The sequence below is a fragment of the Streptomyces sp. NPDC047117 genome, assembly GCF_040643545.1.
GTDB lineage: Bacteria > Actinomycetota > Actinomycetes > Streptomycetales > Streptomycetaceae > Streptomyces.
Genome location: NZ_JBEYUN010000001.1, coordinates 337552 through 392748 on the forward strand (window position 1 = coordinate 337552; position 55197 = coordinate 392748).

56 protein-coding genes and 2 pseudogenes (1 of these 58 only partly in view) are annotated in these 55197 nt (G+C 71.3%); 25 read left to right on the forward strand and 33 right to left on the reverse strand.

The genetic code is table 11. The annotated features are described in order from the left end of the window. From ABZ840_RS01555 to ABZ840_RS01575, 5 genes are all read right to left on the reverse strand, one after another. Nucleotides 1-710, reverse strand: the 5' end (the start) of a protein-coding gene (locus ABZ840_RS01555; RefSeq protein WP_361551475.1) for a hypothetical protein. Its footprint begins 1465 nt before the window's first position; the window shows 710 of its 2175 coding nt (coding positions 1-710); it begins with the start codon at nucleotides 708-710; its stop codon lies off the left edge, out of view. Then, nucleotides 700-1116 (reverse strand): hypothetical protein, encoded by a 417-nt coding sequence (locus ABZ840_RS01560; protein ID WP_361551478.1) that lies wholly within the window; start codon nucleotides 1114-1116, stop codon nucleotides 700-702. The genes ABZ840_RS01555 and ABZ840_RS01560 overlap by 11 nt, the downstream gene beginning before the upstream one ends. Then, nucleotides 1113-2582: a PrsW family glutamic-type intramembrane protease gene (locus ABZ840_RS01565; RefSeq protein ID WP_361551481.1), complete on the reverse strand. Its 1470-nt coding sequence runs from the start codon at nucleotides 2580-2582 to the stop codon at nucleotides 1113-1115. Before ABZ840_RS01565 ends, ABZ840_RS01560 begins: the two co-directional genes overlap by 4 nt. A 629-nt stretch (nucleotides 2583-3211) precedes the next feature. Further along, the gene (locus ABZ840_RS01570; protein ID WP_361551484.1) at nucleotides 3212-4354 is read right to left on the reverse strand and encodes an acyl-CoA dehydrogenase family protein; all 1143 of its coding nucleotides are present in this window, start codon (nucleotides 4352-4354) and stop codon (nucleotides 3212-3214) included. Continuing rightward, nucleotides 4351-7851, reverse strand: a complete 3501-nt coding sequence (locus ABZ840_RS01575; protein WP_361551487.1) for an indolepyruvate ferredoxin oxidoreductase family protein — start codon at nucleotides 7849-7851, stop codon at nucleotides 4351-4353. The genes ABZ840_RS01570 and ABZ840_RS01575 overlap by 4 nt, the downstream gene beginning before the upstream one ends. A gap of 165 nt (nucleotides 7852-8016) precedes the next feature. Between ABZ840_RS01575 and ABZ840_RS01580 the strand changes: the two genes are divergently transcribed. Together ABZ840_RS01580 and ABZ840_RS01585 are read left to right on the forward strand one after the other, a co-directional pair. Continuing rightward, on the forward strand, nucleotides 8017-8454 hold the full coding sequence (locus ABZ840_RS01580; RefSeq protein ID WP_361551490.1) for an Lrp/AsnC family transcriptional regulator: 438 nt from the start codon (nucleotides 8017-8019) through the stop codon (nucleotides 8452-8454). 97 nt (nucleotides 8455-8551) lie between these two features. Beyond that, nucleotides 8552-10033 carry an ornithine decarboxylase gene (locus ABZ840_RS01585; RefSeq protein WP_361551493.1) on the forward strand — a complete coding sequence of 494 codons (1482 nt, stop codon included), beginning with the start codon at nucleotides 8552-8554 and terminating at the stop codon, nucleotides 10031-10033. Nucleotides 10034-10055: 22 nt separating this feature from the next. On the opposite strand, the gene ABZ840_RS01590 is transcribed toward ABZ840_RS01585, so the two are convergent. Together ABZ840_RS01590 and ABZ840_RS01595 are read right to left on the reverse strand one after the other, a co-directional pair. Continuing rightward, entirely contained in the window at nucleotides 10056-10832 is a 777-nt protein-coding gene (locus ABZ840_RS01590; RefSeq protein WP_361551496.1) for a VOC family protein, read from the reverse strand. Between the two features lie 194 nt (nucleotides 10833-11026). Further along, complete coding sequence (locus ABZ840_RS01595; protein WP_361552337.1) at nucleotides 11027-11347, reverse strand: oligopeptide/dipeptide ABC transporter ATP-binding protein; 321 nt, start codon at nucleotides 11345-11347, stop codon at nucleotides 11027-11029. Between ABZ840_RS01595 and ABZ840_RS01600 the strand changes: the two are divergent. Together ABZ840_RS01600 and ABZ840_RS01605 are read left to right on the forward strand one after the other, a co-directional pair. Beyond that, nucleotides 11282-11437: pseudogene (locus ABZ840_RS01600) on the forward strand (MlrC C-terminal domain-containing protein); the annotation flags it as partial. The gene ABZ840_RS01595 and the pseudogene ABZ840_RS01600 overlap by 66 nt on opposite strands. 70 nt (nucleotides 11438-11507) lie before the next feature. Next, nucleotides 11508-11861 (forward strand): MlrC C-terminal domain-containing protein, encoded by a 354-nt coding sequence (locus ABZ840_RS01605; protein ID WP_361551499.1) that lies wholly within the window; start codon nucleotides 11508-11510, stop codon nucleotides 11859-11861. A gap of 27 nt (nucleotides 11862-11888) precedes the next feature. Here ABZ840_RS01605 and ABZ840_RS01610 read toward each other — a convergent pair whose 3' ends face one another. The 7 genes from ABZ840_RS01610 to ABZ840_RS01640 form a co-directional block, all read right to left on the reverse strand. Next, complete coding sequence (locus tag ABZ840_RS01610) at nucleotides 11889-12386, reverse strand: DUF6328 family protein (RefSeq protein ID WP_361551502.1); 498 nt, start codon at nucleotides 12384-12386, stop codon at nucleotides 11889-11891. 18 nt (nucleotides 12387-12404) lie between these two features. Continuing rightward, nucleotides 12405-12617, reverse strand: a complete 213-nt coding sequence (locus ABZ840_RS01615) for a hypothetical protein (RefSeq protein WP_361551505.1) — start codon at nucleotides 12615-12617, stop codon at nucleotides 12405-12407. Nucleotides 12618-12801: 184 nt separating this feature from the next. Next, entirely contained in the window at nucleotides 12802-13425 is a 624-nt protein-coding gene (locus ABZ840_RS01620; RefSeq protein WP_361551508.1) for a YigZ family protein, read from the reverse strand. 9 nt (nucleotides 13426-13434) lie between these two features. Beyond that, entirely contained in the window at nucleotides 13435-14223 is a 789-nt protein-coding gene (locus ABZ840_RS01625; RefSeq protein ID WP_361551511.1) for a ferritin-like domain-containing protein, read from the reverse strand. Nucleotides 14224-14378: 155 nt separating this feature from the next. Next, nucleotides 14379-15674, reverse strand: coding sequence for a cytochrome P450 (locus ABZ840_RS01630; RefSeq protein ID WP_361551514.1), 1296 nt, complete (start codon nucleotides 15672-15674; stop codon nucleotides 14379-14381). A gap of 39 nt (nucleotides 15675-15713) precedes the next feature. Then, nucleotides 15714-16463, reverse strand: coding sequence for a helix-turn-helix domain-containing protein (locus tag ABZ840_RS01635; protein WP_361551517.1), 750 nt, complete (start codon nucleotides 16461-16463; stop codon nucleotides 15714-15716). A gap of 179 nt (nucleotides 16464-16642) precedes the next feature. Further along, complete coding sequence (locus ABZ840_RS01640; RefSeq protein ID WP_361551520.1) at nucleotides 16643-17422, reverse strand: SDR family NAD(P)-dependent oxidoreductase; 780 nt, start codon at nucleotides 17420-17422, stop codon at nucleotides 16643-16645. Between the two features lie 147 nt (nucleotides 17423-17569). On the opposite strand from ABZ840_RS01640, the gene ABZ840_RS01645 reads away from it, so the two are divergent. Next, complete coding sequence (locus ABZ840_RS01645) at nucleotides 17570-17977, forward strand: CoA-binding protein (RefSeq protein WP_361551523.1); 408 nt, start codon at nucleotides 17570-17572, stop codon at nucleotides 17975-17977. On the opposite strand, the gene narI is transcribed toward ABZ840_RS01645, so the two are convergent. From narI to ABZ840_RS01675, 6 genes are all read right to left on the reverse strand, one after another. Continuing rightward, nucleotides 17934-18686 carry a respiratory nitrate reductase subunit gamma gene (narI, locus tag ABZ840_RS01650; protein ID WP_361551526.1) on the reverse strand — a complete coding sequence of 251 codons (753 nt, stop codon included), beginning with the start codon at nucleotides 18684-18686 and terminating at the stop codon, nucleotides 17934-17936. The genes ABZ840_RS01645 and narI overlap by 44 nt on opposite strands. After that, the gene (gene narJ, locus ABZ840_RS01655; RefSeq protein ID WP_361551529.1) at nucleotides 18683-19303 is read right to left on the reverse strand and encodes a nitrate reductase molybdenum cofactor assembly chaperone; all 621 of its coding nucleotides are present in this window, start codon (nucleotides 19301-19303) and stop codon (nucleotides 18683-18685) included. Before narJ ends, narI begins: the two co-directional genes overlap by 4 nt. Next, the gene (gene narH, locus ABZ840_RS01660) at nucleotides 19300-20940 is read right to left on the reverse strand and encodes a nitrate reductase subunit beta (RefSeq protein WP_361551532.1); all 1641 of its coding nucleotides are present in this window, start codon (nucleotides 20938-20940) and stop codon (nucleotides 19300-19302) included. The genes narJ and narH overlap by 4 nt, the downstream gene beginning before the upstream one ends. 44 nt (nucleotides 20941-20984) lie before the next feature. After that, nucleotides 20985-24698, reverse strand: coding sequence for a nitrate reductase subunit alpha (locus ABZ840_RS01665; protein ID WP_361551535.1), 3714 nt, complete (start codon nucleotides 24696-24698; stop codon nucleotides 20985-20987). Nucleotides 24699-25156: 458 nt separating this feature from the next. Continuing rightward, entirely contained in the window at nucleotides 25157-25642 is a 486-nt protein-coding gene (locus ABZ840_RS01670) for a molybdopterin-dependent oxidoreductase (protein WP_361551538.1), read from the reverse strand. A 201-nt stretch (nucleotides 25643-25843) separates the two neighbouring features. After that, nucleotides 25844-26236: a helix-turn-helix transcriptional regulator gene (locus ABZ840_RS01675; RefSeq protein ID WP_361551541.1), complete on the reverse strand. Its 393-nt coding sequence runs from the start codon at nucleotides 26234-26236 to the stop codon at nucleotides 25844-25846. A gap of 97 nt (nucleotides 26237-26333) precedes the next feature. Here ABZ840_RS01675 and ABZ840_RS01680 point away from each other — a divergent pair, with 97 nt between their 5' ends. Both ABZ840_RS01680 and ABZ840_RS01685 read left to right on the forward strand, forming a co-directional pair. After that, nucleotides 26334-26915, forward strand: a complete 582-nt coding sequence (locus ABZ840_RS01680; protein WP_361551544.1) for a GNAT family N-acetyltransferase — start codon at nucleotides 26334-26336, stop codon at nucleotides 26913-26915. A 79-nt stretch (nucleotides 26916-26994) separates the two neighbouring features. Further along, the gene (locus ABZ840_RS01685; protein WP_361551547.1) at nucleotides 26995-28236 is read left to right on the forward strand and encodes a 4-hydroxybenzoate 3-monooxygenase; all 1242 of its coding nucleotides are present in this window, start codon (nucleotides 26995-26997) and stop codon (nucleotides 28234-28236) included. A 74-nt stretch (nucleotides 28237-28310) separates the two neighbouring features. On the opposite strand, the gene ABZ840_RS01690 is transcribed toward ABZ840_RS01685, so the two are convergent. Further along, nucleotides 28311-28892, reverse strand: coding sequence for a YbaK/EbsC family protein (locus ABZ840_RS01690; RefSeq protein ID WP_361551550.1), 582 nt, complete (start codon nucleotides 28890-28892; stop codon nucleotides 28311-28313). A 56-nt stretch (nucleotides 28893-28948) separates the two neighbouring features. Next, the gene (locus ABZ840_RS01695; RefSeq protein ID WP_361551553.1) at nucleotides 28949-29521 is read right to left on the reverse strand and encodes an XRE family transcriptional regulator; all 573 of its coding nucleotides are present in this window, start codon (nucleotides 29519-29521) and stop codon (nucleotides 28949-28951) included. A 174-nt stretch (nucleotides 29522-29695) separates the two neighbouring features. On the opposite strand from ABZ840_RS01695, the gene ABZ840_RS01700 reads away from it, so the two are divergent. Beyond that, nucleotides 29696-30565, forward strand: a complete 870-nt coding sequence (locus ABZ840_RS01700; RefSeq protein ID WP_361551556.1) for an EamA family transporter — start codon at nucleotides 29696-29698, stop codon at nucleotides 30563-30565. Here ABZ840_RS01700 and ABZ840_RS01705 read toward each other — a convergent pair. Further along, complete coding sequence (locus tag ABZ840_RS01705; RefSeq protein WP_361551559.1) at nucleotides 30521-31312, reverse strand: acyltransferase; 792 nt, start codon at nucleotides 31310-31312, stop codon at nucleotides 30521-30523. The two genes, ABZ840_RS01700 and ABZ840_RS01705, sit on opposite strands and share 45 nt — an antisense overlap. Before the next feature lie 313 nt (nucleotides 31313-31625). Between ABZ840_RS01705 and ABZ840_RS01710 the strand changes: the two genes are divergently transcribed. Beyond that, the gene (locus ABZ840_RS01710) at nucleotides 31626-32045 is read left to right on the forward strand and encodes a PPOX class F420-dependent oxidoreductase (RefSeq protein ID WP_361551562.1); all 420 of its coding nucleotides are present in this window, start codon (nucleotides 31626-31628) and stop codon (nucleotides 32043-32045) included. 109 nt (nucleotides 32046-32154) lie between these two features. On the opposite strand, the gene ABZ840_RS01715 is transcribed toward ABZ840_RS01710, so the two are convergent. From ABZ840_RS01715 to ABZ840_RS01725, 3 genes are all read right to left on the reverse strand, one after another. Continuing rightward, nucleotides 32155-32691, reverse strand: a complete 537-nt coding sequence (locus ABZ840_RS01715) for a gamma carbonic anhydrase family protein (protein WP_361551565.1) — start codon at nucleotides 32689-32691, stop codon at nucleotides 32155-32157. Between the two features lie 179 nt (nucleotides 32692-32870). Next, entirely contained in the window at nucleotides 32871-33539 is a 669-nt protein-coding gene (locus tag ABZ840_RS01720) for a DedA family protein (RefSeq protein ID WP_361551568.1), read from the reverse strand. 236 nt (nucleotides 33540-33775) lie between these two features. Continuing rightward, nucleotides 33776-34231, reverse strand: coding sequence for a DUF4442 domain-containing protein (locus ABZ840_RS01725; RefSeq protein ID WP_361551571.1), 456 nt, complete (start codon nucleotides 34229-34231; stop codon nucleotides 33776-33778). A gap of 160 nt (nucleotides 34232-34391) precedes the next feature. Here ABZ840_RS01725 and ABZ840_RS01730 point away from each other — a divergent pair, with 160 nt between their 5' ends. Both ABZ840_RS01730 and ABZ840_RS01735 read left to right on the forward strand, forming a co-directional pair. After that, nucleotides 34392-35411: a hypothetical protein gene (locus tag ABZ840_RS01730; RefSeq protein ID WP_361551574.1), complete on the forward strand. Its 1020-nt coding sequence runs from the start codon at nucleotides 34392-34394 to the stop codon at nucleotides 35409-35411. An 86-nt stretch (nucleotides 35412-35497) separates the two neighbouring features. Then, entirely contained in the window at nucleotides 35498-36850 is a 1353-nt protein-coding gene (locus tag ABZ840_RS01735) for an MFS transporter (RefSeq protein WP_361551577.1), read from the forward strand. On the opposite strand, the gene ABZ840_RS01740 is transcribed toward ABZ840_RS01735, so the two are convergent. The 3 genes from ABZ840_RS01740 to tuf all read right to left on the reverse strand — a co-directional run bounded on the left by ABZ840_RS01740 (nucleotide 36837) and on the right by tuf (nucleotide 40446). Further along, the gene (locus ABZ840_RS01740) at nucleotides 36837-37709 is read right to left on the reverse strand and encodes a fused MFS/spermidine synthase (protein WP_361552340.1); all 873 of its coding nucleotides are present in this window, start codon (nucleotides 37707-37709) and stop codon (nucleotides 36837-36839) included. The two genes, ABZ840_RS01735 and ABZ840_RS01740, sit on opposite strands and share 14 nt — an antisense overlap. A 119-nt stretch (nucleotides 37710-37828) precedes the next feature. Beyond that, the gene (locus tag ABZ840_RS01745; protein WP_361551580.1) at nucleotides 37829-38734 is read right to left on the reverse strand and encodes a patatin-like phospholipase family protein; all 906 of its coding nucleotides are present in this window, start codon (nucleotides 38732-38734) and stop codon (nucleotides 37829-37831) included. Nucleotides 38735-39111: 377 nt separating this feature from the next. Then, complete coding sequence (gene tuf / locus ABZ840_RS01750; RefSeq protein WP_361551583.1) at nucleotides 39112-40446, reverse strand: elongation factor Tu; 1335 nt, start codon at nucleotides 40444-40446, stop codon at nucleotides 39112-39114. 367 nt (nucleotides 40447-40813) lie between these two features. Between tuf and ABZ840_RS01755 the strand changes: the two genes are divergently transcribed. Both ABZ840_RS01755 and ABZ840_RS01760 read left to right on the forward strand, forming a co-directional pair. Next, nucleotides 40814-41164: an SDR family oxidoreductase gene (locus ABZ840_RS01755; RefSeq protein ID WP_361552343.1), complete on the forward strand. Its 351-nt coding sequence runs from the start codon at nucleotides 40814-40816 to the stop codon at nucleotides 41162-41164. A 100-nt stretch (nucleotides 41165-41264) separates the two neighbouring features. Beyond that, a complete protein-coding gene (locus tag ABZ840_RS01760) occupies nucleotides 41265-41975 on the forward strand; it encodes a TVP38/TMEM64 family protein (RefSeq protein WP_361551586.1) in 711 nt (236 codons plus the stop codon). Nucleotides 41976-42264: 289 nt separating this feature from the next. Here the strand turns inward: ABZ840_RS01760 and ABZ840_RS01765 are convergent, their stop codons facing one another. Next, on the reverse strand, nucleotides 42265-42741 hold the full coding sequence (locus ABZ840_RS01765) for an ATP-binding protein (protein WP_361551589.1): 477 nt from the start codon (nucleotides 42739-42741) through the stop codon (nucleotides 42265-42267). Nucleotides 42742-42914: 173 nt separating this feature from the next. Between ABZ840_RS01765 and ABZ840_RS01770 the strand changes: the two genes are divergently transcribed. From ABZ840_RS01770 to ABZ840_RS01785, 4 genes are all read left to right on the forward strand, one after another. Next, the gene (locus ABZ840_RS01770) at nucleotides 42915-44192 is read left to right on the forward strand and encodes a helix-turn-helix transcriptional regulator (RefSeq protein WP_361551592.1); all 1278 of its coding nucleotides are present in this window, start codon (nucleotides 42915-42917) and stop codon (nucleotides 44190-44192) included. A 122-nt stretch (nucleotides 44193-44314) separates the two neighbouring features. After that, a complete protein-coding gene (locus ABZ840_RS01775) occupies nucleotides 44315-44830 on the forward strand; it encodes a flavoprotein (RefSeq protein WP_361552345.1) in 516 nt (171 codons plus the stop codon). A gap of 636 nt (nucleotides 44831-45466) precedes the next feature. Continuing rightward, a complete protein-coding gene (locus ABZ840_RS01780) occupies nucleotides 45467-46342 on the forward strand; it encodes an undecaprenyl-diphosphate phosphatase (RefSeq protein ID WP_361551595.1) in 876 nt (291 codons plus the stop codon). A gap of 203 nt (nucleotides 46343-46545) precedes the next feature. Further along, entirely contained in the window at nucleotides 46546-46704 is a 159-nt protein-coding gene (locus ABZ840_RS01785; protein WP_361551598.1) for a hypothetical protein, read from the forward strand. A gap of 24 nt (nucleotides 46705-46728) precedes the next feature. Here ABZ840_RS01785 and ABZ840_RS01790 read toward each other — a convergent pair whose 3' ends face one another. Continuing rightward, nucleotides 46729-47130, reverse strand: a complete 402-nt coding sequence (locus ABZ840_RS01790; protein WP_361551601.1) for a DUF4234 domain-containing protein — start codon at nucleotides 47128-47130, stop codon at nucleotides 46729-46731. Between the two features lie 277 nt (nucleotides 47131-47407). Between ABZ840_RS01790 and ABZ840_RS01795 the strand changes: the two genes are divergently transcribed. From ABZ840_RS01795 to ABZ840_RS01810, 4 genes are all read left to right on the forward strand, one after another. After that, nucleotides 47408-47818, forward strand: a complete 411-nt coding sequence (locus ABZ840_RS01795) for an NUDIX hydrolase (RefSeq protein ID WP_361551604.1) — start codon at nucleotides 47408-47410, stop codon at nucleotides 47816-47818. Nucleotides 47819-48218: 400 nt separating this feature from the next. Beyond that, a complete protein-coding gene (locus ABZ840_RS01800) occupies nucleotides 48219-48800 on the forward strand; it encodes a sugar O-acetyltransferase (protein WP_361551607.1) in 582 nt (193 codons plus the stop codon). A 164-nt stretch (nucleotides 48801-48964) separates the two neighbouring features. Beyond that, complete coding sequence (locus tag ABZ840_RS01805; RefSeq protein WP_361551610.1) at nucleotides 48965-49099, forward strand: hypothetical protein; 135 nt, start codon at nucleotides 48965-48967, stop codon at nucleotides 49097-49099. Between the two features lie 68 nt (nucleotides 49100-49167). Further along, on the forward strand, nucleotides 49168-49386 hold the full coding sequence (locus tag ABZ840_RS01810; RefSeq protein WP_361551613.1) for a DUF2277 domain-containing protein: 219 nt from the start codon (nucleotides 49168-49170) through the stop codon (nucleotides 49384-49386). A 41-nt stretch (nucleotides 49387-49427) separates the two neighbouring features. Here ABZ840_RS01810 and ABZ840_RS01815 read toward each other — a convergent pair whose 3' ends face one another. Both ABZ840_RS01815 and ABZ840_RS01820 read right to left on the reverse strand, forming a co-directional pair. Further along, complete coding sequence (locus tag ABZ840_RS01815) at nucleotides 49428-50327, reverse strand: endonuclease/exonuclease/phosphatase family protein (RefSeq protein WP_361552348.1); 900 nt, start codon at nucleotides 50325-50327, stop codon at nucleotides 49428-49430. Nucleotides 50328-50566: 239 nt separating this feature from the next. After that, on the reverse strand, nucleotides 50567-51199 hold the full coding sequence (locus tag ABZ840_RS01820) for a flavin reductase family protein (protein ID WP_361551616.1): 633 nt from the start codon (nucleotides 51197-51199) through the stop codon (nucleotides 50567-50569). Between the two features lie 125 nt (nucleotides 51200-51324). Here ABZ840_RS01820 and ABZ840_RS01825 point away from each other — a divergent pair, with 125 nt between their 5' ends. From ABZ840_RS01825 to ABZ840_RS01840, 4 genes and pseudogenes are all read left to right on the forward strand, one after another. After that, a complete protein-coding gene (locus ABZ840_RS01825; RefSeq protein WP_361551619.1) occupies nucleotides 51325-51801 on the forward strand; it encodes a hypothetical protein in 477 nt (158 codons plus the stop codon). Nucleotides 51802-52175: 374 nt separating this feature from the next. Beyond that, nucleotides 52176-52971, forward strand: a pseudogene (locus ABZ840_RS01830) (transposase family protein). Between the two features lie 143 nt (nucleotides 52972-53114). Beyond that, nucleotides 53115-53285 (forward strand): 50S ribosomal protein L32, encoded by a 171-nt coding sequence (gene rpmF / locus ABZ840_RS01835; RefSeq protein ID WP_361551622.1) that lies wholly within the window; start codon nucleotides 53115-53117, stop codon nucleotides 53283-53285. Nucleotides 53286-53290: 5 nt separating this feature from the next. Next, nucleotides 53291-54460 carry a GTP-binding protein gene (locus tag ABZ840_RS01840; RefSeq protein WP_361551625.1) on the forward strand — a complete coding sequence of 390 codons (1170 nt, stop codon included), beginning with the start codon at nucleotides 53291-53293 and terminating at the stop codon, nucleotides 54458-54460. The last annotated feature ends 737 nt before the right edge of the window (nucleotides 54461-55197 follow it).

Consider the following 55197-nt stretch of genomic DNA (forward strand, 5'->3'; position numbering starts at 1 on the left):
CAGACGTTGCAGTAACTCCGCTGGCCTGCGATCCCGGCCCCGGAATGCCCCTTGATCACCTTGATGATTTCGGCTGTCTCCTGCAGCTGGGCCGGCGTGCGGGCCGTTCGGCGAAGGGCATCGTCCAGGGTGCGCGACATGAACTCGTCCATCGCGTCCTCGGAGTGCCGGTTGTCGCCCCTGCTGCCCGTGGCGAGCGCCAGCACCTGGTCATTTCCGTAGGAATCCGTGGGGCGCACGCCGAGTTCCTCGAAGAGGTCGTCGTAGAAATAGTTCTCGGCGTCGAGCATGCGGCCGTGCAGCGGATACTTCCAGGCGGGCGCGGTGCTGGGCGACCTCACCTGGTCCGTGAACTCGCCGAGGAAATGCGGATAGCTGTCCTTCAACCAGCCGGGCAGGTCGGGGCTGTTCACCATCCAGCCGAAGTCGAAGAACGCCACAGAGGTGTTCGGCGGCGCGATCAGGAGCTGCTGGAACCGCTCGACGGCCAGGTGCAGCTCCTGCCCCATCGGGTCCTGGATCACCTTCCTGGCGATGCCGTCCAGATCCTTGTCCGTCGGTGCCACGCCCGGTGGTACCAACAGTTTGTGGTGCTCGGAGCCGGGGGACGGCGCCGCGGCGACCGTCGGCCCGCCGTCCAGCACGGCCGGCGCACAGGCGAGGAACAGCGCGGTGAACAGCGCTCCGAGGCGCAGCGCGTTACGGCGCATGCTGCTGCCCCCGTTCCGGTGGGGCCATGCCCGTGGCGTCCAGGTAGGCGGTCAGGGCCGGGTGCGGCCCGGTCCGGCCCCGTTCGCCCGCTCCCATCCGCCGCTCACCGCTGCGGAAGGCGGCCACCCCCGCCGCCGCCAGGGCGCCGAGTACCAGTACGGCGACGCCGGCCACCCCGGCCGTGGAGGTTCCGGCCGAGCAGGTCCGGTGCTCCCGCAGGGTGTTGATGTCCATCGACGGCCGGTAGCCGTAGCTGACGGCACAGGCGGACGCCTCCTGCGGGACCGACAGCATGGCGCAGGCCGCCAGGACCGCACAGACCGCCAGCCGCACGGCGGCGCTGCGCACTCGCATCCGGCGCGGCGGGCGTGCCGCGGTGCGGGAAACCCTGTCGTGACGGCTCACGGGTTCACCTCACGTACGCCCTTGACCCGCATGACCCGTGCCCTCAACTCGTCCCCCTCGGTCCCGGTTTCCGGATCGTTCTGCGCCCGCCAGCTCGCGAGCTCCAACTGGGCGGACTGCAAACGGTGCAGGGCCAGTGCCGCGGTCCTGCCGTACGCCCGCCAAGTGCTCACCACCGCCCAGAACCGCAGTACGGGCGAGACGAGGACCGGTGCCTCCGCCGCCGTGATGGCCCCTGCCGCCGCGGTCTCGGCCGCCACCGCGTTTCGCAGCGCGGGTGCGCGGGACCGTATCCCGGCCACGAGGAGCGCCACGGCCAGTGCGAAGAAGGGCAGTTGGGGAAGGAGCCAGAGCAACGGAGAGACCACGAGCGTGTCCAGCGCACTGCCGACCTCCACCTGGTCCTCCAGCCGGCCCGAAAGCCAGCCCGACAGGGTCTCGGACCCCGTCGCCCCGCCGACGGCCGCCAAGAGGCCCGCCCCGACGAGGAAACCCCGTCTGCGGGCACCGGCGGCCGCACCGAGCGCGGCCCCGACCAACGCACCGAACGTCACCTGCCCGCCGAGCAGGCCGATCGACTGGCGGATCCAGTACTCGAAGCCGCTGGTGGGCCCCATGAAGACACCCAACGAGCCGTACAGCTTGATGATCAGCACGCTTTCCACGAAGCAGTAGCCGAGCCCGACGGCCGCGCCGAGGAGGAGCCCCGTCACCGCGTCCGTGACGCGATGCCGCAGCAGCATGAGCAGCAGGGCGACGCCCGCCGCGACGATGAGTGCGTTGACGATGCCGAGGTGCAGGATCAGCAGGGCGAGGGTGTCGTCGAGCCCCTTGGTGAACTCGCCGAGGCCGGTCCCCGCGCGCGGGCCCAGATAGCCGTAGACGGTGCCGAATCCCAGGCTGGTGTAGGCACGGCCGAGCCCGAAGACGATCAGTACGCCCCAGGCGAAGGCGATCAGCAGCGCAGACCAGGGCACCCGCGCGAACCGTACGACCGAGCGCAGCAGAAGCAGCACCAGGGCCGTGGTGGGCAGGCACAGCAGGGTGATCGGGAAGAACTCGACGAGGACGGTCAGGGAGATCAGCCCGAACGGCAGCAGCAGGCACCCCAGGGTGATCCAGGTCAGCGTGATCGCCCGCCGTCCGTTGGCGCCCTCAGCGCTGTCGCCCTTACGGCTGCGGCGGGTGAGCGCCGCGTAGACCTGCACTGCCGCGCCGGCCACGATGCCCGCGAGCATGACCCAGAACACCAGCTCCGGCATCGACAGCAGCCGCCCGAGCGAGCCCGAGTTCCCGGGCAGCTTGTAGAAGATCGACAGGGCCGGCTCGTCGGGCAGCAGATGCGGCCGGGTCAGGTTGAGCAGCAGTTCCACGAGGTAGAACGCGATGGCGACGCGTGCGATGAGCAACGCCCGTGCCCGCGCCCGGGGATCGTCGCGTACCGACACGAGACGCGGGCCCCTCATGAGCCACCTCCGGACAGCTCCGGCAGTTCCGGCATGCTGGGCAGGCCGGTAGGCATGTCAGTGGGGAGATCCGTAGGGAGGTCCGTGGGCAGATCCGTGGGCATCGACGACGGAAGACTGCTGGGAAGGCCGGTCGGCAGATCGGTCGGCAGCGAGGTCGGTAAGGAGCTGGGTAGGGACGTCGGCAGTCCGGACGGACTGGGCATGGTCGGCATGGTCGTCTCGTTGGCGCCGCTGAGAACGACGGCAAGTGACGCCGCCAGCAGCGTCGCACCGCACGCCCCCGCCGCGGTCAGCAACCGCACTTGGAGACGCGGTGGACCGCTCTCCTCGCGCGTCTCGTCATGGGTACTCAACTGATCCCCCGTTCTGTTGAGCAGGCCCCGCTCTTCAGCTGTCGCAGCCCTGAGCCTGCTCTGACTGCTGGTCAGTTCCGCGATCGGCAAGAGTACTGGGATGGCGTGCCCATGTCATCAGCGTCCATGTCATCACTGCCCGTGTGCTCACTGGACAGTGCGCCACAGCACCCGCACGGGCACGACCGCCGAGGCCCCGCTCCGGCTCGGGAGCGGGGCCTTCGGTTCCGTGCTGCACCGGGCGTGGCTGTCAGCCGACGGAGGGAGCGCGGCTCACGGCCGGGAGAGCTGTCTGCTGATCACCAGGCGCTGGATCTGGTTGGTGCCTTCGAAGATCTGCATGATCTTCGCTTCACGCATGTAGCGCTCGACCGGGAAGTCGCGGGTGTAGCCGTAGCCGCCGTACACCTGGACCGCGTCCGTGGTGACCTTCATGGCGGCGTCGGTGGCGATGAGCTTGGCGACGCTGGCCTGACGGCTGTACGGGCGGCCCGCGTCGCGGCGGCGGGCCGCGTCGAGGTAGGTGGCGCGGGCCGAGTCGACGGCGGCGGCCATGTCGGCGAGGACGAAGCCCAGCCCCTGGTGGTCGATGATCTTCCGGCCGAAGGCAGTGCGCTCGTTGGCGTACGCCACGGCCGCGTCCAGGGCCGCCTGCGCGACGCCGGTGGCGCAGGCGGCGATGCCCAGCCGTCCGGAATCCAGCGCGGAGAGCGCGATCTGCAGCCCCTGGCCCTCGCTGCCCAGCAGCCGGTCGGCGTCGATGAGCGCGCCGTCCCAGTAAGCCGCGGTGGTCGGGATCGCGTGCAGCCCCATCTTCTCCTCGGGGCGGCCGAAGGTGAGGCCCTCGGTGGCGCCGGGTGCGAGGAAGCAGGAGATGCCGCGGCTGCCGGCGGAGGTGCGCGCGAAGAGCGTGTAGAAGTCGGCCTTGCCGCCGTGGGTGATCCACGCCTTGCTGCCGGTGATCCGGTAGCCGGCCGTATCGCGCACCGCCTTGCAGGTCAGCGCGGCGGCGTCCGAGCCGGCCTGCGGTTCGGAGAGGCTGTAGCCGCCGACCAGGCCGCCCGCGAGCATCCCCGGCGCCCAGCGCTCGCGCTGCTCCTCGGTGCCGTACGTCATCAGGGCGTACGCCGACATGGTGTGCACGCTGGTGGCCACCGCGACGGCCGCCCAGCGGGCCGCCAGTTCCTCGACGACCTGGAGGTACACCTCGTACGGCTGGCCTCCGCCGCCGTACTCCTCCGGGTAGGGCAGGCCGAGCAGTCCGGCCTCGCCCAGGGTCCTGAAGAGGCCCTCGGGGTAGAGCTCCTCGCGTTCGTGCTTGTCGACGCGGGGAGCGAGTTCCTTGTCGGCGATGTCGCGGGTGAGGCCGAGCAGGTCCTCGGCCTCCTGGGTCGGCAGCAGCCGGTCGACGGTCATCGTGCCTCCGTGGTGGTGCTGAGAGCGCTGGTGGTGCCGGCGCCGAGTCCCGCGAGTGCGGTGCGGGCCCGTGCGCGGAACTCCGCGACGCGGGCCAACTTGATGTCCTCGTAGCCGCGGATCAGGTCGGGGAGTTCGACGACCTCGCGTACGGCGTCGGTGCTCTCCGGGGTGAGGTGGGCGAGCGCGCCGCGCACCAGGTGGCGGTACTCGCCGATCAGGGCGCGCTCCACGCGGCGGACCTCGGCGTAGCCGAAGAGGTCGAGCGAGGTGCCGCGCAGCACACGGCCGGCGCGCAGGGCCCGGAAGGCGGCCGGCGCGGTGCGGCGCAGCCGGATCTTGCGCTTCATGCCGAGGGCGCGCAGGACGGGCGGGTGCAGGAGGACGGAGACGCTGGAGCCGGCGCCGAACTCGTCGCGCAGCCTGTCCTGTTCGGTGGCGTCCAGGTGCAGCCGGGCCACCTCGTACTCGTCCTTGTACGCCATGAGCTTGTGCAGGCCGCGAGCGTAGGCGACGGCGATGGCGGTGCCGGCCTCGCTGCCGCCGCGTTCCTCGGCGAGGGTCGCGACGCGGGCGACGTCCTCGGCGTAGCGGCGGGCGTACCGCTCGTTCTGGTAGCCGATGAGGTCGGCGGTGCGGGTGGCGACCACGGTCCGCAGTTCTTCGTCGGCGGGCTGTCCGGCGAGCGCCGCGGCGGTCGGGGTGACCTGTACGGCGGGGCGTTCGGGGGCGGCCAGCGCGGCGGTGACGGCGGCGCGGTCGAGCACGGCGGCGCGGCCCCAGCGGAAGGCGTCGAGGTTCTTCTGCACGGCGGCGCCGTTGAGGCGGATGGCGCTTTCGACGGCGTCCGCGCTCATCGGGAGGCAGCCGTGCTGGTAGGCGGCGCCGATGAGCACCATGTTGGCGGGCATGTGGTCGGCGAAGAGGGCTTCGGACAGGCCCTGCGCGTCGAGGTAGAGGTTGTCCTCGCGGCGGGTGACCGACTCGATGCGCTCCAGGGCGTCGTCGGGCGGGCCGGGCAGGACGACGCGTCCGGTGACCATGGCGGCGGTCGGTACGACGGCGGTGTTGACGACGGCGACGGTGTGGCCGGCCCGGGCGACGGCCATGTTGGTGTCGTTGGCCGCGCCGAGCAGGTCGAAGCCGACCAGTACGTCCGCGGTGCCGCGGGAGGCGCGCAGCGCGCCGGTCACCGGCGACTTGGCGATCCGCAGGTCGCTGAGGACGGGGCCGCCCTTCTGGGCGAGGCCGGTCTGCTCCAGCCCGGCCGCGTACAGGCCGTCGAGCCGGGCCGCCATCTGCAGGATCTGCGAGACGGTGACCACGCCGGTGCCGCCGACGCCGGGCATCCGCAGGAGTGTGCCGTCCGGGCCGACCCGGCGGTCCGGTTCGCGCAGCGCGACCGGCAGTTCGGGCACCTTCCGCGGTTCCTTGCGGCCCGGCTCGACGAGCAGGAAGGACGGGCAGTCGCCCTTGAGGCAGCTGAGGTCGGTGTTGCAGGAAGCCTGGTGGATACGGGTCTTGCGGCCGAACTCGGTCTCGACGGGCTGGACGGACAGACAAGTCGACTTGTCGCCGCAGTCCCCGCACCCCTCGCAGACCCGCTCGTTGATCGCGACCTTCTCCACCGGGGTGGGCAGCTGGCCGCGTTTGCGCAGCCGCCGCTCCTCGGCGGCGCAGCGGTCGTCGTGGAGCAGGACGGTGACGCCTTCGGTGGCCGCCAGTTCGCGCTCGGCGTCGGCGAGTTCGTCGCGGTGCCGCACGGTCGCGATCGGGTCCAGCCGCACGCCGCGGTAGCTGCCCGGCTCGGCGGTGGTGACGACGACCTTGCGCACGCCCTCGATGGCGAGCAGCCGGATGACGGCGGGGATGTCGAGGCGGCCCTCGGCGCGCTGGCCGCCGGTCATGGCGACGGCGTCGTTGTAGAGCAGCTTGTACGTCATGGTGACGCCGGCCGCGACGGCGGCGCGGACGGCGAGCGAGCCGGAGTGGTGGAACGTGCCGTCTCCGAGGTTCTGCACGAAGTGCGGGTCGTCGGTGAAGGGCGCGAGGCCGATCCACTGCGCGCCCTCGCCGCCCATCTGGGTCAGGCCGACCTGGGTGCCGCGCCCTGCGCCGTCCAGCGCGATCATCGCGTGGCAGCCGATGCCGACGCCGACCAGTGTGGAGTCGGCGGTGCGGGTGGAGGTGTTGTGCGGGCAGCCCGAGCAGAAGTACGGGGTGCGGGCCGCGACGGTGGGCAGATTGATGCGGGCGGGCCGGGCCGGGGCCAGCGCTTCCAGGTGCGCGCTCGCCCGCGCGGGCAGCCGGTCGGCGCCGATGCGGCGGGCCAGTGCGCGGGCGACGTCCTCGGCGCCCAGCGTGGAGCGGGCGGTGAGCAGCGGGCGTCCGGTCTCGTCGCGGCGGCCGACGACGACGGGCGCGTCCGTGGTCCGGTACAGCGCCTCCTTCAGGGCCGATTCGAGGAACGGCACCTTGTCCTCGACCACGAGGACCTGCTCCAGGTCGCCGGTCATGGCCACCAGGTCCTCGTCGGCGACGGGGAAGGGCATGCCGATGCGGATGATCCGGAGACCCAGCTCCTCCATCGCGGCCTCGTCCAGGCCGAGGTCGTCCAGGGCGCGCTGGACGACGGCGTAGGAGGTGCCGGAGGCGAGGATGCCGAGGGTGGCGCGGCGGGCACTGAAGGCGACCTTGTTGAGTCCGGCGGTACGGGCGTACGCGCGGGCGAGGTCGAGGCGGCGGGTGAGCATGTCGTGCTCGGCGTCCAGCGCGGCGGGGCCGACGAGGGCGGGCGACGCGGCGCGTCCGGTGCCGGACGGCTCCGGAATGCCGTGGCGCAGCGCTTCGAAGTCCACGGTCGCCGAGGCGTCGGCGATATCGGCGACGATCTTCAGGCCGGTCCACAGGCCGGTGGCGCGGGACAGCGCGACGGCGTGCAGCCCGAACTCGATGATCTCCGCGACCGATCCGGGCGCCAGCACGGGCATCGCCAGGCTCTGGCACATCCGCTCGCAGGAGCTGGGCACGGTGGAGGACTTGCAGCCCGGGTCGTCACCGATCCAGGCGACGGCTCCGCCGAGGGGTGCGGTGCCGGCGAGGTTGCCGTGCCGGATGGCGTCGGCCGCGCGGTCCAGGCCGGGGTTCTTGCCGTACCAGTAGCCGGTCACGCCGGCGTGCCGGCGCCCCGGCACCTGGGCGAGCATCTGGGTGCCGGCCACCGCCGTGGCGGCCAGCTCCTCGTTGACCCCCGCCCGGAAGACCACGCCGGCGTCGTCGAGGAAGCGGGCGGCGCGGCCCATCTCCATGTCGACACCGCCCAGCGGCGATCCCTGGTAGCCGCTCACGAAGGCCCGCGTGTCGAGCCCGCGGGCCTCGTCCAGCCGGCGCTGCTCCAGCGTCAGCCGTACCAGGGCCTGGACGCCCGAGATCAGCGCGCGGCCGTCGGTGGCCGTGTACTTGTCGTCGAGCGACACCGCGACGGGTGGGGTGCTCACGCAAGCCTCCTCGACAGGTTGGGAAGGATCTTGGGGTGGGGGGGGGTGGTGACGAACGGCACACAGCACAGCAACGGGAAGCGGAACGCACAAGCATCCGGCTGGAAATCCGCGGCAAGGCGCAAAGTATTTACGTACAGGGCCAGTCGACGTACATTCCTTTGCATGCCTGAGGTCGACGACATCGATCACCGCCTGCTGCGCCTGCTACGCGAGGACGGCCGCCGCACGTTCTCCGAGATGTCCACCGAGGTGGGCCTGTCGGTGGCCGCGGTCAAGCGGCGCGTGGACCGGCTGAAGGACATCGGGGTGATCACCGGCTTCGCCGCGCAGATCGACCAGAGCAAGCTCGGCTGGGGCATCGAGGCGTTCGTGGAACTGCGGTACGCGGGGACGACCCGGGTCAACGAGATCGTGCGGTCGGCCTACAACGTTCCCGAGGTGCAGGCCGTCTTCACCATCGCCGGCGACCCGGACGCGCTCATCCAGGTACGGGTCCGCGACATCGCCCACCTCCAGCAGGTCATCGACGGCCTGCGCAGCGCGGGCCGGGTCACCGGCACCAAGACGCTCATGGTGCTGGGCTCCTGGAGCCGCACCTGACGGCCGCACTGCGGTGCGCCGACACGGGTGACACTTCCGACGCCACCTGGCGCATATGTCCGGATTGACCGCGCCGACCTGCGGGAAGCCGTGTCACATGGCACAGGATCACACGCAGGCCCCGGTTCTCGAAGCGCTCGCCGACTACCGCGACCTCGGACGGCTCTCCTTCACGCCGCCCGGGCACAAGCAGGCCCGCGGCGCCGATCCGCAGGTGCGCGAGGTGCTGGGCGACGCCGTCTTCCACGGCGACGTGCTGGCCAGCGGCTCCCTGGACGACCGGCGCACCAAGGGCCGGGTCCTGGAGCGCGCCGAGGACCTGATGGCCGACGCCGTGCACGCCCAGCACACCTTCTTCTCCACCTGCGGCAGCTCCCTCTCGGTGAAGGCGGCGATGCTGGCCGTCGCGGGGCCGCACGAGAAGCTGCTCGTCGGACGGGACGCGCACAAGTCCGTGGTGTCCGGCCTGATCGTCTCCGGCGTCCAGCCGATCTGGATCGATCCGCAGTGGGACGCGGACCGGCACCTCGCGCACCCGCCCTCGGCGGCGGCGTACGAAGCGGCCCTCGACGCCCACCCGGACGCCCGCGGCGCGCTGGTGACCAGCCCGACGCCGTACGGCAGCTGCGCCGACATCGCGGGCATCGCTGAGGTCTGCCACCGCCGGGGCCGACCGCTGATCGTGGACGAGGCGTGGGGCGCACACCTGCCCTTCCACCCCGACCTGCCCTCGTGGGCGATGGACGCGGGCGCCGATGTCTGCGTGACCAGCATCCACAAGATGGGCAGCGGCCTGGAGCAGGGCTCGGTCTTCCACCTGGGCGGCGACCTGATCGACCCGGCACTGCTGAAGTCCCGCGCCGACCTGCTCGGTACGACCAGCCCCTCGGTCCTGCTCTACGCGGGCATGGACGGCTGGCGGCGGCAGATGATGCTGCACGGCAAGGAGCTGCTCACGCACGCGCTCGGCCTCGCCGCCGAGGTGCGGACCGAGATCGAGAAGATCGACGGGTTGCACGTGAACGACCGCGCCGACTTCTGCGGCCCCGGGCTCGGCGTCGACTTCGACCCGCTGCCCGTGGTCATCGACGTCAGCGGGCTGGGAACGACCGGATACGCGGCGGCGGACTGGCTGCGCTCCCACCGCCACATCGACGCCCACCTCTCCGACCACCGCCGGATCAGCGCACAGATCACGCACGCCGACGACCGCGGCACGGCCGACCGGCTGCTCGCCGCGCTGCGCGACCTCTCCCGGGCAGCGCCGGAGCTGCGCCCGGCGCGCGCGGTCGAGGTGCCGTCGCCGGCCGGGCTCCGGCTGGAGCAGAGCTGTCTGCCGCGGGACGGATTCTTCGGCACGACGGAGGACGTACCGGTGGACCGGGCGGCCGGGCGGATCTCCGCGGAGATGCTGACCCCGTACCCGCCGGGCATTCCGGCCGCACTGCCCGGTGAGCGGCTCACCGAGCCGGTACTGACCTACCTGCGGACCGGCATCGAGGCGGGCATGAACCTCCCCGACGCCACGGACACCACGCTCGGCACGGTCCGGGTACTGGTGGAGGAGACGCACCCGTAGCGCCGGCCGGGCGGCCTCGCGATCAGATGCCCTCGGTGATCGTGAAGAGGCCGCCGTCCGGGTCGCGCAGCGAGCAGCGGTGGCCGCCGCCCTCGGTCTCCACGGGCGGGGAGACCACCGCGCCGCCGGTGGCGACGGCGGCCTCGGCGGCCGCCTTCACGTCCGGTACGCAGAAATGGACGTGCCAGCGGGGCCGGACGTGCGGGTCGGGCGCCGCCTCGACGGCTCCCCCGCGCAGCTCGGCCACCGTGTGGTCGCCCTCCCGCACGATCACCCGCTCCTGCTCGTACGCGACGTCACAGCCCTTGCCCTCCTGGGTCGCCCAGTGCAGGACCTCCGCGTAGAAGATGGCGGCGTCGAACGCGTCACGGGTGCGCAGCTCCAGCCAGGCCGGTGCGCTGCCCTGGCCGACGGACCAGCCGGCCGGGACCCGCCCCTCCCAGATTCCGAAGGTGGCGCCGTCCCGGTCGGCGGAGATCGCGGCGCGGCCCGGCCCGAAGGCGCGGGGTCCGATGGCGACCGTGCCGCCGCGCTCCCGGATCCGGGCGGCGGTCTCGTCGGCACTCGCGACGGCGAAGTACGGCGTCCAGGCGACGGCCACGTGCAGGGCGCCGGCGAGCTCGCCCAGGCCCGCGACCGGGTTGCCGTCCAGGTAGGCGACGGAGAACTCCTCGCCCAGCGCCCCGGCCCGGAAGGACCAGCCGAGCACCGCGCCGTAGAACTCCTCGGCCGCCTTCAGGTCGCGCGCGCTCAGGCTGACCCAGCACGGAACTCCTGGCACAGGTTCGGTCGACGCCATGCTGGACGTCACTCCTTTCGCTCCGCCCCGGCCCCGGGGGCTCCCGTCGCGCGGCCCGCGAGCCCGGGCCAGGCCTGATCCACTCGCCCCACAGTGTCAGCTGTGCGCCGGGGACACACGTGGACGACACCCCGGTGCCCCGCGTCGGAAACCACCGGAGCAGGGGCCGGAGAGCGCGCCCGGCGCCCGGCCGGTCAGCGCACCGCCACTCCCGAGGCTACGCCCGAGAGCGGAAAGTGGCAGGCCACGCGGTGTCCGGGCGTCGCCGGCTCGGCGGGCGGCGGCTCGGTCGTCGCGCACACCTCCCGGGCGAGGGGGCAGCGGGTGCGGAACCGGCAGCCGGAGGGCGGCTCGGCGGCCGAGGGGGTCTCGCCGCCGAGCGGGGGCGCCGTGGGCTCGGCTCGCGGGCCGGGCACGTTGACCGTGTCGAGCAGACCGCGGGTGTACGGGTGCAGCGGCCGGGCGAGCACGGCTTCGGCGCGAACGACGCGAGCGGCCAGGCCACCGCGTTGCACCCGGGGATCACCGACCCGGAGGCGGTCGCCGCGTGCTTCGCGGCGGGGGTGGGCGCCGAGGTGGCCCTGTCGGTGGGCGGCCGGTTCAGCGCGGGCACCGGCCCGCATGCAGCGCCGTACGCGCTCACCGGCACGGTCACCGCGCTGGAGGGGCCCGGCCATGGATCCGGACGGGGCTCCGCGGGGCAATCCGGCGTACGCGCAGGGCGGCCGCCGCACGGCCGTCACCCGTGGCGGCGTCACCGTCGTACTGACCGAGCGCCGCACCCCGTTCCACACCCGTGCCGACTTCGGCACGCTCGATCCGGCGGCGTACGACCTGGTCGTGGTCAAGATCGGCTACCTGGAGCCCTACCTCCACGACATCGCGGCGGACTGGCTGCTCGCCCTCACCCCGGGCGGCGTCGACCAGGACCTGCTCCGCCTGGGCCACCACCGCGTCGAGCGCCCTCTCCATCCCTTCGACGACGAGGGCTTCGAGGACCCGGACCTCACGCCGGTACTGCTGCCGTGAGCCGGTTCTCCGGGGGCGTCGTGCCGGTCACGGCTCGCGCGTGCCGTGGTGCCGGTCGGCGCTGTGCCGCGCGTACATCGGCAGCACGAACCAGCAGAGGACGAACCACACCAGCATGCCGCCGACCAACCACATCGCGCCGGTGCCGTGCAGCGCGACGCGCAGGATGAGGAGCATGGCCGACACCATCGTGCACAGCAGCAGCACGAGCCCGAGCACGGTGAGCCGGGAGGCCCAGGTGACGGTCTCCGGCTTGAGGCGGCGCCCCGTCACCAGCCGGTGCAGCGAGACCGGTCCTATGAGGGCCCCGGTCGTCGCCGCACCCAGGACGACGGTGACGACGTAGATGTCGCGCCCGAGACTGTCGAGCTCCTCGAAGCCGGGCTGGAAGACGACGGTGAGCAGGAAACCGAACAGGATCTGCACGCCGGTCTGGGCGACGCGCAGCTCCTGGAGCAGCTCTCCCCACCGCCGGTCCGCACATTCCTCGGCCGTCTCGTGTCTGCCACGCGCCAGATCGCTCACCGTCACCTCACCCGTGGGTCAGTCGGGCGGCTCGACCGCCGGAGTGCCGGGCGGGTCGTCCGGCTGCTCCTCCGGAGGCGCGTCGGGGCCGCCGGGGCCCGGAGTCGCGGGACCCGGCTCCTCGGGCGCCTTCCCGGGATCTTCTGGGTCGCGCGGGGTCGGTCCCGGGTCGCGGGGAGCGGAACCGGGCGGGTGCCCATAGCCGGAATTGGGTGCATCAGTGCTGGTCATCGCACCTCCTCACGCATCAGGGGCGTGCCGGTGAACGGCGTCGCGCGCGAACATCACAGCCCATAACCATGTCACAGCAAGTAACCGAAGCGAACGAAGAAAGATCGCTCGCCCCGTCTGTGACCGGTTACCCCGCACTACCGGCCTCAATCAGGCCGACGCCGTGCGGCTGGCTTCCGTACGGCTAGCTTCCGTACGCCTCGCCGCCCAGTTCCAGTGTGGCCGAGCCCGCTGTGGTGTCGGCGAGCCAGGCGCGGAAGGCCGGCAGCTCGCTCTCCGGGAGGCCGATCTCAAGGGTGACGGCTTCGGCGTACCGCACGTCCCGGACGTCCCTGCCGGTGGCCCGCAGGTCGTTCTCGACCTTGCCGGCCCGCTGGTGGTCGACGGTGACGGTGACCAGCCGGAAGCGGCGGCGGGTGACCGTGCCCAGCGTGTCCAGGGCCTCCCCGACCGCGCCGCCGTAGGCACGGATCAGTCCGCCGGCGCCGAGCTTGATGCCGCCGAAGTAGCGGGTGACGACGGCGACCACGTACCGCATCTCGCGCCGGACCAGCATCTGCAGCATCGGGACGCCCGCCGTGCCGCCCGGCTCGCCGTCGTCGCTCGCCTTCTGGATCCCGCCGTCGGCGCCGAGGACGTACGCGAAGCAGTGGTGCCGGGCTGTGGGGTGTTCCTTGCGGATGCGCGCGATGAACTCCTGGGCCTCGGCCTCGGTCGCCACCGGCGCGAGCGCGCAGATGAAGCGAGACTTGTTGATCTCGATCTCGTGGACGCCCTCGGCGGCCAGGGTGCGGTACTGCTCCTGCATCACGCCAGCCTAATCGCCGGCCGGCCCGCTTCTCCCGGCGGTGCCGGAGAGCGGGGAGCGGTGGCCGGCGGGCGGTACGGGCGGCGGCCCGCTCCGGTCGAGCACCGCGGCCACGACCGGGCCCGTCTCCGCCATCGCCGCGCCGATGAAGCGGACCCGGCGTACGCCCAGCCGGCGCAGCGCGGCGCCGTGGTCCAGCGCCACGAACGCCGTCGCCCCCAGCATCAGCAGGCGCCAGCCCGCCATGGTCAGCACCCGCAGCGGGCGCCCGGGCAGCGCGTCGAGCGAGGCGTGCAGCCGACGGCAGTGGAACGGTATGTGCCGCCGCTCGTCGGCCAGTATCCGGCCCGCGACCTCGGAGACCAGCGGGTCCTCGGCGCCGTCCCGTACCGCCCGGTAGTACGGCACGGCCACCAGCTCGGCGACCATCAGGACCAGCAGCTCCGTACGGAGTCCGAGCAGCCGCCGCAGCCGTACGAAGGTCCGGTCGCTCCAGCACGTCGTGAGGGTCGGCCTGTCCCCGGCGGCCAGCAGCCGGGCGAGCAGCCGCGCGTGGTTCTGCTCCTCGGCGACGAACAGCCGTACCGCGGCGGCGTAGTCGGCGTCCCCGGCCGCGTCGGCCTTGCCGATCAGGTTCGCGCCGTCGCCGTCCTCGCCCACCTGGAACTTCTGCAGGCTGCGCCATACGGCCTCCGGCGCCCGCGCGCCCCGCGCCCAGTCGGGATCGCCGGCGCGCCGCCGCCCCTCCGCCTCGGCCGTGAAGTGCCGTGTCCACTCGGCGAATTCGCTCGTCACCATCTGCCGGCCGCCCCCGTTCCCGGTACCCGGTGCATCAGGCGCCACAGTAGTACCTGACGCACCGGCTGTACGGGAGTTCGGTACGGGCGGCCGGCGTCCCCCGTGGGAGGTGACGGGCACGCCGGTTACAGGCGTAACGGTTTTCGACGCACCGATTACAGGCGCACCGGCAGGGAGGTCAGCCGCCAGCTGCCCGGCACCGCCGCACGCTGGAGGTCGCCGGGGTCGACGGCGAGGGACAGGCCGGGGTAGCGCGCGAAGAGCCGGCCGAACGCCACCTCACCCTCCTGGCGGGCCAGCGAGGCACCCAGGCAGTAGTGCATGCCGTGGCCGAAGCCGACGTGGTTCTCGGCCTTCCCCGCCGGGTGCCGGGTCAGGTCCAGCCGGTCCGGGTCGGCGTAGTGGCGGGGGTCGCGGTTGGCGGCGACCAGCAGCAGTTGCACGGCCTCCCCCTTGCGTACGGTGGTGCCGCCGATCTCGGCGTCCTCCGCGGCGAACCGCAGCTGGGTCATGTGCACCGGCCCGGCCCAGCGCATCAGCTCGTGCACGGCGGACGGGAGCAGCGCCGGGTCCTTCTTGAACAGGGCCAGCTGGTCGGGGTGGGTGAGCAGGGCGGCGGTGCCGTTGGTGATGAGGTGCGCCGTCGTCTCGTGCCCGGCCAGCACCAGGGTGAGGATCATGGTGACCAGCTCGACGTCGCTGAGCCGGCCGCCGTCGTCGTCATGGGCCCGGATCAGCTCGCTGAGCAGGTCGTCGGTGAGCGCGCCGCGCCGCTCCTCGACCAGCGCATGGATGTGGTCGATCATGGCGGGGAACGTCCTGGCCAGCTTCTCCGGCTCCATCGTGACGAGGTCGGCGCCCCAGGCGCGCCACTGCGGGCGGTCCTCCTCGGCGATGCCGACCAGCTCGCAGATGACCGTGATCGGCAGCGGGTAGGCGAAGTGCGGGAGCAGGTCGACGACGCCGTCCTCGGCGTGCTCCGGGAGCCGCGCGAGCAGGTCTTCGGCTATCTCCTCGACCCGCGGCCGCAGGTCGTTGATCTTGCGTGCCGTGAAGGCCCGGGACACCAGGCGGCGGAGCCGGGTGTGGTCGGGGGCGTCGTTGTTGAGGATGGAGCCGCGCATGTAGACGTGGAAGTGCTCGGGCATGCCCAGCATGTCCAGCCACCGGGTCAGCGGGTCCTCGCGCGTGCCGTCGGCGCGCACCGCCGCGGGGTTGTTCACGAACCGCTGGTCCCGGAGGACCTCGCGGACCTCCTCGAAGCGGGTCACGAACCATACGGGCGAGTCGTCCACGAACCGGCCGCGGACGACGGGCCCCTGCTCACGGAGCGCGCCGTAGCCGCCGAAGGGGTCGGCGAGGATCTCCGGGTCGGCGACGTTCGGCTCGCCCGGGTGCTTGCCTATGTGGGCGGCGAGCGGTGAGGACGGGGTGGCGGGTGCTTCGGTCATCGTGCGTTCTCCTCCAGGTCGTGGGGGGGGCGTCGGACGTCACTCGCGCAGCTGCCGGTGCATCTCCTGCTCGCTGAGCTCCGCCAGGCGCTCGAAGGCGGGGATGATGTCCGGCGCGGCGGCGGCCGCGGCCGCGCGGGTGCGCGCTGCGGCCGGGCCGGTGTCCGGGTCGGGGTCGGCCGAGGTCTCCAGCGCGCCCCGCACCGTACGGGCGAGAATGGTGGACCGCTCCTCCGCGCTCTGCGGGGCCCGGTCGTGGAGCAGGGCTTCGGACAGGAAGAAGCCGGAGGCCGTGGCCAGCAGGGCGTAATGCTGGTGCTCGACGGTCATGTCCGTGCGTACCAGTCCGTGCGCGCGCAGCACTTCGAGGTAGTGCCGCACCACCTCGTTGCTGTACGCGGAGAGTTCGGCGAGCTCCTTCTTGGCGATGTCGGTGAACCGGCCGAGGATATCGGCGTCGTCGTGGTACAGGGCGCGCAGTACGGGGTCGGCCAGGAAGTCCAGGTAGGCCCCGCTCATCATCCGGCTCGGCAGGACGGCCAGCGGGTCGCTGCGCATGCGGGCCAGCTGGGACCGGTGGCTGCGGAGTTTGGAGCGCAGGACGACGGCCAGGAAGAGCGCGTCCTTGGTCTTCCAGTGCAGGTAGACCGTGCCCTTGCCGACCCGGGCGCGACGGGCGATCTCGTCGATGGTGACGCGTCGGTACCCCCACGCGACCAGCAGCTCCCCCGCCGCCTCCAGAATCCGCTCCCCACGCTCCACCCGCTCGCCCTCCGGTTCCCCTGGCACTGCTGACCATCTGGTTCCGCTTGATTCCGCTGATCCTTCTGACTCTGTGACCAGATTTGAAATCTGGTCACAGAGTCAAAGTAGGACGGCCGAGGGCGACCCATAAGGCGGTTTTCGGCCAGGGACGGCCGAGGCGCTGCCGGTCCGGGCTCAGTGCTTCCGGCTCAGTACTTCCGGGCTCAGTGCTCCTGAGCCGTGGGCCGGACCGTGAGTTCGTTGACGGCCATATGGGCGGGCTGCGTCACCATGAAGCCGACGCACCGCGCGATGTCGTCCGCCACCAGCCACTCCTCCCGCGGCAGTCCGCGGGCCGAGGACGCCTGGCTGCCGCTGGTCATCTCCGTCACCACCACCCCCGGCTCGACCAGCCCGACCCGTACGCCGCGCCCGGTCACCTCCTGCCGCAGCGCCTCACTGAAGCTGCACACGGCGTGCTTACTGGCTGAGTAGACGCTGTTGTTCTTGCGCGGCACGCGCCCGGCGGCCGAGCTGATGTTCACCAGGTCGGCGACGCCGCGCGGGCCGTCCGCCGCCGCGCGCAGCAGGTGCGGCAGCGCGGCGTGCGACATCCGCAGCACCGCCTTCACGTTCAGGTCGAGCATGCGGTCCCAGTCCTCGGGATCACTGTCCTCGAACGGGCTGCGCGCCCCGTAACCGGCGTTGTTCACCAGCACGTCCAGGCGGCCGAAGTGGTCCACGGCTTCGGAGACCACACGAGCGGCCTGCGCCGCGTCGCTGAGGTCGGCGGTGAGGGAGAGCGGTTCCGGACCGCCCGCCTTCCCGATCCGCGCGGTGAGTTCCGCCAGCCGTTCGGCCCGGCGGGCGACCAGGGCGACGGCACACCCCTCCCGCGCGAGCGCCAGCGCCGTCGCGGCCCCGATCCCGCTGGAGGCACCGGTCACCAGCGCCACGCTCCCGCTCAGCGCCTGCCGTCCGTTGTCACGATCTTCGTTGCTCATGCTGGGCACTGTGCCCTGGCCGGCGGCCCGCCACACGGTGGCGTACGCGCCGCCGCGCCGTTGTCCGGTCCCCGTGATCCGGCGCCGCGCCGGCCCGGTCGGGGGCATACCGTGGGGAGCACGATCCGATACCAGGAGGCTGAAGCGATGTACGGCGACCCGGCGACCATCCGCAAGATTCTGACGGAACTCGGTGACACCTGGGCCGTCGTGGGGCTGTCCTCGAACCAGCAGCGTGCGGCGTACGGCGTCGCGAACGTACTGCAGCGCTTCGGCAAGCGCGTCGTCCCCGTGCACCCGAAGGCCGAGACGGTGCACGGGGAACAGGGCTACCCCTCCCTCGACGCCATTCCCTTCGAGGTCGACGTCGTCGATGTGTTCGTGAACAGCGCGCTGGCGGGCGAGGTCGCCGACGAGGCCGTGGCCATCGGCGCCAAGGCGGTCTGGTTCCAGCTGGGCGTCGTCGACGAGGCGGCGTACGACCGGACCCGCGCCGCCGGCCTGGACATGGTCATGGACCGCTGCCCGGCCATCGAGATCCCCGCCCTGGGCTAGCGCGGCCCCCGGCCGTCGCCTCGGCTCCGGCGGCGCCCCGGGAGCGGTAGACGACGTACGGGCGGACGAGGTAGCCGAGCGGGGCGCTGAAGGCGTGGACCAGGCGGCTGAACGGCCAGAGCGCGAAGAGTGCCATCGCGAGTGCGGCGTGCAGCTGGTAGATGAACGGGGCGTGCGCCATCGCGGGCACGTCCGGTTCGAGGGCGAACAGGCTGCGGAACCACACCGACACACCCCGGCGGTAGTCGTAGGAGTCGGCCGCGGCCCCGCTGACGGTGGCGGCCAGGCCCGCCAGCAGGACGAGGGTCAGCAGGGGGTGGACGACGCGGTCGCTGCGGCTCGTGGCCCGGCGCACCGCGCGGACGCGGAGCCTGCGGTACAGGAGGACGGCCAGTCCTGCCACGGTCGCGATGCCGGCCGCACCGCCGACCAGCAGGGCGTTGGCGTGGTAGAACTCGTGGCTCACGTGCAGCCGGTCGGTGAGGCTTTCGGGCACGAGCAGCCCCGCGGCGTGTCCGGCGATGACGAAGAACAGACCGTAGTGGAAGAGCGGCCCGCCGATGCCCAGCAGCCGGCTCTCGTGGAGCTGGCTGGAGCGGGTGGTGAAGCCGAAGCGGTCGTAGTGGTAGCGCCAGGCGGTGCCGGCGATCAGGATCACGAGGACGAGGTACGGGCAGACGCCCCACAGGGCGATGTTCAAGTGGGTCACCGGCGGGTTCCTTGGGTGACGTGTCCGTGCTGGGCGGGGAAGGGGTCCAGGCCGACGGTCTCGGCCGGCGGCCCGTTGCGTGCGATGGCGATGGCCTCTTCGCGGCTGGCGGGGGCCGGCCCCGGCAGGGTGTCGCAGACGGCCTGGAGAACGTCGGCGTACGGGCTGCGGTGGGCGACGAGCGCGTAGCGGAGCACCTCGACGGCGGGCCGGTGGGCGGCGAGCAAGCGCAGGCCCGGCTCGGGGGTGCGCGCGGCGAATTCCAGCATCAGCGGCAGGAAGTCCGGCAGTTCGTCCTCGGGCGGCAGCCAGCCGTGGTCGCGGTAGTGGTCCTTGAGGCGGGCGAGGGAGGCACCGCGGCGGCGGGTGTCGCCGTCGGTGTAGTAGGTCAGGTAGAGGGAACGGCGGCGGCTGCGGTCGAAGGTGGCGACGTACTGCGCGGCCAGTGCGAGCGGGTCGGTGGTCCGCAGCGCGGTGCAGAACCGTGCGAGGAGTGCGCTCTCGGCGCCCCGGACCTGGCGTACCGCGCCGTGGACGGTCTCCAGGCGCCACGGCCAGTCGTCGCCGGGGTAGCACAACAGCAGGGAGGCGGCCTGGTGGACGACGGGCGCGGTCACCGCTCGCCCCGCCCGGCCCGCTTCGGGAAGAGGCCGCCGGGGCGTCCCTTGCCGTTCCAGTTGAGCAGGTTGACCCGGCCCGCCGTGGCGCTGCCGGCGGCGGTGGGTTCGGTGCCGGGTGGGGCGTGGAAGGAGCCGGGGTCGTCGCCTGCGGGCATCATGCCGGGGCCGCCCTCGGCGTCCAGGCTGCAGCCGCCGAGGTCCACGTCGCCGGGCGCCGGGGCCGTGTAGCTGGTGGGGATGACGTAGCGCTCGTCGTACTTGGCCAGTGCCAGCAGCCGGTACATGGCGGTGAGGGAGCGTTCGTCCATGCCGACGGCGCGGGCGATGCCCGGGTCGGGTTCCTCGCCGAGGTTGCTGCGCCGCATGTGGGCGCGCATGGCCGCCAGCCGGCACAGCGCGGCCTCGACGGGTGCGGTGTCCCCGGCGGTGAAGAGTTCGGCGAGGTAGCCGAGCGGGATGCGCAGCGAGTCGATGGCTCCGAACAGCGCCGCCGGGTCCTCGCCGTCGTGGCCCGTGGTGGTGAGGGCGTCCACGATCGGCGAGAGCGGCGGGATGTACCAGACCATCGGCAGGGTGCGGTACTCCGGGTGCAGGGGCAGGGCCACCTTGTACTTGCTGATCAGGTCGCGTACCGGGGAGCGCCGGGCGGCCTCGATCCAGTCGTGCGCGATGCCGGACTCCTCGGCGGCGCGCACCACTTCGGGATCCTCCGGGTCGAGGAAGCAGTCCAACTGGGCTTCGTAGAGGTCCTGTTCATCGGTGACCGAGGCGGCGGCGCCCGCCTTTTCGGGGTCGTAGAGCATCACGCCGAGGTAGCGCAGCCGCCCCACGCAGGTCTCCGAGCAGACGGTCGGCTCGCCCGCCTCGATGCGGGGGTAGCAGAAGGTGCACTTCTCGGCCTTGCCGGTGTGGTGGTTGAAGTAGACCTTCTTGTACGGGCAGCCGGATACGCACATCCGCCAGCCGCGACAGCGGTCCTGGTCGACGAGGACGATGCCGTCCTCGATGCGCTTGTAGAGCGCGCCGGAGGGGCAGACGGCGACGCAGGACGGGTTGAGGCAGTGCTCGCAGATCCGCGGCAGGTAGAACATGAACGCCTGCTCGTACTCCAGCCGCACGGTGTCGTTCATCTTGCGCAGGACCGGGTCGGCGGCGAGGTGTTCGGGGCCGCCGCCGAGGTCGTCGTCCCAGTTGGGGCCCCAGGTGATGTCGGTGGGACCGCCGTCGACGAGGGAGCGGGGCGGCGCGGTGGGCAGGTCGTCGCCGAGCGGCGCAGTGGTGAGGTTCTCGTAGTCGTAGGTCCAGGGCTGGTAGTAGTCGTCCAGCGTGGGCAGTTCAGGATTGGCGAAGAGGCGGGCCAGCCGACGGGCGCGGCCGCCGGTCCGCGGCACCAGGCGGCCGCGTTTCAGCCGCCAGCCGCCCTGCCATTTCTCCTGGTCCTCGTGGCCTCGGGGGTAGCCCTGGCCAGGCCGGGTCTCGACGTTGTTGAACCAGACGTATTCGGTGCCGGTGCGGTTGGTCCAGGTCTGTTTGCAGGTGACCGAGCAGGTGTGGCAGCCGATGCACTTGTCGAGGTTCATCACCATGGCCACCTGGGCCATGACGCGCTGGGGGGTGGCCTTGCCACGGGGCATGTCAGGACTCCACGTCGTCAGGACGTCGTCTGTGGGGCGGGGCGTCAGTAGGTCACGTGCTGGGAGCGGCGGCGGATCGTGGTCACCGCGTCGCGCTGGTTCCCGGTCGGACCGTGGTAGTTGGGGGCGAAGGACTGCTGGGCGTAGCCGCCGATGAGGTGGGTCGGCTTGATGAGCAGCTTGGTCAGGGCGTTGTGCACGCCGCCGCGCCGGCCGGTCGCCTCCGACTTGGGCACGTTCACCAGGCGTTCCTGCACGTGGTACATGAAGACCGTGCCGGCCGGCATGCGGTGCGAGACGACGGCACGGGCGACGACCACACCGTTGGCGTTGACGGCCTCGATCCAGTCGTTGTCGGCGACGCCGATGGCGGCGGCATCCTCGACGCCGATCCAGATGACCGGCCCGCCCCGGGCGAGGGTCTGCATCAGCAGGTTCTCCTGGTACTCGGAGTGGATGGACCACTTCGAGTGCGGCGTGAGGTAGCGGACGGTGACGGCGCGGCTGTCGCCGTCGGCGTCCGGGGTGGTGGACTCCCCCAGGGCCGCCATGTCCAATGGAGGCCTGTAGACAGGGAGTTGTTCGCCGAACTCGGCCATCCAGTCGTGGTCGAGGTAGAAGTGCTGGCGTCCGGTGAGGGTGTGCCAGGGTTTCCTGTGCTCGGTGTTGACGGTGAACGGCGAGTAGCGGCGGTCGGGGGCCTCCTTGCCGGACCATTCAAAACTGGTGCCGACCTGGACGGGCCGGTCCTGGGTGTCGGAGAAGACCACCCGGCGCTCGGCGACCGAAGCACCCAGCTCCGCGAGTCCCGATCCCGGGCCGCAGCGGTCGGCCAGCCGGTCGAATCCTTCGGCGGCGAGCCGGCCGTTGGTGGTGCCGGAGAGCGCGAGGATCGCCTCGCAGAGCTTGACGTCCGTGTCGAGCAGCGGCCGGCCGTCCGCCGCTCCCCCGTCCGCGGTGCCGCACCGCGCGGCAAGCCAGCCGGCCTCGGGCCCGGGGTGCACGGTGACGCCCTTGACGCTCATGCCGTGTTCCTCGGCGAGCGGCCCGAGGGCTGCGATCCGTTCGCCGATGGCGGTGTAGTCGCGTTCGACCAGGGTGACCTTCGGCGCGTTGACGCCCGGTCGCGGTGGTGGTCCGCCGGTCCGCCAGTCGGTGGCGCGCCCGCCGGGCTGGGCTGCCTCGTCGGGAGTGTCGTGCGCCAGCGCGGTGGCGACCAGGTCGTACGCGGTGTCCAGCCGGCCCTTCGCGAGTTCGGCGACCTTGCGGGCCAGGCCGTGGAAGATCTCGAAGTCGGTGCGGGCCTGCCACGGCGGGCTGATCGCGGGCGTGAAGGCGTGCACGTACGGGTGCATGTCGGTACTGGAGAGGTCGTGCTTCTCGTACCAGGTGGCGGCCGGCAGGACGAGGTCGGCGAAGAGCGTGGTGGAGGTCATCCGGAAGTCGAGGGCGAGCAGCAGGTCGAGCTTGCCGCGCGGTGCCTTCTCGTGCCAGGTCACCTCGCGCGGGCGGTCGCCGGGTGCCGCCTCCTCGGCACCGGCGTTGTCGCGTGCTCCCAGCAGATGGCGCAGGAAGTACTCGTTGCCCTTGGCCGACGAGCCGATCAGGTTCGCGCGCCAGACGGTGAGGACGCGGGGCCAGTTGGCGGGGGCGTCGGGGTCCTCGCAGGCGAACTGCAGCTCTCCGGAGGCGAGCCGCCCTGCCACCCACCGGTCGGGTTCCTGTCCGCTCTCGTGCACGGCGCGGCCCAGGTCGAGCGGATTGGCACCGAAGGTGGGGCTGGACGGCAGCCAGCCCTGGCGCGCCGACTGGGCCACCAGGTCGGCGGTGTGCCGTCCGGCGAAGGTGCCGCGGCCGGCCGGCGAGGCCAGCGCGTCGGCCGGGTAGGACTCGTAGCGCCACTGGTCGGTGTGCAGGTACCAGTACGGCGTGCCGGCCATCTGGCGGGACGGGCGCACCCAGTCGGCGGCCGTCGAGAGCTGCTGCCACCCGGTGTACGGGCGGACCTTCTCCTGGCCGACGTAGTGGGCCCAGCCGCCGCCGTTGACGCCCTGGCAGCCGGTCAGGATGAGCAGGGAGAGGAAGGAACGGTAAATGGTGTCGGAGTGGAACCAGTGGTTGGTGCCCGCGCCCATCACGATCATCGAGCGGCCCCGGGTCTGTTCGGCGGTGCGCGCGAACTCCCGCGCCACACGCTCCGCCGCTGCGGCCGGCACCGAGGTGACCTCCTCCTGCCAGGCCGGGGTGCAGGGCTGCGAGGCATCCTCGTAACCGGTGGGCCACTGCCCCGGCAGGCCCTCGCGGCCGACGCCGTAGCGCGCCAGCAGCAGGTCGAAAACGGTGGTGACCGGGCGGCCGCCGATCTCCCGGGTCGGCACGCCGCGGACCACCGTGCCGTTCGGTGTGTCGAAGCGGGGCAGCACGACCTCGGCGTCCGGGCCGCCGTGGCGGTGGAAGGAGAGCAGCGGGTCGACGCCGTCCAGGTCCAGGTTCCACCGGCCTTCGGCGCCCTTGGCCCAGCGGTCGCCGAGGGTGCCCTTCGGCGCGACGACGTCGTCGGTGCCGGCGTCGACCAGTACCGGCATCCAGGCCCGTACCTCGGGTGCCGCGTCGGCGGCGATGCCCAGGTCAGCGGCGGTGACGAACTTGCCCGGTACGTACCGGCCGTCCTCGTGCTCCTCCAGGGCGACCAGGAAGGGCAGGTCGGTGAACTGCTTGCCGTACTCCGTGAAGTACGGCACCTGCTGGCGGACGAAGAACTCGGTGAGCACGACGTGGCCCATCGCCATGGCCAACGCGCCGTCGGTGCCCGGGTGCGGATGCATCCACTCGTCGGCGAACTTCGTGGCGTCCGCGTAGTCCGGGGACACCACCACGACCTTCTGGCCGCGGTAGCGCGCCTCGGCCATCCAGTGCGCGTCCGGCGTCCGGGTCACCGGCACGTTCGAGCCCCACAGCATCAGGTAGGCCGCGTCCCACCAGTCGCCGGACTCCGGTACGTCGGTCTGGTCGCCGAAGACCTGCGGGGAGGCCACCGGAAGGTCCGCGTACCAGTCGTAGAACGAGATCATGGGCGCGCCGATCAGCGACATGAAGCGCGCGCCGACGGCATGCGAGGCCATCGACATCGCGGGGATCGGCGAGAAGCCGGCCACCCGGTCGGGGCCGTACGTGCTGATCGTGTGCACGTGCGCGGCGGCGGCGATCTCCAGCGCCTCGCTCCAGTCGGCGCGGACCAGTCCGCCGCGGCCGCGCGCCTCCTGGTAGGTGCGCCGGCGTTCGGGGTCGGAGGTGAGGTCCGCCCAGGCAGCGACCGGGTCGCCGCCGAGCCGCGCCTTGGCCCGGCGGTACATGTCCAGCAGGACGCCGCGCACCATGGGGTACCGCACCCGGGTCGGCGAGTACGTGTACCAGGAGAAGGAGGCGCCTCGGGGGCAGCCCCGCGGCTCGTACTCCGGGCGGTCGGGGCCGACGGACGGGTAGTCGGTCTGCTGGGTCTCCCAGGTGATCAGCCCGTCCTTGACGTACACCTTCCACGAGCACGAGCCGGTGCAGTTCACGCCGTGGGTGGAGCGCACGACTTTGTCGTGTGCCCAGCGATTCCGGTACGGCGTGTCATTGACGGACTGATCGGTGCGGTAGACGGCCCGCAGATCGGCGGTGGCCGGGGCTTTTCTCAGTAGCTGACCGGCGCGCAGCAATTGTTCGGCCGCCACCGCCGCCGCCCGTTCCGCTTCCGCTCGCGCCTTACGTCGCACCAGCCCATCAACCTTTCACGAGCGCCTCCGGACAGTACGGCCCGACAGCGCAGGAACATTCCGTTTGCGCCGCCAGCATCCCGCCGCCCACCAGGCCACACGCACAGATTTCTGGCCACTTGGAAATACCTGGAACAGTTTTTTCCCGGTCATTGCCATGCTTTCTTCATGCATATCATTCACGACAAGAAATACTCGGCCAGGCATCGGTGACCAGGAACGGACGGTCACACGACCGGCCCCGCCCGCCGCGATTGCGGCGGCCCATTGCCGCCCATGTGCCCATCGCATAATCGTTGGTCAGGAGTTCCGTCGCAGTTGCCCAAGGACTGACAAAACATCAGGCACCCCACGGACACCAGCCGTCGGCCACCGCATCACCGATGGCCGGATCCGCACACGCCGGCCCGCCGGCGGCCGCCCGCGCACGCGGAAGGGGCCGCCGGCGGGCCGTGGGATCAGTGGTCGGCGGGCAGCCGGAAGGCGCTGAGCCGGATGCGGGTGACGGCGCTGACGTAGCGCGCCCCGCAGCGGTCGGACGGGACCACGAGCTGCGTGCCGGCGGTGTCGAGCTCCTCGTCGTCGAGGTGGGTCGCCAGCACCGGCGTGTTGCCGAAGTCGGCGTCGATCTCCGCCCAGGACACGACGGCGTGGTGCGTGTCCATGCCGCTGACGGACAGCAGGAAGCGGGAGCGTTCCTTGCGCCGGCGGGGGTCGAACGTGGGGCGGGCGGCCGCGACCACCTCGCGCAGCAGCGGCCCCTGGAAGACGTGGTGCTGCGGCCCGTTGGTGGCGCAGTCGAAGACGACCTCCGCACGGTGCTGCGCCCAGCCCGTCCGGAGGTCGGCGACGCTCAGTGTGACCGGCTGCGCGACGTCGCCGCACAGTTCGAAGGTGCACCTCTGCACGGTGTGCGCAGGGAGCGAAGCGGTGCGCCTGCCCATCGATTCCCCCTCGGAAGGTTGGTGCGGCGGCCACATCAAGTGATACCCAACTCACCCCCTACGAGCCACACCTGCGACCTTGTTACCCGCAAGCAGCTCGCATTTGTGAGCTTGGTACGAAGTTCCGCGTGCGGGCTTCCCGGCTCATCCGCCAAGCGCCCGGCGCTCGACCGGACGGCGCTCGACCGGACAGCCCATCCGTCAGTCGAGGTCGATTTGGACATTCGTCGACTTCGCCCGTGCCCTGACGGTCACGCCCACGGCAAGGCCGAGTTCCTCGACCGATTCACGCGTCACCAGCGAGACCAGCCGGTGCGGCCCCGCCTGCACCTCGACCTGCGCGACCACGTCGTCCATCACCACCCCGGTGACGATGCCGACGAAGGAGTTCCGCACGGACGTGGTCACGCCGTCCTCCCACTGCGCACCCGCGGCCCGCTCCCGCGCGAACGCCGCGAGGCCCGCACCGTCGATGACCCGGTTGCCCGAGCCGTCCCGGTCCATGGCCAGTCGCCCGCCGTCCGCCCAGCGCCGGACGGTCTCGGCACTCACCCCGAGCAACGCTGCTGCTTGTCCAATGCTGTACGACGGCACACCGGCACTCTAATACCGAGGACGGGACCGCCTGACGGGCCTGTCCGGCCTGCGGAATTCCCAGCTCGTGGGAACGCGCGTGCGCTAGCGTCCCGGCATGATCGAGATTCGACAGGCGGGGCCCGAGGACGCCGAAGAGCTGGTACGGCTGCGCCGGCTGATGTTCGCCGCGATGGACGGCACCGACCGGCCGGGAGACTGGGAGAAGGCAGCCGTGAGCATCGTGCGGCAGCAGCTGTCGGGCGACCGGCCGGTCCTCGGCGCCTTCGTGATCGACGCGGACGCCGCGGAGGCGGCGGGCGACGCGGAGGCGGCGGGCGACGCGGACAGCGCCCGCCGCACGAACGGCGCGGCGAGCGCCCGTTCCGTCAAGCGGCTCGCCGCGTGTGCCGTGGGGACCGTCGAGCAGCGGCTGCCCGCGCCGCAGCACCCCACGGGGCGGTTCGCCTTCATCTTCAACGTGTGCACGGACGCCGAGTATCGCGGGCGCGGCTACGCCCGCGCGACCACCGAAGCGCTGCTGGAGTGGCTGGCCGGGCAGGGCGTGTCCCGTATCGATCTGCATGCCACGGACGAGGCGGAGGCCCTGTACCGGAGCCTCGGCTTCGCGGAGCACTCGACCGCCCTGTCCCTGGACGCCCGTACCTTCCGGCGGAGTCCGGCTCCGGACCGCGCCTGACCCACCTGACGCATCCGACCAGGGACTTCGGCCATACACTGCCACCCGGTTCTGCCCCCGTACGAAGGGAACCGACACCGTGGCCGACGCCGCCGCCCCCTCCTCCTCCGGCTCCGCCGAGGAGACGCACCGCACCTCCGTCGCCATCATCGGCGCCGGCCCCGCCGGGCTCACGCTCGCCAACGTCCTGCGCGCCGCCGGTGTCGACTGTGTCGTACTGGAGGCGGAGAGCCGGGAGTTCATCGAGCAGCGGCCGCGGGCCGGCTTCATCGAGGAGTGGCTGGTCCACGCCCTGGAGCGGCATGGGCTTGCCGACGGGCTGCGGGAACGGGCCGAGCGCCAGCGGACGTTCGAGTTCCGGTGGGGCGGGGAGCGGCACGTGGTGGAGCCGGGCCGGTTCTCCGGGCAGAGCCATTTCGTGTACCCGCAGCCGCTGCTGGTGACCGATCTGGTGGCCGCCTACGCGGACGCGGCGGGCGGCGACATCCGCTTCGGCGTACGGGACGTCCGCCCGGCCGGCATCGACACCGACCGGCCGTCCGTCTCGTACACCGACCCGGAGAAGGGCGTGCGGCACCGCGTCGACTGCGCGTACATAGCGGGTTGCGACGGCGCCCGCAGCGTGGCGCGCGCCGCGATACCCGCCGAGGAACTCCGCATCTCCCGCCTGGACTACGGCATCGGCTGGCTCGCGCTGCTCGCCGAGGCCCCGCCGTCCGCCGAGGGCGTCGTCTTCGGCCTGCACGAGCGCGGATTCAGCGCCCACATGGCGCGCACACCCGAGGTCACCCGTTACTACCTGGAGTGCCCGCCGGGCGACGACCCGGCGAACTGGCCGCACGACCGCATCTGGAGCGAACTCCGTACGCGCCTGGCGGCGGCCGGCGCCCAGCCGCTCAGCGAGGGCCGGATCATCGAGAAGACGGTCCTCGACATGCACAACTACGTGGTCGAGCCGATGGGGTACGGCCGTGTGTACCTGGCCGGCGAGTCCGCCCACCTGGTCGCGCCGATCGCGGCCAAGGGCATGAACCTGGCGATCCACGATGCCCTGTTGCTCGCCCGGGCGCTCATCAGCGCCTGCACGACGGGGGACGACGCCGGGCTCGCCCGCTACTCGGACGCCTGCCTGCAGAAGATCTGGCAGTACCAGGAGTTCTCGCAGTGGCTGTCCGACGTGATGCACGGCGCGTCGTCCGGCGACCGGTTCCGCGCGGGCACAGCGGAGGCCCGGCTGCGTCAGCTGTTCGCCTCGGACGCGGCGGCCGCGGCCTTCGGCGAGACGTACCTCGGCTCGGCGACGGACATCGAAACGCTCTGAGCGACCACCGACAACCGGCCGCCCCGGGCGCCGGCCCGGCGCCCGGCATCCCGCATCCCGCATCCCGCCGCCGCTCAGCCCGCGGCGCGCCCCAGTCCCTCCAGGACGCGGGCGCCCGGCAGGGAGGCGAGGGCCTTGCCCGGGACGATGAGCTTGCCGCGCCGGGCCCCGCTGCCGATCAGGAGGTACGGCGCGTCGGCGACCGCCGCGTCCACCAGCAGCGGCCAGTCGGCGGGCAGCCCGATGGGGGTGATGCCGCCGTACTCCATGCCGCTCTGGCCGACCGCGGTGTCCATCGGGGCGAACGATGCCTTGCGGGCGCCGAGCTCGCGCCGTACGACACCGTTGACGTCCACGCGCGTGGTGGAGAGCACGACACAGGCGGCGAGGGTGACGGTGTCGCCGCGCTTGCCCGCCACGACGACGCAGTTCGCGGACTGGTCGAGCAGCCAGGAGCCGTAGTGCTCGACGAGGAGCGCGGTGTCGGCGATGGCCGGGTCGGTGTCCACGTGGTGGAGCTGCTGGACGTCCACCGGGCTCTGCCAGTCGCGGATCGCCGTGGCGACGGGCTCGGGCAGCAGCTCCGCGCACTCGACGGCCGGCCGGACCTCTTCGAAAGCGTCCAGGGGCGTACGCGAGGGGGAAGGTGTCGACATGCCCGTCAAGCTAACAGCCACACGAACACAGTTGACTCCTGTCTCGGCTCCCGGACTCAGCGCCCCGACGGCACGCTCACCGACATGACCATCTCCACGGTCTCTGCGCCGTCGTTGCCGTACTCGTGCGGGAGGGACGCCTCGAAGGCGGCCGAGGCGCCCGCCGGTACCCGGTGTTCGACGCCGTCCAGGACGAGCGTCAGCTCCCCCACGCGTACGTGGATCAGCTCCTTCGTCCCCGGCGGATGCGGGTCGGACGTGCTGCGGTCGCCCGGCATCAGCCGCCAGTCCCACAGCTCGAACGGGCCGGGCGCCTCCGTGCCGACGAGCAGCGAGGTGTGGCTGCCGGCCTCGGTCGACCACAGCCGCACGGCCTCGCCGGGCCCGACGAGCCGCAGCTGCGGCCCCTGGTCGTACTCCAGGAGCCTGGTGATGCTGATGCCCAGCGCGTCGGCGATCTTGACGGTCGTCCCCACACTCGGGTTCGTCCGGGCCTGCTCGATCTGAATGATCATGCCGCGGCTCACGCCCGCGCGGGCGGCGAGGGCGTCGAGCGTGTAGCCCCGCTCGCCGCGCCAGTGCTTGAGGTTGCGCGCCAGCGACTGCGTGAGCTGATCGAGATCCGTCACGTTCCCTCCAGTCCGGTTCGGTCGGGCCGCTTCACGGAGGCCCAGTGAAGGCCGGGTGAAGACCTGGCCCCCACCTCGCCAAGTTCAAAATATTCAATTACGTAGTTCAGTCTCCTGCACTACGCTCTCCTGTACTCCATCGTTCAGCACACTGTACTTGCGAGGTTCCACATCATGACCGCGGTATTGGCTCTGGCCACCAGTATTCTGTGGGGAGCCGCCGACTTCGGCGGCGGTCTGCTCACCCGGCGCATGCAGGCGCTGACCGTCGTGGTCGTCTCACAGGCGATCGCCGCGGTGGTGCTCGGCACGATCGTCGTCGCCACCGGCGCCTGGCACGCGGCCTCGCCCCGGCTGTGGTTCGCCGTCGCGGCGGGTGTCGTCGGCCCGGCGGCCATGCTCTGCTTCTACCGCGCCCTCGCGCTCGGCCCGATGGGCGTCGTCTCGCCCGTCGCCTCGCTCGGCTCCGTACTCGTCCCGCTCGGCGTCGGCTTCGCCCTGGGCGAGCGCCCCGGCCTGGTGCAGATCGCGGGCATGGTCGTGGCCGTCATAGGCGTGGTGCTGGCCGGCGGCCCGCAGCGCGGCGGCGGCTCCGTCACCAGCCAGGCGCTCGTCCTCACCCTCGTCGCGGCCTTCGGCTTCGGCGCGGTGATGGCCTTCATCTCCGAGGCGTCCACGACGGTGACCGGCCTGTTCCTCGCCCTGTTCGTGCAGCGTCTGTGCAACGTCGCCGTCGGGGGCGCCGCGCTGTACGTCGCGGTCCGGCGCGGCACGCCCGCGCTGCCCGAAGGCGGCACGTCCGTCATCCGTGCCGCGCTCCCCGCGCTGGCGTTCGTCGGCATCGCCGATGTCGCCGCCAACGGCACGTACGCGCTCGCCACGCACAGCGGCCCGGTGACCATCGCGGCCGTACTCGCCTCGCTCTACCCCGTCGTCACCGCGGTCGCCGCGATGGGCCTGCTCAAGGAGCGGCTGCGCGCCGTGCAGACAGCGGGCGCCTCACTGGCTCTCGCGGGTTCGGCGCTGCTCGCCGCCAGCGGATGACGCCGGGATCTGCGCCGCATCCCACTCCGCGAGCGCGAGCAACTGCTCCGGGGTGACGCCGTCGGGGATCGGCACCGGCGGCGGCGTACGCAGCGGGGGCTGCCAGCCCGCCGCCGGGTCCCAGGTGCGGACGACCTTGGCGGGCGCCCCGGCGACCACGGCGTGGTCGGGCACCTCGCCGCGCACCACCGCGCCCGCCGCGACCACCACGTTCCGGCCCAGCCGCGCGCCCGGCAGGATCACCGCGCCGGCGCCCAGCCAGGAGCCGGCGCCGATCTCGACGGGCGCGGTCCGCGGCCACTGCTTGCCCACGGGCTGCGCGGGGTCGTCGTACGAATGGTTGTCGCTGGTGATGTAGACGTACGGGCCGCAGTAGACCTCGTCGCCGACGGTGACGGTCTGCGAGGCGACGACATGGCTGCCGCGGCCGAGCACGACGCCGTTGCCCAGGCGCAGCACCGACTCCGGGCCGAGGTCGAGGCCCGGCATCATCCCGGCGGTCAGCGTGACCTGCTCGCCGATGATGCAGTACTCACCGAGCTCGATCCACTGCTCGCCGAAGACCGTGCCCTGCGGGAAGGCGAGCCGGGTGCCGCCCCCGATGCGGCGGAAGCGGTACGGTCCGGGGCGCTCGGCGGTCACCGCGCCGGCCTCCCGCACCCAGCGCGTGCCACGGTGCACGGCCCATGACGCGGCCCGGCGCCGCACGGCGCCGAGGGATGAGAACACGTTCTTCTTCGCTCGCACCCGCTCACCGTACTCACCGGTAGGCCAACCGCACCCCGCCGCGTCCTGTGATCTTCACCCCACGGCAACCCCCGGCCCGGCCCGGAGTCCCGGCTCGGCCACGACCTCCCCCAGGGACAGCAGGGTGGCGAACTGCCCGGCACCGGGCGGATTCGGTGGGGTCGGTACGGGATGCGGGAGCCGTGATGTGGCACGGTGCAGGTGCGTCTCGTGGTCCGGTCCGGTAGCCCGCCAGTACGGCCCTCCGTACGGTCCGGTTCCGGTGGCCGGGCCGTGCGACGCGGACGCACGCAACGAGGATGGAGAAGAGTCCATGTCGAATCCGCCGCTTCCCGAAGCCGCCGTCGCCATGCTGAAGAAGGCGAACCCGGCCGTCATCACCACCCTCCGGTCCGACGGCCAGCCGGTGTCCACGGCCACCTGGTACCTCTGGGACGACGGCCGGGTGCTGGTCAACATGGACGAGGGCCGCAAGCGGCTGAACCACGTACGCAGGGACCCGCGGGTCACGCTGACCGTGCTCGACGAGGAGAGCTGGTACACGCACATCAGCATCATCGGCCGCGTCGTCGAATTCCGTGACGACGAGGGCCTCGCCGACATCGACCGGCTCGCCCGGCAGTACCTCGGCAAGGAGTACCCCCAGCGCGACCGCAAGCGGGTCAGCGCCTGGATCGAGATCGACCGCTGGCACGGCTGGGGCACGCTCAAGGACAACAGCCAGCCCGGCTGAGCACTGCCGGCGGCAGCCGATCGGCACCGGCTACCGCGGAGTTGCCGAGGAAGCGGCCGCCTCCGCACGGAGGCGGCCGTCCTGTGCCGGGCGGCCGCCGTGCTGTACGTCAGTCGCCGTTCCGCACGGTCTCCCGGTGGCGCGCCGCGAGGTCGACGTAGACCGCGGCGTTCAGCTTGATGGACTCGCGCTCCTCGTCCGTCAGCTCGCGCTTGACCTTGGCCGGTACGCCGGCGACCAGCGAGCCGGGCGGCACCTGCATCCCCTGCGGGACCAGCGCCTGCGCGGCGACCAGCGAGCCGGCCCCGATCCGGGCCCCGTTCAGGACCGTGGCGCCCATGCCGACCAGGACGTCGTCCTCGATGGTGCAGCCGTGCAGTACGGCGTTGTGCCCGACCGACACCCGCTCGCCGACGCTGACCGGGAAGCCCGGGTCGACATGGACGGTGCAGTTGTCCTGGATGTTGCTCTCCGCGCCGATGGCGATGGGGCCGCCGTCGGCCCGCAGGACGCTCTGGTACCAGACGCTCGACCCGGCCGCCATGGTGACCTCGCCCAGTACGACGGAGGTGGGCGCGGTGAACGCCTCGGGGGCGATCTTCGGCTCCGGCCCGCCGACCCCGGAAATCAATGCCTGTCCCGCCATCGCTGTCTCCTCGTCACGTCTCGTGAGCACGCCGTGATCACGTCTCGTCGTCATGGCCTGCCGCCAAGGGCTGACGCCATGGCCTGTCGTCGCGCCGACAGCACCGTAGGCGACGTACGGGCGCGCTCCACCCCTGCTGGGGTGAAGATCACAAGGAAAAGGAAGCGGGAGCGGGCGGGCTACTCGGCGGCCGCGGAAGCCGCCGGCTGCTTCTCCTGGGCGCTCTGCTTCTCCTCATGGGCCGCGGCGGCCTTGGCCGCCCGGCGCTTCATGACGATCAGCGAACCGAGGCCGAAGAGGACCGCGGCGACCAGGCCCAGCCAGGAGAAGCGCTTCAGCCAGGGCTCGGCGACGATGCCGACGCTGTAGATCAGCGCGGTGGTGCCGCCGGCCCAGACGATGCCGCCCAGCACGTTGGCGATCAGGAACTTCCAGTACGGCATGCGCAGCACGCCCGACAGCGGTCCGGCGAAGATCCGCAGCAGGGCGATGAAGCGGCCGAAGAACACGGCCCACATGCCCCACTTGGCGAACTTCTCCTCGGCCATCGCGACGTGCTCGGGCCCGAAGTGGCGCGGGAACTTCCGCCCGGCCCAGTCCAGCAGCGGCTGACCGCCCTTGCGGCCGATCACATACCCGATGGAGTCACCGACGATCGCGCCGACCGTCGCGCACGTACCCAGCACGTACGGGTTGATGTGGTCCTGCGTGGCCGCCAGCAGCGACGCGCTGACAAGAACGATCTCGCCCGGCAGCGGGATGCCCAGGCTCTCCAGCCCGATGACCACCCCCACCAGGAGATAGACGCTCACCGCTGGTACGGACTCGAGCCACTCCTGGACGTGCAACGCGCCGTTCCTCCACCTCGTATCGGGCCCGCCGTGCGGGCCGCCCCCTGACGCGCGGTGCCGCGCGTCCGGGAAGCGTACTCGATCTGCTGGTCACGGCCGCAGCCCTCGCGCAGGACGCGGGGCAGGCAGCGGCCGTTCTTCCTTCAGATGGTGGGACGCAACGAGGAGCCCATCAGTTGCCCGCGATCCCGGTGGAATCGCGGGCGGTCTCCGGACGCCGCGACAGGAGCCGCTCAGCTGTTGGGGCGGAGCGTCCAGATGATGCTCATCTCGCCGGTCACGGCGCCGTCCTCGCGGGTGATCGCGATGTTGACCGGGAACTCGGGGCGCTTGCCCTCGTCCAGCTCGGCGATCACCTCGTCGACCGGCCGGCCCAGCTCGGCGGTGGCGGTGACCGGTCCCATGGCGAGCTTCTTGTAGCCGATCTCGGCGCGCACGGCGAGCGGCACGGCCCGGGAGAGCCGGCTGCCGAAGGCCGCCATCACGATGGCGCCGCTCGCGGACTCGGCGAGGGTGAACATCGCGCCGGCGTGCGGACCCCCGACGTGGTTGTGGAAGTCGGGCTGGTCGGGCAGCCGGACCACGGCGCGCTCGGCGGTGGTCTCGGTGAACTCCAGGTTCAGGGTGCGGGCCATCGGCACGGAGGCCGCCATCATCTCGCCGATCGTCGGCATGGTCTCGGAGGACATGGCGTCATGTTACCTACGAGTAGCACCGCTGAGAAGGGAAGCTCCGCGCCCGGCCGAAGTCGCCCGAAGCATCACGAAGCACATGTGAAGGTCAGGGTTCTGTCACGCTCGCCGGGGCAGCTGTGACACCTCCCACCTCGGCCCTTTATCGTTAGCGCCCATGTGGCCAGGACAGCAGCCGCCCGGGGGCGAGCAGAACCCGCAGGATCAGAACCCTTATCAGCAGCCGGGGTACCAACAGCCGAATCCGTACCAGCAGCAGGGTTACCAACAGCCGGGTTACCAGCAGCCCCACCCCTACCAGCACCCGACGCAGCCGCAGTGGCAGGGTCCGGGCGGGCCGCAGCCGCCCAAGAACAACGGCGACAACGAGAAGAAGACGACCGTGACGATCGCCATCGTCGCGGCGGTGGCGGTCGTGGCGGCCGCCGTGGTCACCGGCGTCTTCGTCCTCCAGGACGACGAGAAGAAGCCCGTCGCCCAGCAGGACCCGAAGCCCAGCAAGTCCGCGACGGCCGAGCCCTCGGAGCCGTCGGGCGACGTGAGTGCGAGCAGCGGTCCCGGCGGCGACCCGAACGCCCCCGACCAGCCGGTCGTCAAGGGCTGGCAGACGGTGATCAACTCCAAGCGGCACGTCGCCTTCGACGTCCCCACCAAGGACTGGACGACCTCCTCGCCGGACACCTACACCGGGTTCCAGGACGAGAAGGACAAGTCCGGTTTCCCCAAGACCCTCATCTCCATGACCGCACCGGCCTACTTCAAGGAAAACTGGTGCACCGTCAAGGACAAGGACGGCAACGAGTCCACCGCCTCGCTGGCCGGCACCGGCGTCAAGGGCGCGCAGGGCGCCAAGAGCCAGGGCGAGGCCGCCCAGAACGAGGCCCTGAACTGGGTCTGGGCCGGGTACGACCAGAAGAAGACCGGCACGTTCAAGGGGACCAAGGCCAAGTCCTTCAAGAGCGATCACGGCATCACCGGAAAGCTGTCCACGGCGACCGTGACCGGCGTGAAGAAGGACGGCAAGTGCGACTCGGACGGCAAGGCGTACGCGGTCACGTACACCGACACCACGGGTGAGTACGCGACCTGGATCCTCTACGCCGCCAAGGACGTCAAGGGCGAGATCGACGAGGCCACGGTCAAGAAGATCATGAGCTCCCTCCGGCCGCTGGAGTAGTCGGGCTCCGGCCGGCCCGGGTATCCACGGGCCGGCCGCGCGCAAATCCGAGTGACGCCTTCGGGCAAGAACGCGATGCTGTTGTGATGAAGATGAAGCGCCCTGCGTGGGCGGGGCGCAATTACACGCTGCTGACGGCCGCCGCCGTGGTCACCGGTCTCGGAAGTTCCGGGGCGCTGATCGCGGCGGCGTTCGCCGTGCTCGGCGCCGGCGGCTCGGCGACCGACGTCGGCCTGGTCGCCGCGGCCCGCACGGTCCCTCTGGTGATCTTCCTCCTCATCGGGGGCGCGATCGCCGACCGGCTGCCGCGGCACCGCGTGATGGTCGCCGCCAACGTCCTGAACTGCGTGTCCCAGGGCGCCTTCGCGCTGCTGGTGCTCGCCGGGGAACCCCGCCTCTGGCAGATGGCGCTGCTGTCCGCGCTCGGCGGCACCGGGCAGGCGTTCTTCGCGCCCGCCGCCGAGGGCATGGTGCTGGCCAGCGTCTCCGGCAAGCAGTCGGGACGCGCTTTCGCCGTCTTCCGCATGGGCATGAACGGCGCCAACATCGGCGGCGCCGCACTGGGCGGCGCCCTGATCGCGGCCGTCGGCCCCGGCTGGGTACTGGCGGTCGACGCCGCCGCCTTCGCCCTCGCCGGCGCGCTGCGCGCCTTCCTCGACGTACGGGGCGTGCCGCCGCGGGAACCGGGTGACGGCCTGCTCGCCGACCTCCGGGACGGCTGGCGCGAGGTCGTCTCGCGGCGGTGGCTGTGGTCGATCGTCCTGCAGTTCGCCATCGTCAACGCGGTCGTGGCGGCCGCCGAGGCGGTCTACGGGCCGCTGGTCGCGCAGGAACACCTGGGCGGTCCGGGCCCGTGGGGGCTGGCGCTCGCGGCGTTCGGCGCCGGTACGGTCGGCGGCGCGCTGCTGATGACCCGGTACAAGCCGCGGTACCTGCTGCGCGTGGGCACGCTGTGCGTCTTTCCGCTCGCCCTGCCGTCCGCCGCGCTGGCCGTGCCGCTGCCCGCCGGCGCGCTGACGGCCGTGATGTTCGGCGCGGGGATCGCGGTCGAGGTGTTCGCGGTGACGTGGATGATGGCGCTGCACCAGGAGATACCGGAGGAGAAGTTCTCCCGGGTCTCCTCGTACGACTGGCTCGGCTCCCTCGCCATGGTCCCGCTGGCCACCGCCCTCGCGGGCCCGGTCCAGGACCTGATCGGCCGCACCACAGCGCTGTGGGCGTGCTCCGCGCTGATCGCCCTGCTGACGGCGGCCGTGCTGTGCGTACGCGACGTACGGCAGCTGACGCGCCGGCCGGACACGGCACCGGGAGCCGAGGCGCAGCCCGGGGCGGAGTCCGCCCACGGGCCCGCCGACGGTGCCCCGGCCGACATCCCCGGTCAGGTCCCGGTGACCGGCCTCCCGACCTCCGCCGCCACGGACGACGTCACCCCACGCTGAACGCGCCGGTGGGCGGCTCGGGTGAAGGGACCGCGTCCGCGTCCCGTACCGGTTGCGCGTCACCGATGAGCTGCCGCAGCCGCGGGCCGTGTTCGACCCTGGCGGGGAAGGCGTCGGCCGCCACCCGCCGGGCGATCCCCGCCAGCGGCAGCTCGTCCTGCGAGGCGACGAGAACCGCGTTCCCGAACCGCCGGCCGCGCAGCACCGAAGGCTCCGCGATCAGACAGACCTGCGCGAAGACCGCCGCGTAGTTGGCGAGCTGGCCGCGCAGGAAGGTGAAGGGCGCGCTGTCGGCGAGGTTCGCCATGTAGCAGCCGCCGGGCCGCAGCGCCCGGCCCGCGGCCCGTGCGTACTCCGCCGACGTCAGATGCGCCGGCACCCGCGACCCGCCGAAGACGTCGGCGACGACGATGTCGGCGGAGGCCGCCGGCGCCGACTCCAGCGCGGCACGGGCATCCGCTGCGTGCACCGCTATGCCGCTGTCGGGCGGCAGCGGGAGGTGTTCCCGTACGAGGCCGAGCAGAGCGCGATCGGCCTCGATCACCTGTTGCCGTGAGCCGGGCCGGGTCGCGGCGAGGTAGCGCGGCAGGGCCAGCGCGCCGCCTCCGAGATGCAGCGCGTCCAGCGGGCGGCCGGGCTCGGCCACGGCGTCCAGCACGTGCCCGACCCTGCGGGCGTACTCGAACTCCAGGTACGTCGGCTCGTCCAGGTCCACGTACGACTGCGGAGCGCCGTCCACGGTCAGCAGCGCGGCCCTCGGCCGGTCCACGTCCGGCAGCAACTTGGCCGTACCGCAGTCCACTTCCCGCGTGACGGGCACGAGGGCCGCCTCGGGGGCGGCCACGGGACCGGGAGACATCGGGTCACCGACTACTGCCGGTGCGTTGTTGTTTCGCTCTGCCACCGTCCTATTGTGCGGTGTGCGGGGCGACTTCCGTACCCGCGCGGGCGGGGCCCGGCAGGGAGCGGCACCCGCCGTCAGCCCCCGTCCGTGCCCTCCCACACCCGGGCCGCCTCCGACACATGGGCAGCGGCCTGAACGCGGCCGGCGCGGGCCGCCGCCGCGCGCTTGGAGGGGTCCAGGACGTTCCGGCCGAAGGCCGCCCGCGCGGCGCGGTCCGGCGTGACGACCAGCACCTCGGCGCCGTCCGCCGCGAGCCGCGCGGCCTGCGTGCGGGGCGGCGCGACGGGGCCGCCGCCGGACGCCATCGGGGCGATCACCACGACGCGTCCGTAGCCCGCGGCGAGGTCCACGTTCGCGCACGAGTGGACGCCGCCGTCGATCCACCGGCGGTCCCCGATCGTCACGGGCGGCCAGACGCCCGGTACCGCGCAGCTCGCGGCGACCGCGTCGGCGAGCTTCACGCCGCTGCCCCCGTCGAAGACGCTGCGCTCCCCCGTGTACGCGTCCACGGCCGTGATCATCAGCCGCCTGGCCGGCCACTCCTGCGACAGCAGCCGCCCGGCGATCACCGCACGCTGGGTGTTCTCCGGCCCGGTACGGGCGGCCAGCGCCAGCCGTCCCATCCGCGCACCGAAGGTCACCGCGTCCCGCGACCGCAGCGCGATGGCCGCGAACCGGGCCATCGACACCGCGCCCATCCGGGCCGGCGCGCCGCCGCCCTGTGCGATCCCGGCGGCACCTGCGGATGCACCGACCGAAGGGCCGCTCGAAGCACCGGCCAGCTGCCGTTCGTACAGCTCCTCCAACGTCAGCTGCCCGGAGGTGAGCTGAGCGCCGACCAGGGATCCCGCGGACGTGCCGATGACGACATCGGCCGTGCAGAGGTTCACCCCCGCCTCGGCCAGTCCGGCGAGCATCCCGATCTCCCAGCCGATGCCTGTCAGCCCGCCACCGCCCAGCACCAACGCCGTACCCGCCATGCGTGCCGCTCTCCCATTTCTCGATGGTCCGACATTCCTCGCTCGTCAGCGGTCCCCTGCACCGGATGCCGCAAGTGCCCCGTGAGCGCCGCGAAGGCCCTGTGCGCCGGGCCCCGGGAACCCGGTGTCTCAAGGGTCCGCCGAACGTGCAGTCTTCCATCGAGAACGCGCCGCCGACAGGCCGCATCCGGACCCGGCCCGCACATCCGTACACGCGCGCTCCCGCACACGAAACTGCACGTGAACGAGGGTGTGCAAGTGCACGAGCGACCGCACGGTACGGCACAGCGGAGGTTCCTCCGGGGCAGCGCGCGAGCCTCTCCGGGAGGGCCCAGAGGCGGCGGAGCACACCGTCCCGGGGCCCTCCCGAAGGGCTGTCAGCCCACGTCCGGCAGACCGGAGTCCAGCAGCCGGGAGCTCGGCGGCCCGGAGTCCGGCAGCACGCTCCGGATCGTCCCGGCGCCCACCGTGCGGCCGCCCTCGCGGATGGCGAAGCCGAGGCCGGGCTCCACGGGCACGCCGCGGCCCAGCCGTACGGTGACGTGGACGGTCTCCCCCGGCCGGGCCGTACCGCGCTCCCCGAGGTCCAGCTCGCCCACGACATCGGCCGTGCGGAGGTAGAACTGCGGCCGGTATCCGGTCGACAGCGGCGTCCGCCGGCCGCCCTCCTCCGCGGACAGCACGTACACATCGGCGGTGAACACGCGGTACGGGGTGACGCTGCCCGGCGCCGCGATCACCTGGCCGCGGCGGACCGCGTCCCGGGCCACGCCGCGCAGCAGCAGCGCCACGTTGTCGCCGGCCTCCGCGTACTCCATCGGCTTGCCGAAGGTCTCCAGGCCGGTGACCACGGACGTCCCGCCCGTGCCGGCACCGTGTCCCGTCGAGCGCGCCGCGTCCGCCGTCCCCACGATCTCCACGTGGTCGCCCTTGCGTACGCGGCCACGCTCGACCGCGCCCGTGACGACCGTGCCCCGCCCGGTGATCGTCAGCACGTTCTCCACCGGGAGCAGGAACGGGGCGTCCACGTACCGCTCGGGAGTCGGCACGTACGTGTCCACCGCGTCCAGCAGCGCCTCGATGGCCGCCGTCCAGCGCGGGTCGCCCTCCAGGGCGCGCAGCCCGGAGACGCGGACGACCGGCACGTGCTCGCCGTCGTACCCGTTGGCGGCCAGCAGCTCGCGGACCTCCAGCTCCACCAGGTCGGTGAGTTCGGGGTCGCCGGCGTCGGCCTTGTTCAGGGCGACGACCAGGTGCCGCACGCCGACCTGCCGGGCCAGCAGCACGTGCTCGGCGGTCTGCGGCATGACCCCGTCGAGCGCGGAGACGACGAGGATCGCACCGTCGAGCTGTGCGGCGCCGGTGACCATGTTCTTGATGAAGTCGGCGTGGCCCGGCATGTCCACGTGCGCGTAGTGCCGGGTACTCGTCTCGTACTCGACGTGCGCGATGTTGATGGTGATGCCGCGGGCGCTCTCCTCCGGGGCCCGGTCGATGCGGTCGAACGGCACGTACGTACCGCTGCCGCGCTCGCTCAGGACCTTGGTGAGGGCGGCGGTCAGCGTGGTCTTTCCGTGGTCGACGTGGCCGATCGTGCCGATGTTGAGGTGCGGCTTGGTGCGCAGGTAGGCCGACTTGGCGCCGGGGGCCGCGCCGCGGGCGCGGGCCTGGGCGGGGTTGGGGGAAGGAGTGCGGGAAGGCGTGTGCGACATGGGTACGTGGTCTCCTCGCGCGCCCGGGCAGGCATGACGACGCTGCGGCGGCGCGGTGCTGCGGTGAGACGGCGGCTCGGCCGCCGTACGGACCCCCTGGTCCGGCCGACCCTCCCCCTGCGGGGCCCGCCGGACTGTCCGGGGAGGGTCAGCTTCGGACGCCGTCGAATGCGGCGCAGGAAACGGCTGCGGGGGCAGCGGCGGGAGGAATGACGGCAGCCTGCAGCGCGTCCGCGGCAGCGGACCTGAGCGCGTGGCAGGCGAACCGGGTCATGCCACAAAGGATCGCGGGCGAACGCCGCCGCGTCGACCGATTATTGCGGCGGGACGGCCATGCGCGTTCGGATATTGATCATTACGACCAAAAATCGAGGGCCTCGGTGCCAACCCCGGCCACTCGGCCTACTGCGCGACCAAGGCCGGGCTGCACGGTCTGCCCCGTGCCGTGGCGGTGGACCACGGGCATGAGGGCATCCGCTGCAACGCGGTGGCGCCCGGCTGGATCGGCACGGATCTGAACCTGGAGTTCGTCGACAGCATGCCGGACCCGGATGCCTTCCGGCGCGACATCGGCCGCATCCACCCGGTGGCCCGTACGGGAGAGCAGCAGGAAGTCGCCGCGCTCGTGGCCTTCCTCGCCGCCGACGAGGCGGGCTTCGTCACCGGACAAATCTACACGGTCGACGGAGGCCGCACGGCGAAGCTGAGCCTGCCGTGAGAGCGCTGATCACCGGCTGCTGCCACCTCGTTGCTCACGCTCGGTCACCCGTACACACTTATTACACCGTTCTGACACCCGGTTCGGTTACGCTCCCCTGATGCTCGACTCCGCTGCCCCGCCCGACGCCTTCGCCGTGCGCTGTACGCGGCTCCTCCTGTCGCCGTGGTCCCGCCTGGGACTGCTGGTCGCCCTGCTCGCCTGCGCCGCGGTCGCCATGGTCGTATGGCAACCGCAGCGCATGCTCGCCCATGGGTGGCCGCCGCAGCTCTCCGGCGGCACGGCCGTGGTGCTGTTCACGGTCGCCTACGGCCTGTGCACGACCGCTTTCGTGCCGCGCCCCGTACTGAACGCCGCGGCGGGCGCGCTCTTCGGCGCTCAGATCGGCACGCCGGCAGCGCTGCTGGGTACGGTGCTCGGCTCCGGGCTCGCGTTCGGCCTGGGCCGGCTGCTCGGCCAGGACGCGCTGCGCCCGCTGCTCCGTGCCCGCTGGCTGACCGCGGCCGACCGCCAGTTGAGCCGGCACGGCTTCCGTTCGATGCTGGCCATCCGGCTCTTCCCGGGCCTGCCCTTCGCGGCCACCAACTACTGCGCGGCGGTGTCCCGTATGCGGTGGCCCGCGTTCCTGCTCGCGACCGGGATCGGCAGCATCCCGAACACCGCCGCGTACGTCGTGGCCGGCGCGCAGGCGTCCAGTCCCACGTCGCCCGCGTTCCTGATCTCGATGGGCTTCATCGCCGTCACGGGCCTGGCGGCGGTCGCCGTGGCATGGTGGAAGCGCGGCGCCCTGCGCGGGAATTCGGAATCCTGACCCGAGTACGCGCACGACATGCGCACGCACGTGCATTCACCCGTGCACTCGCATCAGCATTCGCACAAACATCTGCATCGACATCTGGAATGCCCTTTTTCGCTCCGGCCGGAAGCCATACAGATGTCGATGCGCCGCTGAATGCGCCCCGGAATACGCCCCATTCCCTCCGCCGCGAGCGACAAGTGAGCCCGCATCGCCAACGGCGAACCGCATTCCCGTGATTTCGTTCAGTTCCGGTCAATCGCCAACGCGGTACGCGCCATTCCCCTTTTCCGCCACCACCGCATCAGACGCACCGGAGCGGAACGCGGGCACCGGCCATGTGCGCCGCCGTGCCACCTCCGGACGACGCGTGCGTGCCCGTACGCGGCACCCAGCCGACCGGGATCTCCGCCCAGCACCGCTTGCCCGTCGGCGTCCGCTCGGCACCGTGGTCGAGGGATAACGCCGCGACGAGGAACAGCCCTCGCCCGCCCTCGTCGTCCAGGTCCGCAAAGCACGCGCTCGGCAGCTCGGTACTGGAGTCGGAGACCTCGATCAGCAGGGCCTCACCGTGCAATCGGGCGCTGACGGCAACGGAGTCACCCCCCGCGTGCTGGACCGCGTTGGTGATCAATTCGCTGGTTACCAGTTCGACGTTCTGGAGTGACTGGGCGTCGAACTGCACGCTCCAGCTCCGTAAGTCGCTCACTACCCGGCGCCGCGCTGCTGCTGCGGCGGCGGGCGTACCAGGCACGGAGAAGCTGAGCCCGTGCGCTTGCATGAGTGGCCTCCTGACTGAGTGGGCAACTCAGGCAAGCAGCGATGTGGTGGCTGTGGCCAGATCGGACGTCGGCGATGCATCACTTATGCAGGAGTTGCATCACTCTCGATTATGGTTTCATTACGCTCGGTTGAGCAGTCAGGATCGGCGGCGGCAAAGGGGCCGTGGCACACATGGTCGACGCACAAAGTGAAGCGAAGAGGCTGGGCGAGGTGATCCGCCGGGCGCGGGTGCTGAAGAAGCGCTCGCAAGCGGATGTCGCCAGAGCCCTTGGCTATCACCAGTCGAAAGTGAGCCGCCTGGAAGGCGGCCGGGGCACCGAAGACACCCGATTGTTGCGAGAAGTCGCACAGGTTCTCGGTATTCCGCTGGACAGTCTCGGCCTTGCTGCCTCCCCGGATGCAAGCACCGCCGACCCTGAGGCAGAGGACATGTACCGCCGCACCTTCCTCGCCGCGAGCATCGCTGCGCTCGCGACGCCCGACGTACCCGCCCCCGTCGCCCATGACGAGCTGGTCCGTTCGCTTCTCCCCGGCCCGGGCAGGACGCCCGCCAGGCCGGCACTGAAACTCGCCGAGCTGAAGGAGCGGGTGGGCGCCGTCCGCCGGCTGTTCAGCACCTGCAGCTACAAGGAATTGGAGGGCACGATCCCCGGCGTGATCGCCGATCTGCGGAACGCGGCCGACCACAATTCGGCCGACGTTCCGCACCTTTCCGGCCTGCTTGCCACGGCGTACCAGACCGCGGCGGGCCTGCTGCTCAAGCAGAGCGACCACGGGAACGCCTGGCTCGCGGTCGGCCGCGCGATGGCGGAGGCCGAACGCTCGGAGGACCCGGTGGTCCTCGCGTCCAGCGTCCGCGTACAGGCCCACGTCCTGGTGCGCGAGAAGCACGCCGCGCAGGCCGTGGCGATCGTCCGGCACACCGCGGACCAGCTCTGCGGGTCCTACGACCGGCGCTCGTCGCAGTACCTGGCCGCCGTCGGGCTGATGCTGCTGCGCGGCGTCACCGCGGCCAGCAGCAGCGGCGACCGGGCGGCGACCCGCGAACTGCTGGACGAGGCGCGCGAGGTCGCCCGGTACGTCTCGCACGACCGGCCGGACGCCTGGGCCAACTTCAGCCCCACCAACGTGGAGCTGCACACCGTCAGCGCGTCCGTCTCGCTCGGCGACGCGGGGCAGGCGCTGGAGGCCGCGCGCCCCCTCATGCGCCGGAACATCCCCGTACCGGAGCGCCGCGCGGGGCTGTGGGTGGACGTGGCCCGCGCGTACAGCCAGCAGGGCAAGCTCGCCGACGCCTTCCAGGCGCTCCGGATCGCCGAACGCTGCGCCTCCCAGGACATCCGCCGGCCCGCGGTACGCGAAATGGTCGCCGACATGGCCGCCCGCGACCGCCACCGCGCCCTCCCGGAGCTGCACCACTTCAGCCGCCGCCTCGGAGCACCGGCGTGATCTGCCAGGACAGCCGGGAGCGCGGCACGGCGGAGACCGGCGGGGACGGCCGGGGGGAGGGCGGGTCGACCGTCCCCGCCGCCCCCGATCCCTCCCTCACAGCCTTCGAGAGCCGGCCGTTCCTGTACGTCATCCTCTGTGCCGCGGGCATCGCCGACGACGTCAGCAAGCTGATCACGACCGCGCAGCAGCGCACCTGGCGCGTCGGCGTCATCGCGACGCCACGCGGCCGGGAGTGCGTCGACGCGGCGGCCATCGAGGCGCAGACCGGCTATCCCGTGCGATCGGCGTGGCGCACACCGGGCGAGCCACGCCCGCTACCGCCCGCCGACGCGATCGCGGTCGCCCCCGCGACGTTCAACACGATCAACAAGTGGGCGCAGGGCATCGCCGACACGCTCGCCCTGGGCATCCTGTGCGAAGCGTATGGCTTCGGCATTCCCATCGCGGCGCTCCCCTACTTGAACGCCGCGCAGGCCGCGCACCCCGCCTATGCACAGAGCCTGACCCGGCTGCGCCGCATGGGCGTCCTGCTGGGCGACTACGCGCCGCATCAGCCCCGTACGGGCGGCGGCCGCCGCCTCTTCCGCTGGGAACAGGCCCTCGACCTGCTGGCACCGGCACTGGAACGGCGCTAGCCGACGGCGGACTGCAGCCGCCGGCACCCCGGCACCACTGAGCGGCAACCGGGCACTGGCGGCGTCACCGGCACCACTGAGCGACAACCCGGCACTGGCGGCGTCACCGGCACCACTGAGCGGGCCGCCCGCCGCGCCGGCCACCGGACGGCAACCGTCGTACCGCAAGTAACCCGGACCGGCCCCGCGCCAGTCCGGGTTCGGTGCAGCCACGGGCCCGCCGCCGTCGCGACCACCCCCTCGGCCCTCGCGGCCGCCGTCACCGCCGCCCGGCACCGCGCGGGGCCGGGCCGATCGCCTGTCGGACACTTCGGGGCGCTACGCTGCCCTACGACCGGCGCAAGATCGCGCCGCAGCCCGCCCACGAGCCACCCGAAGAACAGCTGTGCCATCAGTGACCCGCACGTGCGTCTGCACACGTTCGCGCTCCGCGTCCCGTGTCGCGTTCCGGGGTCGCCTGATGCTTCATCAGCTCCGCCAGCAAAGGGCCCGCCTGAGGACGACGACCACCACGACCCACTCCCCCGAACCGGCACGTACAGCGGTCGCACGCATGACGGCCGCCACCCCGAATTCCCCGCCGACCTGCACGATTGCCGGTCACGGCACGATCACCTTCCGGATGGCGTACTACCCATGTCTTGGTTTGAATCATTCATCCTTGGACTCGTCCAAGGCCTGACCGAGTTCCTTCCGATCTCCTCCAGTGCGCATCTGCGCCTGACCGCGGCCTTCGCCGGCTGGCACGACCCCGGCGCCGCGTTCACCGCGATCACCCAGATCGGTACCGAGACGGCCGTACTGATCTACTTCCGGAAGGACATCGTCCGCATCATCTCGGCCTGGGCCCGCTCGCTGGGCAACAAGGCGATGCGCCAGGACCACGACGCCCAGATGGGCTGGCTCGTGATCATCGGCTCCATCCCGATCGGCGTGCTCGGCGTCACCCTCAAGGACGCGATCGAGGGCCCCTTCCGCGACCTCCGCCTGATCGCCACCACCCTCATCGTGCTGGGCATCGTCCTCGGCATCGCCGACCGCCTGGCCGCACGCGACGAGACCGGCGGCCGGCACCGCGCCGCCAAGCAGCGCAAGACGCTCACCGACCTCGGCGTCAGGGACGGCCTGCTCTTCGGCGTCTGCCAGGCGATGGCCCTGATCCCCGGCGTATCGCGCTCGGGCGCCACGATCAGCGGCGGCCTGCTCATGGGGTACACCCGCGAATCCGCCGCCCGGTACTCCTTCCTGCTCGCGATCCCGGCCGTACTGGCCTCGGGCGTGTACGAGCTCAAGGACGCCGGTGAGGGCCACGTCTCCTGGCCCCCGACCATCTTCGCGACGATCATCGCCTTCGTCGTGGGCTACGCGGTCATCGCCTGGTTCATGAAGTTCATCACCACGAAGTCCTTCATGCCCTTCGTCATCTACCGCGTCCTGCTCGGCATCGCCCTGTTCATCCTGATCGGAGCGGGCGTCCTGAGCCCCCACGCCGGCGAGTCCGCGGGCGGCTGAACGAGCCTCCACGGCAGCTCACCCCGCCACCTCGTACCAGCGGCCCCGAGTCGTCGTCTCTCCCCGAGCGGTGAAGACGACGCCCCGGGGCCGACCCATGTCCACCGTCCCCGCCCCGCAGGCCACGTAATGACATCGCCTACTAAGAGAACTTTCATCGTCTGATCAGCCCAACTATCAGTACCTGCCCCTAGCATCGATACATGCCCACCGACCCCGCCGCCGAGGCGAACGAGGCGATCCGCGCCTTCATGCGCCGACGTGCGGGCCGGCCCCTGTGGCCGGACGAGCGGGCGGAGTACGAACAGCTGCTGGAGGCCTGGGTCATAGCCATCCGCAAGGACGACGCCGAGGCAGCCTAGCCCCCGCCCCCACGGTGACGCTGATCAGCGCTGCAGAGGTACCACCGTTCCCTCCGGCGGGTCGCCGTAGTGCCGCCAGATCTGGTTCAGCTCGTGCTGGTAGTACAGCGCCTGCAGGCCGGCGACGAACATGAGGATCAGCCCGATCCACGCATTGCAGCTGCCCTCCAGCCCCGCGGCCCGCTGCATGTGCGCGATCCGCTTGCCGGTGCGGTAGGTGGACACGAACGGCGGCACGATGATGATCCAGCCGATGAGCTGGGCGAGCATCGCCAGTACCGGATTGACGTCCAGCCGCCGGTCGAAGTCACGGGCCTCTCGGTTGATCTTGTAGTACCAGACGAAGAAGTAGATCCCGAGCGTGATCAGCGGCCAGATCAGCCACACGAGGAAGATGTTGCGCGCCTTGCCGGTGCGCCCGTCCATGCGACCTTCCATCCGACCTTCCATGGAGCCCTCCTCCAGGGACCGTCGACGGAGCCCTCCTCTGGAGCCCTCCTCCAGAACAACGGGCGGCCCTATGAATCCAGCCTGCTCCCGAGTCACCGCATGTGCACACCCGAAGCTCACCGGGTACGGGCGGTGCCCATCGGCATGTGCCCGTGTCGGCATCACGGGGCAAGCTTGTCAACAACACCGTCGCTCCTCGCCGTCACTCTCCGGCACCGTCACTGCTCCGACACCGTCTCCTCAGGAGGGATCGATGACCGAGCCCATGGACCGGCCGCCCATCGCCGCGGCGGTGGTCGTACGCAATGACCGTGTCCTGCTGATCCGCCGCCGCAACCCCGAAGGATCACTGGTGTGGCAGTTCCCGGCCGGCCAGATCGAGTCGGGCGAGACGCCGGAGTCGGCAGCGGTACGGGAAACCCTGGAGGAGACGGGCCTGCGGTCCCAGGTGGTCAGACTGCTGGGCAGGCGCTTCCATCCCGAGACGGGCCGGCTGCTGTCGTACGTAGCCTGCTCAGCGGTCGCCGGCGAGGCGCACGTCGCGGCGCCGGAGGAGCTGTCCGCCGTGGCCTGGGTCGCGCACGCCGACATACCGAGATACGTACCGCAGGGCCTGTTCGTCCCGGTACAGCAGTACCTGGACGGAACTCTGACCAGTCACTGACCCTCACCGCGCCGGCCCTCATCTGTCCCCCCCCCCGTACCCTTGTCCCTGCGAGGGGCCCCGGGATCACCGGGCGCTCCCCGTCGGCGGCCGTTTCCTGTGGTCCCGCCCTCCGCGCTGTCAGGGAGCGGGACCGGTCCGAGTAGCGCCAGCAGCTCGGATAGGAACATTGCTCACCGTAGCGGCGGCCACTGACAATCGCCGTCGACCCGGCTGCGCCACTCCGTCCACGGTCGGCCGGACCCAGGCGCCGACCTGCGCTTATTCCTGCCCGACCGCCACGGGTTCGCCCGTCCGGGTGACTCCTTGACGTACCCGCCTCCTTGACGGGCCTGCCCCGGTCCGGAACCGTGACCCTCCACTCGGGAGCGATCATCCGGGCCGATCACGAAGGAGCGCCGTGGGCGAGAACAAGGACCGCATGCTGGCCGGTGACTGGTACATCGCCGATGATCCGGAACTCATGGCGGACACCGAGCGCCGCATCGAGCTGTGCGCCGCCTTCAACGCCGCCGGCGGACATACACCCGGCACGTACGACCCGGGCCGGCGCCACGCGCTGCTGCAGAAGCTGCTCGGATCGGTGGGTGCCGACGTACGGATCCGCCCGCCCTTCCACTGCGACTACGGATATCTCATCAGCATCGGCTCCGGCACCTTCATCAACTTCGGGGCCGTCTTCCTGGACGCCGCGCCCATCACCATCGGCGCGAACGTCCAGATCGGCCCCAACGTCCAGCTCCTCACCCCCACCCATGAACTCGACGCGGAGCGGCGCCGGGCCGGCTGGGAGAAGGGCGTACCGGTGACCATCGGCGACAACGTCTGGCTCGGCGGCGGGGTGATCGTCTGCCCCGGCGTGACCATCGGCGAGAACACCGTGGTGGGCGCCGGTTCGGTCGTCACCAAAGACCTCCCCGCGAACGTCCTCGCCGTAGGCAACCCCGCCCGTGTAGTACGCAAGCTGGAAGAGACCCCCTGACGGAGTCCCTCACACGGTTACTCCTCGCACAGTCACTCCCCGCGCATCCCTCCCGGCAAATAACTCCCGGTCGATTGTCAGTCCCTCCCCCTAACATGTGTCTCATGTCCGCAACTCCCGCAACTCAGCTACTTCCGGGTCAAGTCCGCCCTACTGCCACCGAAGTGAACGACTCCATACGGCAGTTCGTGCGGGCTCGACGCGGTTGTGCCTGGACGGCCGAGGACCGCGAGGAGTACACGCGCCTGCTCGCGGCCTGGACGTCTGCGATGCGGGACGAGATCGTCACGGCGGCCTGAGCCGGGAAGCGGGGCCTGCGGCCCGCCGTGCGCGCGCGTCCGGCGGCACGACGGGGCAGACTGGCCTCATGTGCCGCAGTATCAAGACCCTCCGCCCACCGGCCACCCCTGATGTGACAGAGGAGGACATGCACGCGGCGGCCTTGCAGTACGTACGCAAGGTCTCCGGCTTCCGCGCGCCCGCCGCGCACAACCGCGAGGTGTTCGACGAGGCCGTGGACGCCATCACCGCCGCGACCCGCGACCTCCTGGCAGGCCTCCACGTACGAGGCACCACCAAGCCCTGACCCGCGCCCTCACTCCTTACCCATCACTCGCCCCTCACTGGTTACCAATCCAGCACGGCCTGCACTGGCAAATGATCACTGGGATACTGCCCGCCCTTCGCGAAGACATTGATCTCGGCCCGCAGCGTCCGCACGGAGGGCGAGGTGAGCAGCCAGTCCACGCGGTCGCCGTCCGGCACGAGCGGCCGGTAGCCGTGGAAGGTGGCGTACTGCGCGCTGCGCTCCTCGGCAGCGTCCCAGGAATCCACGAGCGACCCGGCGCGCAGCATCGTCTCGTACACCGGATTCCCGTGGGCCGCGACATTGAAGTCACCCATCACAACCCGGGGCAGCGCCGCGTCCATGCCGCGCAGCCGCTCGGTGATGAGCCCGGCAGACCGCTCACGCGATCCCTGATGCGCATGATCAAGGTGCGTATTGAGGGCATAGAACTCCCCACCCCCTGCCAGGTCACGGAAGCGCACCCAGGTGACCATGCGGATGACGGTGTTGCCCCAGGTCGCCGAGCCGATCAGGTACGGCGTACCGGACAGCCAGAAGTGGTCGTATTCGACTGGCCGAAGTCGTCGCGTGTCATAAAAGATCGCTGCGAACTCATCACGGCTGCCACCCGCTCGCCCGGTCCCCAGCCAGGAGTAACGCGCACCGAGATCCTCCGCTACGTCCTGCAGCTGCCCGTAGAGCCCCTCTTGCGTACCCAGCAGATGCGGCGCCTCCCGCCGCAGCAGCTCGCGCATGACCGGACGCCGCTGAGCCCAGGAGTGCGGCCGCTCGTCCGAGGCGTACCGCAGATTGAACGTCATCGCCCGCAGCCGACGCCCGGCCGCCTCCCCCGCCCCCGTACGAGCGGTCACCGCAGCAGCCTGCGCGCTCCCACCCGCGATCGGCACGGTAGCCACAGCGGCCACTCCCGCCGCCCGCAAGGCCAGCCGCCGGCTCACCCATCCCCCACCGGCCCGCGCATCGGCACTCCCCTCGGCGTGTGCATCCGCACTTGCGGCTTCCGCAACAGTCACGTCGTCTCCCACCAGCGAGAATCCTGCGAGGCACAGAGAGTGTCAGCCCACTTCCTCACACAGAAGTGACCCCCACGCTGCTCCCACCGGAACGCGCCATGACGCCGCCGCGCCGATCAGTCACCCTGACTCATTCACCACGACTCACTGCGACTCCCTGCGACTCACTCCGCTTCACCGCGGCCCGCCGAAGGCCCCTCCCAGTCCGCGTACCGAACGCGGGAGATCTCCCGCACCTCCCCCACCGTGCCCCACTCGTCCTTCCCGAGCCGGGACAGCGGACGCAACTTGCGAATGTCCGGATGTCCGTCCGCCATGACCTCCTCGGCCACCGCCGCGTGCACGACCCGCCCGAAGACAACCGTGGAGTCCCCGAAGCGCAACGTGCTGTGCAGCTCGCACTCCAGCGCCACGGGAGAAGCGGCCACTCGCGGCGGCTTCACGAGCCGGCTCGGCTCCGTGGCGATCCCCACCGCCTCGAACTCGCTCTCACCGAGCGGAAAGTCCGTCGCCGTGTCATTGATCTGCTCGAACAACCCCTCCGGCGCGAGGTTCACCACGAACTCCCCACTCGCCTCCACGTTCCGCAGCGAGTCCTTCCGCCCCACCGACGTGAACTGCACAATCGGCGGCGACACCGCAGAGATGGTGAAGAACGAATGCGGCGCCAGATTCGCCGTAGCACCGTCCCGCCCCACCGTCGAAACCCAAGCAATCGGCCGCGGCACCACCGTCGCGGTCAGCAGCCGGTAGAAGTCATTACGGGACGTGTCCCGAGGATCGATCTCGATACGCATGATCGCCAGTATCCACGCAGCCAACCCGCCGGGCTAACCACAGATCGACGAGATCACCCGACCCCCACTCCCGGCAGACAGCACCCCGGCACCGGACTCGTCCAGCACCACCAGGAGCCGACACCGTGACAGCCGTCCAACCCCTCTGGGAGGACTACGAGGCCCCCGCCCACACCCGAGGCGGGCAGGTATCCCTCAACCTCTACGACCACCTCGCCGCCTACACGCCCAAGCACCCCGGCGCGTACCTGCGCATCTCCTCCGACCGTCTCGGCCTGGAAACCGGCGTCGACCGCCAGCTCGAAGACGCCGAGGACTCCCGCAAGTGCCTGGGCTGGGGACCGTTCACCAAGGTCTACGAGGAGAACGACACCTCCGCCTTCAAGAAGCGCAAGATCATCCGCTCCGACGGGACCATCGACTGGATCGTCCTCCGCCCGGAGTTCCGACAGCTCCTCGCCGACCTGGCAGCCGGCGTCATCGACGGTGTCAGTTCTACGACCTCGACCGCCGTGTACTCCACCCCCGCGATCTCGAAGACCTCATCGACATCGTCGAGTACGTCAAGCGACCGGTCACCGGCGCCGCCGGCGGTCGCATGAACCTGATCAAGGACAGCGACCGCCACATGGCCCGCATGATGTGCGTGATGGCGCTCAAGTCCTCCGAGGACACCGCCCGCCGCGTCGCACGCCAACATCTCTCGGCAGCCCAGAACGGCATCGCCCAAGGCCGCATAGCCTACGGCTGGGTACGCAAGGGCGAGCACAAGGGCCAGTTCATCCCCGACGAGCGGACCTCGTCATCCGCATCTAACCGTGCAGGAGCAGGGAGACCTCGAATTCGCCGCCGTTCAGATCTCCGGAGTCGTTGCTCTCCAGGCCGGCCTCTTGACGGGCGCGGGTGCGGTCCGCGTTGCCGGGGAACAAGGCCTAAAGCGTGTTGCACAAGGCTGTGAGCTGGGCACTCCTCGGGTATGGCCGGGGTGTTGAGGGCTGAACGAGTGTGGGTGGAGACGTTCCCCGGGTTGCGGGTGACGCAGTGTGCGCGGCTGCTGAAGGTGGTGCGGGAGCGGGGCGGCAACGGCACCTTGCAGGGGCGCCGGTGGAGTCTGCCGCTGGCCGAACGGGTGCTGGTGGTCGCGGTGTACTACCGCACGAATCTCATGATGCGGCAGCTGGCGCCGTTGTTCGGCGTCTCCTCGTCCGCGGTGTGCCGCGTGGCCCAAAAGCTTGGTCCGCTGCTCGCCCTGGCCCCCCGTCTCCCGCTCGGCCGACGCCCCGGAGCGGCTGTGGATCGTCGACGGCACGTTGGTCCCGGTCCGCGACCGGCACGTCGGTGCGTCCAGCCGCAACTACCGGTTCTCGGCGAATGTGCAGGTCATCGTGGACACGGACACACGGCTCGTGGTCGCGGCGGCGCACCCGGTGCCCGGCACCACCGCCGATGCACACGCCTGGCGCGCGTCCGGTCTGAGCCGGCACTGCGCGGGCGTGACCGTACTCGGGGGCGGCGCCTACCTGCACTGAGGCATGGTGGTCCCGCACCGCAAGCGCCCTCGACAGGAACTGCTCAAGGATGCGGAGGAGGACAATGCCGCCCACCGCACGGCCCGGGCTCGTGTGGAGCACGTGATCGGCCGCATGAAGAACTACAAGATCCTCCGCGACTGCCGGCAGCACGGTGACGGCCTCCACCACGCCGTCCAGGCCGTCGCCCACATGCACAACCTCGCTCTCGCCATGAACAGACGACCCCGTTCACGGCCCTGACCTGCCCGAACCCAACCTTGTGCAACACGCTTTAGACAAGGGCCGCCATCTCCACTCAAGGCCACCCACATTCCTTTTTGGTTATGACAACCATTTCTATATAGTGTGGGCTGTCGCTACCACCCATCCCCAGGAGGCCCACCATGGCCGTGCCCAAGCGAAAGATGTCCCGCAGCAACACCCGCCACCGACGTGCCCAGTGGAAGGCCACAGCTCCGCAGCTCGTGCCCGTCACCATCGACGGCGTCTCGCACCTGGTACCGCAGCGTCTGGCCAAGGCCTACGAACGCGGGCTGCTGAGCCCGGAGAGCTGAACGCCATGACGCACAACCGACTGCCCGTCACCGTCCTGTCCGGCTTCCTCGGGGCCGGCAAGACCACCCTGCTCAACCACGTGCTGGGCAACCGGGAAGGCTTGCGCGTCGCGGTCATTGTCAATGACATGAGCGAGATCAACATTGACGCGACGCTGGTACGGGGCGGGGAAGCCGCGCTCTCACGCACCGAGGAACGCCTGATCGAGATGACCAACGGGTGCATCTGCTGCACGCTGCGCGACGATCTCCTCGAAGAGGTCGACCGACTGGCCCGCGAGGGCAGATTCGACTACCTCCTCATCGAGTCCAGCGGCATCTCCGAGCCGATGCCGGTCGCCGCCACCTTCGCCTTCCCCCGCGACGACGGAGCGACCCTGGGCGACCTCGCGCGGCTGGACACCATGGTCACCGTTGTCGACGCCGCCAACTTCCTGCCAGAGCTCAACGGCGGCGACGGGCTGGTCGAGCGCGGCCTGGACCAGTACGAGGAGGACGAACGCACCGTCAGCGACCTGCTGATGGACCAGATCGAGTTCGCCGACATCATCGTCCTCAACAAGACCGACCTCGTCGACGCGGACAGCACCGCCAGCCTCCAGGCCACACTCGCCCGCCTCAACCCGGCCGCCCGCATCGTGCCGGTCCGGCACGGACAGGTGAACACCGCCGACATCCTCGGCACGGGACTGTTCGACCTGGAACGGGCTCAGCAGGCCCCGGGATGGGTGCGTGAACTCAACGGCGACCACGTACCGGAGACCGAGGAGTACGGGATCTCCAGCACGGTCTTCCGCGCCGACGCCCCGTTCCACCCAGGACGCCTGTGGAACTTCGTCACCGAGGAACTGGACAGCGGCAGGTACGGCCGGATCCTGCGCTCCAAAGGCTTCTTCTGGCTGGCCAGCCGCCCGCACGTCACCGGACTGTGGTCACAGGCCGGGGCCGTCGCCCGATTCGAGCCGTCCGGCGCCCGCGCCGCCGGCGACAGCCAAGGCCAGGAACTGGTCTTCATCGGAATCGAGTTGAACCCCGACGCCCTTGACGCTGCCCTCGCCGACTGCCTTCTGACTGCCGGAGAGCGGCTCACCGACGACCCGTTCCCCGCGTGGGACACGTACGGGGTCGAAGACGCCTGCGAGCACGAGCATTCGGAGCTCGTGTCACAGGCCTGACAGCTCCGGGTTGGGCAGTGGCCGCGGCCACGGCGCTGCCCAACCCGGCATTCCGGCCCCGTAATCGGCGGCGGGGCCACGAAAGACAGCAAGGCACAGCAACGCCGACTCGGCCGCGGCCCCGACCTCGCTGCGCGGCCCCTCAGCTGAGGTGAGCCATGTGATGAGGCAGGGGGGCTGCGTGCAGTCTTCGCGGAAGAGTGCCGTCGTCCTGCATGCCCGACCGAAGCCATCCACCGAACGAGTTCCGTGTCGGCGGCAGTCACAAGGGGGCCCGGTCGGATGAGGGGACCGTTGGGAGCGCGGTCCCCGCGCACGACCCCTCGGGCAGGAAAAACGTTCACCCCTATCGGCAACACTGCCTGGATTTCCTGGCTCAGCTCCCTCGCAGGCTGGTTACTCGGTACCACCGTCATTACCAGCATCACCCGCCGGCTCGCCCGCTCCTAGGTCCTCACGACACCAGGCGCCCAGTCTGAAACCGGCGGTGGATGAGCAGCGCCTGGCAGCAGCGCCGAGATGGCGTGATGATCAACGACAAGCAAGCGTTGTTCCGTGTCTGCAGGGAAGGGTCTGTCACAGACCGGACGACGAGGCCACGCCACCGCTGGGCTGATCGCCGGGAGCTCTACCTAAACCGCCGCCGATTGCATCAGCCTCCTGACCTGCGTTACTGACCTTGTGGATGTGACGTCGTCAGCGTGAGTCCGGTGGCGGCGAGCCATCCGTCGATGAGG

Bases quoted from the DNA above. Each gene is read 5' to 3' on its own strand.
- ABZ840_RS01565 (WP_361551481.1), bottom strand. From the start codon at position 2,582: ATGAGGGGCCCGCGTCTCGTGTCGGTACGCGACGATCCCCGGGCGCGG.
- ABZ840_RS01570 (WP_361551484.1), bottom strand. From the start codon at position 4,354: ATGACCGTCGACCGGCTGCTGCCGACCCAGGAGGCCGAGGACCTGCTC.
- ABZ840_RS01580 (WP_361551490.1), top strand. From the start codon at position 8,017: ATGCCTGAGGTCGACGACATCGATCACCGCCTGCTGCGCCTGCTACGC.
- ABZ840_RS01585 (WP_361551493.1), top strand. From the start codon at position 8,552: ATGGCACAGGATCACACGCAGGCCCCGGTTCTCGAAGCGCTCGCCGAC.
- ABZ840_RS01590 (WP_361551496.1), bottom strand. From the start codon at position 10,832: ATGGCGTCGACCGAACCTGTGCCAGGAGTTCCGTGCTGGGTCAGCCTG.
- ABZ840_RS01605 (WP_361551499.1), top strand. From the start codon at position 11,508: ATGGATCCGGACGGGGCTCCGCGGGGCAATCCGGCGTACGCGCAGGGC.
- ABZ840_RS01615 (WP_361551505.1), bottom strand. From the start codon at position 12,617: ATGACCAGCACTGATGCACCCAATTCCGGCTATGGGCACCCGCCCGGT.
- ABZ840_RS01620 (WP_361551508.1), bottom strand. From the start codon at position 13,425: ATGCAGGAGCAGTACCGCACCCTGGCCGCCGAGGGCGTCCACGAGATC.
- ABZ840_RS01625 (WP_361551511.1), bottom strand. From the start codon at position 14,223: ATGGTGACGAGCGAATTCGCCGAGTGGACACGGCACTTCACGGCCGAG.
- ABZ840_RS01630 (WP_361551514.1), bottom strand. From the start codon at position 15,674: ATGACCGAAGCACCCGCCACCCCGTCCTCACCGCTCGCCGCCCACATA.
- ABZ840_RS01640 (WP_361551520.1), bottom strand. From the start codon at position 17,422: ATGAGCAACGAAGATCGTGACAACGGACGGCAGGCGCTGAGCGGGAGC.
- ABZ840_RS01645 (WP_361551523.1), top strand. From the start codon at position 17,570: ATGTACGGCGACCCGGCGACCATCCGCAAGATTCTGACGGAACTCGGT.
- narH (WP_361551532.1), bottom strand. From the start codon at position 20,940: ATGCCCCGTGGCAAGGCCACCCCCCAGCGCGTCATGGCCCAGGTGGCC.
- ABZ840_RS01670 (WP_361551538.1), bottom strand. From the start codon at position 25,642: ATGGGCAGGCGCACCGCTTCGCTCCCTGCGCACACCGTGCAGAGGTGC.
- ABZ840_RS01680 (WP_361551544.1), top strand. From the start codon at position 26,334: ATGATCGAGATTCGACAGGCGGGGCCCGAGGACGCCGAAGAGCTGGTA.
- ABZ840_RS01690 (WP_361551550.1), bottom strand. From the start codon at position 28,892: ATGTCGACACCTTCCCCCTCGCGTACGCCCCTGGACGCTTTCGAAGAG.
- ABZ840_RS01700 (WP_361551556.1), top strand. From the start codon at position 29,696: ATGACCGCGGTATTGGCTCTGGCCACCAGTATTCTGTGGGGAGCCGCC.
- ABZ840_RS01710 (WP_361551562.1), top strand. From the start codon at position 31,626: ATGTCGAATCCGCCGCTTCCCGAAGCCGCCGTCGCCATGCTGAAGAAG.
- ABZ840_RS01715 (WP_361551565.1), bottom strand. From the start codon at position 32,691: ATGGCGGGACAGGCATTGATTTCCGGGGTCGGCGGGCCGGAGCCGAAG.
- ABZ840_RS01725 (WP_361551571.1), bottom strand. From the start codon at position 34,231: ATGTCCTCCGAGACCATGCCGACGATCGGCGAGATGATGGCGGCCTCC.
- ABZ840_RS01730 (WP_361551574.1), top strand. From the start codon at position 34,392: ATGTGGCCAGGACAGCAGCCGCCCGGGGGCGAGCAGAACCCGCAGGAT.
- ABZ840_RS01735 (WP_361551577.1), top strand. From the start codon at position 35,498: ATGAAGATGAAGCGCCCTGCGTGGGCGGGGCGCAATTACACGCTGCTG.
- ABZ840_RS01740 (WP_361552340.1), bottom strand. From the start codon at position 37,709: ATGTCTCCCGGTCCCGTGGCCGCCCCCGAGGCGGCCCTCGTGCCCGTC.
- ABZ840_RS01745 (WP_361551580.1), bottom strand. From the start codon at position 38,734: ATGGCGGGTACGGCGTTGGTGCTGGGCGGTGGCGGGCTGACAGGCATC.
- tuf (WP_361551583.1), bottom strand. From the start codon at position 40,446: ATGTCGCACACGCCTTCCCGCACTCCTTCCCCCAACCCCGCCCAGGCC.
- ABZ840_RS01760 (WP_361551586.1), top strand. From the start codon at position 41,265: ATGCTCGACTCCGCTGCCCCGCCCGACGCCTTCGCCGTGCGCTGTACG.
- ABZ840_RS01765 (WP_361551589.1), bottom strand. From the start codon at position 42,741: ATGCAAGCGCACGGGCTCAGCTTCTCCGTGCCTGGTACGCCCGCCGCC.
- ABZ840_RS01770 (WP_361551592.1), top strand. From the start codon at position 42,915: ATGGTCGACGCACAAAGTGAAGCGAAGAGGCTGGGCGAGGTGATCCGC.
- ABZ840_RS01780 (WP_361551595.1), top strand. From the start codon at position 45,467: ATGTCTTGGTTTGAATCATTCATCCTTGGACTCGTCCAAGGCCTGACC.
- ABZ840_RS01785 (WP_361551598.1), top strand. From the start codon at position 46,546: ATGCCCACCGACCCCGCCGCCGAGGCGAACGAGGCGATCCGCGCCTTC.
- ABZ840_RS01790 (WP_361551601.1), bottom strand. From the start codon at position 47,130: ATGGACGGGCGCACCGGCAAGGCGCGCAACATCTTCCTCGTGTGGCTG.
- ABZ840_RS01795 (WP_361551604.1), top strand. From the start codon at position 47,408: ATGACCGAGCCCATGGACCGGCCGCCCATCGCCGCGGCGGTGGTCGTA.
- ABZ840_RS01810 (WP_361551613.1), top strand. From the start codon at position 49,168: ATGTGCCGCAGTATCAAGACCCTCCGCCCACCGGCCACCCCTGATGTG.
- ABZ840_RS01820 (WP_361551616.1), bottom strand. From the start codon at position 51,199: ATGCGTATCGAGATCGATCCTCGGGACACGTCCCGTAATGACTTCTAC.
- rpmF (WP_361551622.1), top strand. From the start codon at position 53,115: ATGGCCGTGCCCAAGCGAAAGATGTCCCGCAGCAACACCCGCCACCGA.
- ABZ840_RS01840 (WP_361551625.1), top strand. From the start codon at position 53,291: ATGACGCACAACCGACTGCCCGTCACCGTCCTGTCCGGCTTCCTCGGG.